The sequence below is a fragment of the Pantoea sp. PSNIH1 genome (genome assembly GCF_007680655.1).
GTDB lineage: Bacteria > Pseudomonadota > Gammaproteobacteria > Enterobacterales > Enterobacteriaceae > Pantoea > Pantoea eucrina.
Window position 1 is genome coordinate 1 of the sequence record NZ_VEIP01000009.1, and the last position, 57,069, is coordinate 57,069.

55 protein-coding genes and 1 pseudogene (1 of these 56 only partly in view) are annotated in these 57,069 nt (G+C 55.9%); 20 read left to right on the forward strand and 36 right to left on the reverse strand.

All coding sequences use genetic code 11. The features are described 5' to 3' along the window. Positions 1–104: 104 nt before the first annotated feature. Positions 105–608 carry a molybdopterin-guanine dinucleotide biosynthesis protein MobB gene (mobB, locus tag FS690_RS16395; protein WP_108570158.1) on the reverse strand — a complete coding sequence of 168 codons (504 nt, stop codon included), beginning with the start codon at positions 606–608 and terminating at the stop codon, positions 105–107. Beyond that, on the reverse strand, positions 608–1,180 hold the full coding sequence (gene mobA / locus FS690_RS16400; protein ID WP_108570157.1) for a molybdenum cofactor guanylyltransferase MobA: 573 nt from the start codon (positions 1,178–1,180) through the stop codon (positions 608–610). Before mobA ends, mobB begins: the two co-directional genes overlap by 1 nt. Before the next feature lie 56 nt (positions 1,181–1,236). Here mobA and FS690_RS16405 point away from each other — a divergent pair, with 56 nt between their 5' ends. The 4 genes from FS690_RS16405 (at position 1,237) to polA (ending at position 6,350) form a co-directional block, all read left to right on the forward strand. Then, the gene (locus FS690_RS16405; RefSeq protein WP_039381361.1) at positions 1,237–1,512 is read left to right on the forward strand and encodes a YihD family protein; all 276 of its coding nucleotides are present in this window, start codon (positions 1,237–1,239) and stop codon (positions 1,510–1,512) included. A 46-nt stretch (positions 1,513–1,558) separates the two neighbouring features. After that, a complete protein-coding gene (locus tag FS690_RS16410; protein WP_145339914.1) occupies positions 1,559–2,545 on the forward strand; it encodes a serine/threonine protein kinase in 987 nt (328 codons plus the stop codon). A gap of 26 nt (positions 2,546–2,571) precedes the next feature. Then, positions 2,572–3,201: a thiol:disulfide interchange protein DsbA gene (gene dsbA / locus FS690_RS16415; protein WP_039381357.1), complete on the forward strand. Its 630-nt coding sequence runs from the start codon at positions 2,572–2,574 to the stop codon at positions 3,199–3,201. Positions 3,202–3,566: 365 nt separating this feature from the next. Beyond that, positions 3,567–6,350, forward strand: a complete 2,784-nt coding sequence (gene polA, locus FS690_RS16420) for a DNA polymerase I (RefSeq protein WP_145339915.1) — start codon at positions 3,567–3,569, stop codon at positions 6,348–6,350. Between the two features lie 290 nt (positions 6,351–6,640). Here polA and yihA read toward each other — a convergent pair whose 3' ends face one another. Beyond that, on the reverse strand, positions 6,641–7,285 hold the full coding sequence (yihA, locus tag FS690_RS16425) for a ribosome biogenesis GTP-binding protein YihA/YsxC (RefSeq protein ID WP_039381353.1): 645 nt from the start codon (positions 7,283–7,285) through the stop codon (positions 6,641–6,643). Between the two features lie 555 nt (positions 7,286–7,840). On the opposite strand from yihA, the gene yihI reads away from it, so the two are divergent. Continuing rightward, on the forward strand, positions 7,841–8,362 hold the full coding sequence (yihI, locus tag FS690_RS16430) for a Der GTPase-activating protein YihI (RefSeq protein ID WP_039381350.1): 522 nt from the start codon (positions 7,841–7,843) through the stop codon (positions 8,360–8,362). 233 nt (positions 8,363–8,595) lie between these two features. Then, entirely contained in the window at positions 8,596–9,969 is a 1,374-nt protein-coding gene (gene hemN, locus FS690_RS16435) for an oxygen-independent coproporphyrinogen III oxidase (protein WP_145339916.1), read from the forward strand. 30 nt (positions 9,970–9,999) lie between these two features. Here the strand turns inward: hemN and FS690_RS16440 are convergent, their stop codons facing one another. The 4 genes from FS690_RS16440 to glnA all read right to left on the reverse strand — a co-directional run bounded on the left by FS690_RS16440 (position 10,000) and on the right by glnA (position 14,281). Then, a complete protein-coding gene (locus FS690_RS16440) occupies positions 10,000–10,125 on the reverse strand; it encodes a YshB family small membrane protein (protein WP_139239666.1) in 126 nt (41 codons plus the stop codon). Between the two features lie 102 nt (positions 10,126–10,227). Continuing rightward, positions 10,228–11,637, reverse strand: a complete 1,410-nt coding sequence (glnG, locus tag FS690_RS16445) for a nitrogen regulation protein NR(I) (protein WP_039381345.1) — start codon at positions 11,635–11,637, stop codon at positions 10,228–10,230. A gap of 7 nt (positions 11,638–11,644) precedes the next feature. After that, positions 11,645–12,694, reverse strand: coding sequence for a nitrogen regulation protein NR(II) (glnL, locus tag FS690_RS16450; RefSeq protein ID WP_145339917.1), 1,050 nt, complete (start codon positions 12,692–12,694; stop codon positions 11,645–11,647). 177 nt (positions 12,695–12,871) lie between these two features. Continuing rightward, positions 12,872–14,281 carry a glutamate--ammonia ligase gene (gene glnA, locus FS690_RS16455; protein ID WP_039381340.1) on the reverse strand — a complete coding sequence of 470 codons (1,410 nt, stop codon included), beginning with the start codon at positions 14,279–14,281 and terminating at the stop codon, positions 12,872–12,874. 439 nt (positions 14,282–14,720) lie between these two features. Here glnA and typA point away from each other — a divergent pair, with 439 nt between their 5' ends. The 5 genes from typA (at position 14,721) to fabY (ending at position 19,590) form a co-directional block, all read left to right on the forward strand. Next, on the forward strand, positions 14,721–16,541 hold the full coding sequence (gene typA, locus FS690_RS16460) for a ribosome-dependent GTPase TypA (RefSeq protein WP_039381337.1): 1,821 nt from the start codon (positions 14,721–14,723) through the stop codon (positions 16,539–16,541). Positions 16,542–16,680: 139 nt separating this feature from the next. Beyond that, the gene (yihX, locus tag FS690_RS16465) at positions 16,681–17,277 is read left to right on the forward strand and encodes a glucose-1-phosphatase (RefSeq protein ID WP_039381334.1); all 597 of its coding nucleotides are present in this window, start codon (positions 16,681–16,683) and stop codon (positions 17,275–17,277) included. 5 nt (positions 17,278–17,282) lie between these two features. After that, positions 17,283–18,149 (forward strand): virulence factor BrkB family protein, encoded by an 867-nt coding sequence (locus FS690_RS16470; RefSeq protein ID WP_039381331.1) that lies wholly within the window; start codon positions 17,283–17,285, stop codon positions 18,147–18,149. Beyond that, the gene (gene dtd / locus FS690_RS16475; RefSeq protein ID WP_145339918.1) at positions 18,146–18,583 is read left to right on the forward strand and encodes a D-aminoacyl-tRNA deacylase; all 438 of its coding nucleotides are present in this window, start codon (positions 18,146–18,148) and stop codon (positions 18,581–18,583) included. The genes FS690_RS16470 and dtd overlap by 4 nt, the downstream gene beginning before the upstream one ends. Before the next feature lie 59 nt (positions 18,584–18,642). Beyond that, a complete protein-coding gene (gene fabY / locus FS690_RS16480; protein ID WP_039381327.1) occupies positions 18,643–19,590 on the forward strand; it encodes a fatty acid biosynthesis protein FabY in 948 nt (315 codons plus the stop codon). A gap of 48 nt (positions 19,591–19,638) precedes the next feature. Here the strand turns inward: fabY and FS690_RS16485 are convergent, their stop codons facing one another. The 7 genes from FS690_RS16485 to gmk form a co-directional block, all read right to left on the reverse strand. Then, a complete protein-coding gene (locus tag FS690_RS16485) occupies positions 19,639–21,318 on the reverse strand; it encodes an AsmA family protein (RefSeq protein WP_039385670.1) in 1,680 nt (559 codons plus the stop codon). Between the two features lie 122 nt (positions 21,319–21,440). Further along, positions 21,441–22,829 (reverse strand): NCS2 family protein, encoded by a 1,389-nt coding sequence (locus FS690_RS16490; RefSeq protein WP_039381325.1) that lies wholly within the window; start codon positions 22,827–22,829, stop codon positions 21,441–21,443. 133 nt (positions 22,830–22,962) lie between these two features. Beyond that, positions 22,963–25,041 (reverse strand): ATP-dependent DNA helicase RecG, encoded by a 2,079-nt coding sequence (recG, locus tag FS690_RS16495; protein ID WP_145339919.1) that lies wholly within the window; start codon positions 25,039–25,041, stop codon positions 22,963–22,965. After that, positions 25,038–25,733 (reverse strand): tRNA (guanosine(18)-2'-O)-methyltransferase TrmH, encoded by a 696-nt coding sequence (gene trmH, locus FS690_RS16500; protein WP_039381320.1) that lies wholly within the window; start codon positions 25,731–25,733, stop codon positions 25,038–25,040. The genes recG and trmH overlap by 4 nt, the downstream gene beginning before the upstream one ends. 3 nt (positions 25,734–25,736) lie before the next feature. Next, positions 25,737–27,845 (reverse strand): bifunctional GTP diphosphokinase/guanosine-3',5'-bis pyrophosphate 3'-pyrophosphohydrolase, encoded by a 2,109-nt coding sequence (gene spoT / locus FS690_RS16505; protein WP_039381317.1) that lies wholly within the window; start codon positions 27,843–27,845, stop codon positions 25,737–25,739. 20 nt (positions 27,846–27,865) lie between these two features. Next, complete coding sequence (gene rpoZ / locus FS690_RS16510; protein WP_013511051.1) at positions 27,866–28,141, reverse strand: DNA-directed RNA polymerase subunit omega; 276 nt, start codon at positions 28,139–28,141, stop codon at positions 27,866–27,868. Positions 28,142–28,198: 57 nt separating this feature from the next. After that, positions 28,199–28,822: a guanylate kinase gene (gene gmk / locus FS690_RS16515; RefSeq protein ID WP_104086040.1), complete on the reverse strand. Its 624-nt coding sequence runs from the start codon at positions 28,820–28,822 to the stop codon at positions 28,199–28,201. 237 nt (positions 28,823–29,059) lie between these two features. On the opposite strand from gmk, the pseudogene ligB reads away from it, so the two are divergent. Next, a pseudogene (gene ligB, locus FS690_RS16520) lies at positions 29,060–30,796 on the forward strand (NAD-dependent DNA ligase LigB); the annotation flags it as partial. Here the strand turns inward: ligB and FS690_RS18585 are convergent. From FS690_RS18585 to FS690_RS16545, 6 genes are all read right to left on the reverse strand, one after another. Next, a complete protein-coding gene (locus FS690_RS18585; protein ID WP_071668661.1) occupies positions 30,743–31,360 on the reverse strand; it encodes a trimeric intracellular cation channel family protein in 618 nt (205 codons plus the stop codon). The pseudogene ligB and the gene FS690_RS18585 sit on opposite strands and share 54 nt — an antisense overlap. Before the next feature lie 304 nt (positions 31,361–31,664). Further along, a complete protein-coding gene (locus FS690_RS16525) occupies positions 31,665–32,312 on the reverse strand; it encodes an oligosaccharide flippase family protein (RefSeq protein ID WP_186368996.1) in 648 nt (215 codons plus the stop codon). A 73-nt stretch (positions 32,313–32,385) separates the two neighbouring features. Continuing rightward, positions 32,386–32,652, reverse strand: a complete 267-nt coding sequence (locus FS690_RS16530; protein WP_071668654.1) for a hypothetical protein — start codon at positions 32,650–32,652, stop codon at positions 32,386–32,388. A gap of 433 nt (positions 32,653–33,085) precedes the next feature. Then, positions 33,086–33,481 carry a polyketide cyclase gene (locus FS690_RS16535; protein ID WP_071668653.1) on the reverse strand — a complete coding sequence of 132 codons (396 nt, stop codon included), beginning with the start codon at positions 33,479–33,481 and terminating at the stop codon, positions 33,086–33,088. 261 nt (positions 33,482–33,742) lie between these two features. Next, positions 33,743–34,666: a kdo(2)-lipid IV(A) palmitoleoyltransferase gene (gene lpxP / locus FS690_RS16540; RefSeq protein WP_094111960.1), complete on the reverse strand. Its 924-nt coding sequence runs from the start codon at positions 34,664–34,666 to the stop codon at positions 33,743–33,745. A gap of 411 nt (positions 34,667–35,077) precedes the next feature. Then, on the reverse strand, positions 35,078–35,941 hold the full coding sequence (locus FS690_RS16545; protein ID WP_039381293.1) for a YicC/YloC family endoribonuclease: 864 nt from the start codon (positions 35,939–35,941) through the stop codon (positions 35,078–35,080). A gap of 133 nt (positions 35,942–36,074) precedes the next feature. Here FS690_RS16545 and FS690_RS16550 point away from each other — a divergent pair, with 133 nt between their 5' ends. The 3 genes from FS690_RS16550 to pyrE all read left to right on the forward strand — a co-directional run bounded on the left by FS690_RS16550 (position 36,075) and on the right by pyrE (position 37,998). Further along, complete coding sequence (locus FS690_RS16550; protein ID WP_158249875.1) at positions 36,075–36,491, forward strand: DUF3574 domain-containing protein; 417 nt, start codon at positions 36,075–36,077, stop codon at positions 36,489–36,491. Positions 36,492–36,589: 98 nt separating this feature from the next. Next, on the forward strand, positions 36,590–37,306 hold the full coding sequence (rph, locus tag FS690_RS16555) for a ribonuclease PH (RefSeq protein WP_094111962.1): 717 nt from the start codon (positions 36,590–36,592) through the stop codon (positions 37,304–37,306). A 50-nt stretch (positions 37,307–37,356) separates the two neighbouring features. Further along, positions 37,357–37,998 carry an orotate phosphoribosyltransferase gene (gene pyrE / locus FS690_RS16560; RefSeq protein ID WP_039381285.1) on the forward strand — a complete coding sequence of 214 codons (642 nt, stop codon included), beginning with the start codon at positions 37,357–37,359 and terminating at the stop codon, positions 37,996–37,998. Positions 37,999–38,072: 74 nt separating this feature from the next. Here pyrE and slmA read toward each other — a convergent pair whose 3' ends face one another. From slmA to coaBC, 3 genes are all read right to left on the reverse strand, one after another. Next, positions 38,073–38,669, reverse strand: coding sequence for a nucleoid occlusion factor SlmA (gene slmA, locus FS690_RS16565; protein WP_094111963.1), 597 nt, complete (start codon positions 38,667–38,669; stop codon positions 38,073–38,075). 112 nt (positions 38,670–38,781) lie between these two features. Next, complete coding sequence (dut, locus tag FS690_RS16570; protein WP_039381277.1) at positions 38,782–39,240, reverse strand: dUTP diphosphatase; 459 nt, start codon at positions 39,238–39,240, stop codon at positions 38,782–38,784. After that, positions 39,218–40,438: a bifunctional phosphopantothenoylcysteine decarboxylase/phosphopantothenate--cysteine ligase CoaBC gene (coaBC, locus tag FS690_RS16575; protein WP_071668651.1), complete on the reverse strand. Its 1,221-nt coding sequence runs from the start codon at positions 40,436–40,438 to the stop codon at positions 39,218–39,220. The genes dut and coaBC overlap by 23 nt, the downstream gene beginning before the upstream one ends. A 189-nt stretch (positions 40,439–40,627) precedes the next feature. On the opposite strand from coaBC, the gene radC reads away from it, so the two are divergent. The 4 genes from radC (at position 40,628) to mutM (ending at position 42,831) form a co-directional block, all read left to right on the forward strand. Next, the gene (radC, locus tag FS690_RS16580; protein ID WP_104086047.1) at positions 40,628–41,284 is read left to right on the forward strand and encodes a DNA repair protein RadC; all 657 of its coding nucleotides are present in this window, start codon (positions 40,628–40,630) and stop codon (positions 41,282–41,284) included. 243 nt (positions 41,285–41,527) lie between these two features. Further along, on the forward strand, positions 41,528–41,764 hold the full coding sequence (gene rpmB, locus FS690_RS16585; protein ID WP_010616494.1) for a 50S ribosomal protein L28: 237 nt from the start codon (positions 41,528–41,530) through the stop codon (positions 41,762–41,764). Between the two features lie 11 nt (positions 41,765–41,775). Continuing rightward, a complete protein-coding gene (rpmG, locus tag FS690_RS16590) occupies positions 41,776–41,943 on the forward strand; it encodes a 50S ribosomal protein L33 (protein WP_001051798.1) in 168 nt (55 codons plus the stop codon). 78 nt (positions 41,944–42,021) lie between these two features. Beyond that, a complete protein-coding gene (gene mutM / locus FS690_RS16595; RefSeq protein ID WP_039381267.1) occupies positions 42,022–42,831 on the forward strand; it encodes a bifunctional DNA-formamidopyrimidine glycosylase/DNA-(apurinic or apyrimidinic site) lyase in 810 nt (269 codons plus the stop codon). On the opposite strand, the gene coaD is transcribed toward mutM, so the two are convergent. From coaD to FS690_RS16635, 8 genes are all read right to left on the reverse strand, one after another. Next, positions 42,832–43,317 (reverse strand): pantetheine-phosphate adenylyltransferase, encoded by a 486-nt coding sequence (gene coaD, locus FS690_RS16600; RefSeq protein ID WP_039381263.1) that lies wholly within the window; start codon positions 43,315–43,317, stop codon positions 42,832–42,834. Further along, a complete protein-coding gene (locus tag FS690_RS16605) occupies positions 43,314–44,090 on the reverse strand; it encodes a glycosyltransferase family 2 protein (protein WP_071668649.1) in 777 nt (258 codons plus the stop codon). The genes coaD and FS690_RS16605 overlap by 4 nt, the downstream gene beginning before the upstream one ends. Positions 44,091–44,093: 3 nt before the next feature. Beyond that, on the reverse strand, positions 44,094–45,368 hold the full coding sequence (gene waaA / locus FS690_RS16610) for a lipid IV(A) 3-deoxy-D-manno-octulosonic acid transferase (protein WP_145339921.1): 1,275 nt from the start codon (positions 45,366–45,368) through the stop codon (positions 44,094–44,096). Between the two features lie 85 nt (positions 45,369–45,453). Continuing rightward, positions 45,454–46,587 carry a glycosyltransferase family 4 protein gene (locus FS690_RS16615; protein WP_108570147.1) on the reverse strand — a complete coding sequence of 378 codons (1,134 nt, stop codon included), beginning with the start codon at positions 46,585–46,587 and terminating at the stop codon, positions 45,454–45,456. Next, the gene (rfaQ, locus tag FS690_RS16620) at positions 46,580–47,656 is read right to left on the reverse strand and encodes a putative lipopolysaccharide heptosyltransferase III (protein WP_039381252.1); all 1,077 of its coding nucleotides are present in this window, start codon (positions 47,654–47,656) and stop codon (positions 46,580–46,582) included. Before rfaQ ends, FS690_RS16615 begins: the two co-directional genes overlap by 8 nt. A gap of 72 nt (positions 47,657–47,728) precedes the next feature. Beyond that, entirely contained in the window at positions 47,729–48,730 is a 1,002-nt protein-coding gene (locus FS690_RS16625) for a glycosyltransferase (protein ID WP_145339922.1), read from the reverse strand. After that, on the reverse strand, positions 48,727–49,836 hold the full coding sequence (locus FS690_RS16630; protein WP_145339923.1) for a glycosyltransferase family 9 protein: 1,110 nt from the start codon (positions 49,834–49,836) through the stop codon (positions 48,727–48,729). Before FS690_RS16630 ends, FS690_RS16625 begins: the two co-directional genes overlap by 4 nt. A gap of 42 nt (positions 49,837–49,878) precedes the next feature. After that, on the reverse strand, positions 49,879–51,003 hold the full coding sequence (locus tag FS690_RS16635) for a glycosyltransferase (protein ID WP_145339939.1): 1,125 nt from the start codon (positions 51,001–51,003) through the stop codon (positions 49,879–49,881). 299 nt (positions 51,004–51,302) lie between these two features. On the opposite strand from FS690_RS16635, the gene FS690_RS16640 reads away from it, so the two are divergent. Further along, positions 51,303–52,271 (forward strand): deacetylase, encoded by a 969-nt coding sequence (locus FS690_RS16640; protein ID WP_145339924.1) that lies wholly within the window; start codon positions 51,303–51,305, stop codon positions 52,269–52,271. A gap of 102 nt (positions 52,272–52,373) precedes the next feature. Here the strand turns inward: FS690_RS16640 and FS690_RS16645 are convergent, their stop codons facing one another. The 5 genes from FS690_RS16645 to rfaD all read right to left on the reverse strand — a co-directional run. Continuing rightward, entirely contained in the window at positions 52,374–53,360 is a 987-nt protein-coding gene (locus FS690_RS16645) for an O-antigen ligase (RefSeq protein ID WP_186368997.1), read from the reverse strand. Between the two features lie 148 nt (positions 53,361–53,508). Then, positions 53,509–54,417: a sugar glycosyltransferase gene (locus FS690_RS16650; protein ID WP_145339926.1), complete on the reverse strand. Its 909-nt coding sequence runs from the start codon at positions 54,415–54,417 to the stop codon at positions 53,509–53,511. Then, positions 54,418–55,380 carry a lipopolysaccharide heptosyltransferase RfaC gene (gene rfaC, locus FS690_RS16655; protein ID WP_145339927.1) on the reverse strand — a complete coding sequence of 321 codons (963 nt, stop codon included), beginning with the start codon at positions 55,378–55,380 and terminating at the stop codon, positions 54,418–54,420. After that, positions 55,368–56,426, reverse strand: coding sequence for an ADP-heptose--LPS heptosyltransferase RfaF (gene rfaF, locus FS690_RS16660; RefSeq protein ID WP_145339928.1), 1,059 nt, complete (start codon positions 56,424–56,426; stop codon positions 55,368–55,370). Before rfaF ends, rfaC begins: the two co-directional genes overlap by 13 nt. Before the next feature lie 17 nt (positions 56,427–56,443). Next, positions 56,444–57,069: the 3' portion of an ADP-glyceromanno-heptose 6-epimerase gene (gene rfaD / locus FS690_RS16665; protein WP_039381236.1), read on the reverse strand. 307 nt of this gene lie beyond the right edge of the window; 626 of the gene's 933 nt are visible here — the last part of the coding sequence; its start codon lies off the right edge, out of view; the stop codon is at positions 56,444–56,446.

Genomic DNA, 57,069 nt, shown 5'->3' on the forward strand with positions numbered 1-57,069 from the left:
CCATGCGAGAGTAGGGAACTGCCAGGCATCCATCAAGTAAAAAAGCCCTGAACACGCGTTCAGGGCTTTTTTACGTCCGCAGAAAGCTCAGAAATGCGTAAAAGCTAACCTTTTTTCAGCCAGCTGACGATAAAGTCTGCGACGTGATCAGGCTGGTTGATATCCAGCAGCGGCAGATCCAGCGCCAGTGCTTCATCGCTGGCTACGGCAATAACATATTCATCCAGCAACTCTTCTGCCTCACCTTTTACACCACGCCGCCACAGTGCAATTTTTGTCACTTTCTCATCCCTGAATCCTTCAACCAGTATCAGATCCAGCGCTGCGCTGTTCATCTGTGCTGCCAGATGTTGCAGAGAGGCGGGTTCATCAGGCGTTTCACACATCAGCGCCCAGCGCCGCTCGCTGGCAACCATCACCTGATCGGCGCCCGCTTTACGTAAAACGTAGCTGTCCTTGCCTGGCGTATCGATCTCCAGCTGATGATGAGAATGTTTGATCAAACCGGTCCGCACACCGCGCTGTTTTAACAGCGGTATCAGTGATTTAAGCAGTGTGGTCTTGCCGGTACCGCTCCACGCGGCAATGGCGAGTAAAGGTACGTCCATTATTCTCCCTGCTCCTGTGCCAGATCGTCTGCGGTATTAATATTGCGAAATACCCTCTCATCCTCCTCAAACAGCACTGCGTGACCGCCGCTGGCGCGCAAAAACTGCATCAGACGCCGTTCGCCGCGTGCGAGATACACGGCGAGTTCATCAGCCAGCGCCCGGTTAAGCAGAGCCAGCACCGGATGATCGCGCATGGCTGACCTGACCCAGACCGCCGGCGCTTCTGCGCGCTGTTGCCACAGCCGCAGAACGAAATCCTGAGGTATATAGGGTGTATCACAGGCGCAGAAAACGACCCACTCACTCTGGCTATGGCGTAACCCGCTCAGCATACCTGCCAGCGGTCCGGGCCAGTCAGGTAATGTGTCGGTTATCACCTTACAGCCGCTTAACTGATATTGATCAAGGTGCCGGTTAGCGCTGATCAGCACACTATCTACCTGTGGCTGCAGTCGCTGCAGAACATGCTGATAAAGAGGCTGATTGTGCAGCTGCACCAGCCCCTTATCACGGCCTCCCATACGACTACCCTGGCCGCCTGCCAGAATAACGCCGGTAAATACGGGCATGGTTGTCTCCTTTAATGAACCCGTGCAGTGTAAAGCAGTGTGATGAGGGATCCGCTATGAAAAACCATCGTCTTAACGAACTGATTGCGCTTCTGCAGCCTGCCTGGCAGCAGGAGCCAGAATGTCACCTGCTGGCCTTTTTACACAAGCTGGCGCAGGAGGCGGGCTTTCATGGCCCGTTAAGTGAATTACGCGACGACATATTGATTTACCATCTCAAAATGCGTGATGCCGACAGCACGACAGAAATACCCGGTATCAGAAAAGATTACGAAGCAGACTTTAAAACGGCACTGTTACGCGCACGCGGTGTGATCAAGGCTGACGAGTAGTGCTATCCTTGCGCATCTACTGCAAAGGTAACATACAGGGCCGAAAATGAACGACGCTGCCTTTAATTTTCATACGCTGGATCCGGATGCCATCCTCGATGCTTTATGGGATACCGGGCTGCGGGTGGAGTCAGGCTTAACGGCACTGAACAGCTACGAAAACCGCGTTTACCAGTTCAGCGATGATGAAAACCGGCGCTACGTCGCTAAGTTCTATCGTCCGCAGCGCTGGAGCCGGGAACAGATCCTTGAAGAGCATGCGCTGTCGCTGGATCTGCTGAATGACGACGTGCCGGTAGCGGCACCGCTTACGCTACAGGGCAGCACGCTTAACCAGCATGCCGGATTTATGTTTGCCGTGTTTCCCAGCGTTGGCGGTCGTCAGTATGAAACGGATAACGAAGAACAGATGGAGTGGACAGGACGTTTCCTCGGCCGCATGCATCAGACCCGCTGCCGTAAACCTTTTGTCCGGCGTCCGACGCTGGGTCTTGAGGAGTATATCCTGCAGCCACAGCAGACGCTGGCGCACAGCGAGCTGGTGCCAGCAAGGCTTAAAGAGAGCTTACTGAAGGCGCTGGATAGCCTTTTTATCACGCTGCAGCAGAGCTGGCATACAAAGTGGCAGCCGCTGCGCCTGCACGGTGACTGTCATCCGGGCAATATTTTGTGGCGCGACGGCCCGATGTTTGTTGATCTGGATGACGCGCGCACCGGTCCGGCCGTGCAGGATCTCTGGATGCTGATAAACGGCGACCGGCAGGAGCAGCGCATTCAGTGGGATATCCTGATAGAGGCGTATAACGAGTTCGGTGATTTCGATTTACATGAATTGACACTGATTGAGTCTTTACGCGCCATGCGCATGGTTTATTATCTGGCCTGGGTCGTACGCCGCTGGCAGGATCCCGCTTTTCCGCGTGCGTTTCCCTGGATGACTGACGAGGATTTCTGGCGCCGGCAGATTGCCCTCCTGATTGAGCAGGAGCGACTGTTGCACGAACCCCCATTACGGCTTGGTCCGCAATTTTAATAACGTACTCAGGAGATAGGTTAACAATGAAAAAAATCTGGCTTGCGCTGGCGGGAATGCTGCTGGCATTTAGCGTATCAGCGGCGCAGTTCACCGACGGTAAACAGTATGTCACGCTGCAGAAACCGGTGGCAGGTGAACCGCAGGTCATGGAGTTCTTCTCCTTTTTCTGCCCGCACTGCTATCAGTTTGAACGTGTTTATCACGTCAGCGACGCAGTAAAGAAGAACCTGCCGGCTGAGACCAAAGTAACAAAATATCACGTCGATTTTCTCGGCGGTGATTTAGGCCCGGTGGTCACGCATGCCTGGGCAGTGGCCATGGCGCTGGGCGTGGAAAGCAAAGTTACCGCACCGATTTTTGATGGCATTCAGAAAACGCAAACCATCACCGATCCGGCCAGCCTGAAAGAAACCTTTATTAAAGCAGCAGGGATCTCAGCTGGCGATTATGACGCTGCCTGGAACAGCTTTGCGGTGAAAGCGCTGGTTGCGCAGCAGCAGAAAGCGGCTTCTGATGTCAATCTGCAGGGCGTTCCGGCTATTTTCGTCAACGGCAAATATATGGTCAATAACGGCGGTCTCGACACCAGCTCTATGGAGAATTTTGTCGCCGATTATGCCAACGTGGTTAAGTTCCTGGCTGAAAAGCAGTAACGCGCCACCCTTAAACGCTGGCAACGCCAGCGTTTTTTATTTCTTCACTCTCATTTATTCTTTTTCCTGTCTGCACTCTGTAGTGATATCCACATGGACGATCGCGTTTTCAAAATCGCGTTCTGCGTCACGGCAACTTATTAACCTCTTGTAAATAAATAGTTATTATCTGCTTATTATTTTTCTCATGCTAAAAAAATAGCGCCTTATGAAATTTGCGCACAAAGTTATCCACAGAAAGATCGTTGCGATCCACGTTTGATAACCGTGAAAAAAAGCCCCTCTCTCCCGTGTTCATTCAACATTTTTCTCAGGTTGTGGCATCCTTATAAGCCTGAATCTCGCAACGAAGAAACCTTAACACTATGGCGAAAATCGCAGAAAATCCCCTGATTCTGGTAGACGGATCCTCTTATCTCTACCGTGCATATCATGCCTTTCCGCCACTGACCAACAGCGCGGGCGAACCTACCGGCGCGATGTATGGTGTGCTCAACATGCTGAAAAGTCTGTTGATGCAGTATCAGCCCAGCCATGTGGCTGTGGTCTTCGATGCGAAAGGAAAAACCTTCCGCGACGAACTGTTTGAACACTACAAATCTCATCGTCCGCCGATGCCTGACGATCTGCGTGCGCAGATAGCACCGCTGCATGAGATGGTAAAAGCGATGGGGCTGCCGCTGCTGGCTGTATCGGGCGTGGAGGCAGACGATGTTATCGGTACGCTGGCACTGGAAGCGGGCAAACAGGGGCGCAGCGTACTGATCAGTACCGGTGATAAAGATATGGCGCAGCTGGTCACGCCAGAGATCACACTGATCAATACCATGAGCAATACCGTACTGGGACCGGAAGAGGTTGAAGAGAAATATGGTGTGCCGCCGGCACTGATCATCGATTTTCTGGCGATGATGGGCGACAGCTCCGATAACATTCCCGGCGTACCCGGCGTGGGAGAGAAGACCGCACAGGCGCTGCTGCAGGGGCTGGGTGGTATACACGCCATTTATGACAATCTCGATAAAGTGTCCGGTCTGTCATTCCGCGGCGCGAAAACCATGGCGGCTAAACTCGAACAGAACCGCGATGTGGCCTTTCTCTCTTACCAGCTGGCGACCATTAAAACCGATGTGCCACTGGAGGTCAGTTACGATCAACTGACGGTAAACCAGCCTGACGTTGAGACGCTGCAGACGCTGTTTGCCCGCTTTGAATTCCGGCGCTGGCAGGCCGATCTGCAGGAAGGTAAGTGGCTGCAGGGTAAAAAGAGTAATGTGCAGGCGCAGAGCGCTCTGGCTGATGAGCCTGAGGCTGCGGAAGCTACCAGCGTGCTCTCCGCGGACGGGTATGTCACTATCCTTGATGAGGCAACCTTTAGCACCTGGCTCGATAAGCTGAAGCAGGCTGAAGTGTTTGCATTCGATCTCGAAACGGATTCACTCGATACGCTTAGCGCCACCATTGTCGGTATCGCGTTTGCTGTCGCCCCAGGGGAGGCTGCCTACCTGCCGGTTGCGCATGACTATCTGGACGCACCCGATCAGCTCGATCGCACTGACGTGCTGACGAAATTAAAGCCGTTGCTGGAGGATGAACGCGCGGCGAAAGTGGGGCAGAACCTGAAATACGATCGCGGCGTGCTGAAAAATTACGGTATTGAGCTGCGCGGCATCCGGTTTGACACCATGCTGGAGTCCTACTGCCTGAACAGCGTTGGCGGCAAGCATGATATGGATAGCCTCTCTGCGCGCTGGCTGAATCACAAGACGGTCACGTTCACAGAGATCGCCGGCAAAGGTAAAAATCAGCTCACGTTTAACCAAATCGCGCTGGAACAGGCGGCACACTATGCGGCAGAAGATGCCGATGTGACGCTGCAGCTGCATCAGCAGATGTGGCCAAAACTGGAGCAGGAAGCGGGCCCGAAACAGGTCTTTACCGATATCGAAATGCCTCTGGTTACGGTGATTTCGCGCATTGAGCGTAACGGCGTGCTTATCGATCAGAACATCCTCGCCAGACATTCGCAGGAGCTGACAACCCGCCTCTCTGAGCTGGAACTGAAGGCGCATGAACTGGCGGGAGAGCCGTTTAATCTCTCCTCCACCAAACAGCTGCAAACCATCCTGTTTGAAAAGCAGGGCATTAAGCCTACGAAAAAGACACCGGGCGGCGCGCCGTCAACCAGTGAAGAAGTACTGGCCGAGCTGGCGCTTGATTATCCGCTGCCAAAAGTCATCCTGGAACATCGCGGGCTGTCGAAGCTGAAATCTACTTACACTGATAAACTGCCGCAGATGATTAATCCGGTCTCAGGACGCGTTCACACCTCTTATCATCAGGCGGTCACGGCGACCGGCCGGCTATCCTCGACCGATCCGAACCTGCAGAACATTCCGGTTCGCAACGAAGAAGGGCGCCGGATCCGTCAGGCCTTTATCGCCGGTGCAGATAAACGCATTGTTGCTGCGGACTATTCTCAGATTGAGCTGCGCATCATGGCGCATCTGTCGCAGGATAAAGGTCTGCTGGAGGCCTTTGCGCAGGGAGAAGATATTCACCGCGCTACGGCAGCGGAAGTGTTTGGTTCCCCGCTGGAAAAGGTCTCAGCTGAGCAGCGCCGCAGTGCCAAAGCGATTAACTTCGGCCTGATTTACGGCATGAGTGCGTTTGGCCTCTCGCGTCAGCTGAACATCGGTGCCGGTGAAGCGAAGAAATATATGGATCTCTACTTCGAACGCTATCCGGGCGTACTGCGCTATATGGAAAAGACCCGCGATCAGGCGGCGTCTAAAGGTTACGTAGAGACGCTGGACGGGCGTCGTCTGTGGCTGCCGGATATCAAATCCAGCAACGCTATCCGCCGCAAAGCCGCTGAGCGGGCGGCCATTAATGCGCCGATGCAGGGCACTGCAGCGGATATCATCAAGCGGGCGATGATTGCCGTGGATGGCTGGCTGCAGCAGCAGAACAGTGATGATGTGAAGATGATCATGCAGGTACACGATGAACTGGTATTTGAGATCCACAAAGACGCGGTAGAGAGCGCCAGCGAGAAAATCCGTCAGCTGATGGAGAGCAGTATGTCGCTGGATGTACCGTTGCTGGTGGAAGTGGGTGTCGGTGATAACTGGGATCAGGCGCACTGATCTAACTCGCTGCCTGTTAAACATTTTTTTGGAAATTAAACTACAGCCGCTGTGCGAAAGTGTGACGGAGCTGGTAAAAATTATGTCAAAAGCTGAAATTGGATCACAAAAAATCCTTTGTCGGTCAGAAAAAATCAGGTAAAGTTCGTCGCGTAGGGTACAGAGGTAAGATGTTCTATCTTTCAGACCTTTTACTTCACGTAATCGGATTTGGCTGAATATTTAGCCGCCCCAGTCAGTTATGACTGGGGCGTTTTTTATTGGGCTTTTTTCACCCGGCAACGCTGCCGTTACTCAGCCGGCTGGTTATCTGCGTCACCTTCACGGGCCGGCTCAAGTTCGCTGAACCAGGTATCCAGTTTCTGACGCACCTTGTCCACGCCCAGCTTTTTCAGCGAAGAGAACATCTCAACCTGCACGTCGCCCATAAAGCCCAGCGCGGCTTCGCGCACCATGTTGAGCTGCGCTTTACGTGCGCCAGAGGCGAGCTTGTCCGCTTTGGTCAGCAGCACCAGTACCGGAATATTGCTGCTTACGGCCCACTCAATCATCTGCTGATCGAGATCTTTAAGCGGATGGCGAATATCCATCAGCACCACCAGCCCTTTCAGCGCCTGCCGCTTCTGCAGATACTCTGCCAGCGCACGCTGCCATTTACGTTTCATCTCCTCAGGCACTTCGGCATAGCCGTAGCCGGGCAGATCCACCAGACGTTTGCCTTCAACCACTTCAAACAGGTTGATAAGCTGAGTGCGCCCCGGCGTTTTACTGGTGCGCGCCAGACTTTTCTGGTTGGTCAGGGTATTAAGCGCACTGGATTTGCCTGCATTTGAGCGCCCGGCAAAGGCTACTTCAATACCCGTGTCGGCCGGCAGATGACGGATATCTGGCGCACTGAGCATGAAGTGAGTGATGTGATAATTCAAAGCAGACAAAATAGACTCCAGCTGATAGATACGGACTAATGGCGCTGATTATACCTGTTATGGCGCAAAAGTACCCGACAGCCGTAGCCCTGACAAATCGTGTAAGAGATCGCCGATTTTTGCTGCCAGTTTTAGCTTAAAAATAAAAAGTTCAATATTTTTTTATTATTATAATACAATGAATTGCGCATTATTTTGCTCTTTTCCCTTTAAAAAAGAGCGAGATCTTACTTGTTGATTTGGCACTTTCGTCTACATTTGGTGTCAGTGCAAGGCAGCACCCATCAGGATGATGCGCTCAGGAGTGTCCGGAAGACCAGGAGCATGGCAGGAGTACGATTCAGGCAGGAATCGGGAATGGACAGGGATTACTCGCAGGAGCGATATGGCGACGGAGCGACCGGGACGTTGAGAGCCGTAAAGGATTTATTCAGAGTTTCCTTCGTACGAAGGTGCGAAATAAGGCGATAGCAAAAGCTATCGCCTTTTTTCTTTGTCTGCTTTCTGCTAGATTTCGCCGCAATTCTATACTGAACTCACCAGGCATCACTGAGACCGGACATCATGAAGCAACCTGCACCCGCCCAGCGTGGCAAACCCGCTGCTAAAGCCAAACGTAAATCGCGTGAAGAACTGAATCAGGAAGCGCGCGATCGTAAACGCGATAAAAAGCATAGCGGCCATAAATCGGGCAGCCGCACCAGCCCGACGGCGCAGAGCAGCGGCAGCGCACAGACTAAAAAAAGCAGCGATGCCCGCATTGGCAGCAAAAAACCGGTGGCGCTGGTGGCTGACGGCAAAACGCAGCCCGTGACAAAAGCGGCACCTCAGCCCAAAGCGAAAGCGCAGAAAGTACGCCTGACGCCTGAAGAGGAGCTGGCGAAGCTGGAGAACGATGAACGTCTCGACACGCTGCTCGATCGCCTGGAAAAAGGCGAGACGCTGAGCGGTGAAGACCAGGCGTGGCTGGATGAGACGCTGGACCGCATCGATGAGCTGATGGAAACGCTGGGGATCGCGCTGGATGATGACGCCGAAGATGAACAGGCTGAAGAAGATATGATGCGCCTGCTGAAAGGGCAGTAATCCCGTTACCGGACGGCATGCGCCGTATCGCATGCCGCGCTGAACAGGTATTCGACAATGTTTTGGCCTGGATCAATTTTAGCGCTGCTGCTCACATGTTATATCCTCTGGTTATTGTTTAAACTACGCCGCCTGTCGCGCCTGAAGTCGCGTTTACGGCGGCGTTCTCTTCACCGCTTCACTGACCCTTCTGCGCGACCTTTCCGGACCACACGCCACCGAAAGAGGTAAGCATGACCGCGCAGCAGATAGAATGGGATCAGCAGCTGGTGGAGAAATACAGCGGCTCAGGCCCGCGTTATACCTCCTATCCTACCGCGCCGGAATTCAGCGAAACTTTTCGCGCCGCAGATTTTGAGCAGGCTGCTACCCGTTATCCTCACCGGCCGCTCTCTCTTTACGTGCATATCCCGTTCTGCCACAAACTGTGTTACTTCTGCGGCTGCAATAAAATAGTGACGCGCCAGCGGCAAAAAGCTGATCGCTATCTGAATGCGCTGGCGCAGGAGATTGCCTGTCGTGCTCCGCTGTTTGCCGGTCGCCGGGTGACACAGCTGCACTGGGGCGGTGGCACGCCGACCTTTCTTGACGGAGCGCAGATAAGCCGGCTGATGGCGCTGCTGCGGCATCACTTCGCGATAACGGATGATGCTGAAATGTCGATCGAAATCGATCCGCGTGAGATCGCGCCAGCCACGATCGATCATCTGCGGACGGAAGGATTCAACCGTCTGAGCATCGGGATCCAGGATTTTGATCGGGCGGTGCAGGCGCGCATTAACCGGATACAGGATGAAGCGGCCATTGGTGCGCTGGTAAAGCGCGCGCGCGAACAGGGTTTTCGTTCGGTCAGTTTCGATCTGATCTACGGTCTGCCGCTGCAGAGTGCGGAACGGTTTGCGCTGACGCTGCAGCGGGTGATCGCGCTCGCTCCCGACCGTCTGAGCCTGTTCAGCTATGCGCATATGCCGGCGCTGTTTGCGGCACAGCGCAAAATCAAAGCAGCAGACCTGCCCGACGGCGCGCAAAAGCTGCTGATCCTGCAGCAGAGCATTGCCACACTGACCGCCGCAGGTTACCGGTTTATCGGGATGGACCACTTCGCCCGGCCGGATGATGACCTGGCGATCGCACAGCGCAGCGGTCTGCTGCACCGCAATTTTCAGGGCTACACCACGCACGGTGAGAGCGATCTGCTGGGGCTGGGCGTATCTGCCATCAGCATGCTGGGCGACAGCTATGCGCAGAACCGGAAAGCGCTGAATGAGTGGTATGCAGGGGTGGAACAGCAGGGTAGCGCGCTGTGGCGCGGATTAACGCTGACGGAGGACGATCGTCTGCGGCGTGAGGTGATTAAACAGCTTATCTGCAACTTCACGCTCGATTTTGCCGCCGTGGAGGCGCAGTGGCCGATCGTGTTTGAGGACTATTTTGCCTACGATCTGGCACAGCTGGCTCCGCTGGTGGCGGAGGGGCTGGTTTGCTATGAGAGGCGGCGTATAACGGCGACCGGTCGCGGTCGTCTGCTGATCCGCTCTGTCTGCATGTGTTTCGATCGCTACCTGCGGCAGAAAAGCCGCCAGCAGCACTATTCCCGGATCATCTGAATAACAAAGGGAGCATACGCTCCCTTGCTATTAACTGAACAGGCTCGCCGTAATGGCGCATACCACAGCAGCCAGCGCAGTCTGCGGCGAATGGGCCACCGCGCTGCCAATGGCTGCCAGATTATGCGCTATTGTCAGCATGACAGATTGCAGCATGATACTTCTCTCCCGATTACCGCGAATATCATACTCACCGGTAACGGTCTGTACAGCCTGTGCGTGCAAAAAATCAGCAGAAGCGCCGCTGATGTCGCAGCGTTACTCCATGCCCAGCTCTTTAAGTTTGCGCGTCAGCGTATTGCGCCCCCAGCCAAGCAGGCGTGCCGCTTCCTGTTTATGCCCCTGGGTGTGACGCAGCGCCGTGGTCAGCAGCGTACGCTCCATCTCCGGCTGCGCTTCAGATAACAGGTTCTGATGACCGGAACGCAGCGCGCGATCGGCCCACTGCGCCAGCAGCGTGGCCCAGCTGTCCGGCAGCGACTGCACCGGACTGTCAGGCGTGGCGGATTCAAACAGCTCCGGCGGCAGATCCTGAATCAGCACTTCCTGACCGGCGGCCATGACCGTCAGCCAGCGGCAGGTGTTCTCCAGCTGGCGCACGTTGCCCGACCAGTGCAGGCGGGTCAGCGCCGTTTCCGTTTCCGGATGCAGGATTTTAGCCTCAACGCCCAGTTCGCGTGCGGCAACCTGCAGGAAGTAGCGTGCCAGACGCGGAATATCTTCGCGGCGCTCACGCAGCGGCGGAAGATGTACCCGAATGACATTGAGGCGGTGGAACAGATCCTCACGGAATTTGCCTTCCTGCACGCGCAGCTCAAGGTTCTGATGCGTGGCGGCAATAATGCGCACGTCCACTTTTACCGGCGCGTAGCCGCCCACGCGATAGAACTGACCGTCTGCCAGCACGCGCAGCAGACGCGTCTGCACATCCAGCGGCATATCGCCAATCTCATCAAGAAACAGTGTGCCGCCATCAGCCTGTTCAAAGCGCCCCTGACGGATCTGATTGGCGCCGGTAAACGCGCCTTTTTCATGCCCGAACAGTTCAGATTCAATCAGGTCTTTCGGGATCGCCGCCATATTCAGCGCGATAAAAGGCGCCTTGGCGCGCGGGCTGTGGCGGTGCAGCGCATGCGCGACCAGCTCTTTACCGGTTCCCGACTCACCGTTAATCAGCACGCTGATGGAGGAGCGTGACAGACGGCCAATAATACGGAACACATCCTGCATCGCCGGCGCTTCGCCGATGATGTCGGTTGTCGGGCCGCTGACGGGCTGATTGCGCGGCTGCTGCTGCTCCTGATAGTGGCTGATGGCGCGCTCGACCAGCGCTACCGCCTCATCGATATCAAACGGCTTGGGCAGATAATCAAATGCGCCCTGCTGATAGGCACTGACGGCGGCATCAAGATCGGAGTGCGCCGTCATAATGATGACCGGCAGCATCGGATGACGCTGCTTGATCTGCTTCAGTAGCGCCAGGCCATCCATGCCCGGCATGCGAATATCTGACAATAGTACGTCCGGGGTTTTGCTGGCGAGTGCATCCAGCACCTCACTGGCGCTGTCAAACGTCGCGCAGCTTAAACCGGCTCCAGTGAGCGCGCGTTCAAGCACCCAGCGGATGGAGCTATCGTCATCGACGATCCAGACTATCCCTCGTTGCATAGAAACCTCACTGGCGAATGGGCAGGTAGACCGAAAACTCGGTGTGACCTGGCCAACTGTTAAATTCAATTTTTCCGGAGTGCTGATCGATCAGGCTGCGGGCGATAGAGAGTCCGAGACCGGTACCCCCTTCGCGTCCGCTGACCATGGGATAGAACAGCGTATCCTGCAGCTGTGCCGGTATGCCCGGCCCGTTATCTTCCACATCAATACGTGCCACCAGCCGGTAGCGCGTGCCGTGCAGCGTCAGCTGAAAAGCGGTACGCGTACGCAGCACGATGGTACCGCCCTCTGCGCCGAGCGCCTGCAGCGCATTGCGTACGACGTTAAGCAGCACCTGTTCAATCTGGTCAGGATCGTGCGGCAGCTCCGGCAGGCTGGGATCGTAGTCGCGTACCAGCGTTATGTTGTCCGGCAGCTCCATCGAGACCAGCTTGACCACGCGCTCCGCCACCTGATGAATGCTCTGCGTAACGTGCAGCCCCGGCTGCTGCGGGCCCAGCAGACGATCGACCAGGTTGCGCAGCCGGTCTGCCTGCTCGATGATAACGTTGGTGTATTCGTTCAGCGACGGGTCAGGTAGCGCGCGCGACAGCAGCTGTGCCGCGCCGCGCAGGCCGCCAAGCGGGTTTTTAATCTCATGCGCCAGGCCGCGCACTAAATCGCGTGCGGCAACCTGCTGAGCATGCTGGATCTGCTCCTGGCTGAGCCGGCGCTGATTGTCCATCGGCGCCATCTCCAGCAGGATCAGGCCGTCCGGCAGACGCTGCGCGGTCAGCGACATGATGTGCGCGCGTCCATCGACCACCAGCGTGACTTCGCTGTCGGTAAAGCCCTGGCCTGCGGCCAGGCTCTCGCGCAGCACGTCAAGATTGAGCGAAAAGTAGCCGGTCAGCTCCGGCAGCGGCGTACCGAACAGCTTACGCGAACTCTGCGCCAGCAGCTGCTGCGCAGCCGGATTGGCATAGTGGATCACCAGCCCGTCATCGACCAGCAGAATACTGTTTATCAGGGAGTTGAGAATCTGCCCTGCGTCGGGCAGTGAGCCAGCAACCATACCACGATCCTCTGCACCAAATGGGTGCACTATAGCGTTTTGGGATGGAAAACTCCCCGATAACGGCAATTTTGCGGTGAAAAAAACCCATCCGGAGATGGGCTAAAGTTTCCACGGCAACAAAAAAACGTTGTCCTCTTTTGCCCGGCCTGGCGGACAAAAGAGGTGAATGGCCATTTAAACGCTGTAGTAGAGTTCAAATTCAACCGGGTGTGGCGTCATGCGAACGCGATCAACATCTGGCTTGCGCAGTTCGATATAAGCATCGATAGCGTCATCAGTGAATACGCCGCCGCGGGTCAGGAACTCGCGATCTTCATTCAGCGCGTTCAGTGCTTCTTCCAGAGAACCGGCTACTTTCGGGATCTCCGCTTCTTCTTCCGGCGGCAGATCGTAGAGGTTTTTGTCCATCGCATCGCCAGGATGGATTTTATTGATGATACCGTCGAGGCCAGCCATCAGCAGCGCAGTAAACGCCAGGTATGGGTTAGCCGCTGGATCCGGGAAGCGCGCTTCAATACGGCGGGCTTTCGGGCTGGCAACCACCGGAATACGGATGGAGGCTGAGCGGTTACGCGCGGAGTAAGCGAGCATAACCGGCGCTTCATAACCCGGCACCAGACGCTTGTAGGAGTTGGTGGTTGGGTTAGCCAGGGCGTTAATCGCTTTAGCGTGCTTGATCACACCGCCGATGTAGAACAGCGCGGTTTCAGAGAGGCCGCCGTACTTATCGCCAGAGAACAGGTTTACGCCACCTTTAGAGAGTGACATATGGCAGTGCATACCGGATCCGTTGTCACCAAACATCGGTTTTGGCATAAAGGTTGCGGTCTTGCCGTAGGCGTGCGCAACGTTGTGCACGACATACTTATAAATCTGAATTTCATCCGCTTTTTTGGTCATGGTGTTGAAGCGGGTTGCCACTTCGTTCTGACCAGCGGTTGCCACTTCGTGGTGATGTGCTTCTACAACCAGACCCATCTGCTCCATGGTCAGACACATGGCAGAACGGATATCCTGAGAGGAGTCAACCGGTGGTACCGGGAAGTAGCCGCCTTTCAGACCCGGACGGTGGCCTTTGTTGCCGCCTTCGTACGCTTTGCCAGTGTTCCAGCACGCTTCAATATCATCGATAGCGACGTGTGAACCTGAAGTCGATGAACCGAAACGGATATCGTCAAACAGGAAAAACTCTGGCTCAGGTCCGAACAGCACGGTGTCAGCAATACCGGAAGCGCGCAGGTACTCTTCAGCGCGCTTGGCGATGGAGCGCGGATCGCGATCGTAACCCTGCAGCGTGCCTGGCTCGAGGATGTCACACCGGATGATGAGGGTCGGGTCTTCGAAGAACGGGTCCATCACCGCAGTGGTGGCATCCGGCATCAGCACCATGTCTGATTCGTTAATGCCTTTCCAGCCACCGATGGATGAACCATCGAACATTTTGCCTTCTTCAAAGAAGTCTGCGTTAACCTGATGAGCAGGAATGGTGACGTGCTGTTCTTTACCTTTAGTATCGGTAAAACGCAGATCGACGAACTTAACTTCATGCTCGTTCATCATCGAGAGAACGTGTTCAGCGGACATACTCAACTCTCCTGGAAATGGTCATCTGTTGTCGTGGTGAGAGAACTCAAAATGCCTGGAATGTGTCACGACTACTGACCACCCCTGACTAAGATCCCGGCAAGCTATTCAGCCATCAGGCCACTGTCGTTTGCACTTAAAAAAGATAAAGCGAATTCTGTGCCAACTTTTTTTAAGCGCAATAAATAGCGCTGTGCGGCGCGCTGCGGTGCATCAGCAGCTGCACCAGAACAGACGCATTGCTTTATTATGGTGCAAAACGGTGCGCTGATGGCACTAAAATGGTGCATAAAGCCAGCAGAGTGCAGATATTTGCACCGCTAATGGTGCTAAAAACCAGCAGCGTGAGAATATTGTCGGGAAAACTGTGATCATGTTCAGTATTCCGCTTAATCCGTGTACAATACCGCGTTATTTCTATAATGCCTGAGGCAAAGCTGTGATCGAAAATTTGCGTAACATCGCCATCATCGCGCACGTTGACCATGGAAAAACCACCCTGGTCGACAAACTGCTGCAACAGTCTGGTACTTTTGACGCTCGTACCGAAGCGACTGAACGTGTGATGGATTCCAATGATTTGGAAAAAGAGCGTGGAATTACCATCCTCGCAAAAAACACCGCCATCAAATGGAACGACTACCGTATCAACATCGTTGATACCCCGGGACACGCCGACTTCGGTGGTGAAGTAGAGCGCGTCATGTCCATGGTGGATTCGGTGCTGCTGGTTGTTGATGCGATGGATGGCCCTATGCCGCAAACCCGCTTCGTAACCAAGAAAGCCTTTGCTCACGGTCTGAAACCTATTGTTGTTATCAACAAAATTGACCGTCCAGGCGCGCGTCCTGACTGGGTTGTAGACCAGGTATTCGACCTGTTCGTTAACCTCGACGCGACTGACGAGCAGCTGGACTTCCCTATCATTTATGCGTCAGCGCTGAATGGTATTGCAGGTCTGGAACACACTGATATGGCTGAGGACATGACTCCGCTGTATCAGGCAATCGTCGATCACGTTTCTCCGCCGCAGGTTGAAGCTGATGCGCCGCTGCAGATGCAGATCTCTCAGCTGGACTACAACAACTACCTGGGCGTTATCGGTATTGGCCGCATCAAGCGCGGTAAAATCAAGCCGAACCAGCAGGTTACTGTGATTGATAGCGAAGGCAAAACCCGCAACGCGAAAGTGGGTAAAGTGCTGACGCATCTGGGTCTGGAGCGTATTGACAGCGATCTGGCAGAAGCGGGCGACATCATTGCCGTTACCGGTCTGGGTGAACTGAACATCTCCGATACCATCTGCGACACGCAGAATGTAGAGGCGCTGCCGGCGCTGAGCGTAGATGAGCCTACCGTAACCATGTTCTTTAACGTCAATACCTCACCGTTCTGCGGTAAAGAAGGTAAATACGTTACTTCACGTCAGATCCTGGATCGCCTGAACAAAGAGCTGGTACACAACGTTGCACTGCGCGTTGAAGAGACCGAAGATGCTGATGCATTCCGCGTATCAGGTCGTGGTGAGCTGCACCTTTCCGTTCTGATCGAAAACATGCGTCGTGAAGGCTTTGAGCTGGCGGTATCCCGTCCGAAAGTTATCTTCCGTGAGCATGAAGGCCGCAAGCAGGAGCCGTTTGAGAACGTTACCCTCGATATCGAAGAGACCCACCAGGGCTCAGTGATGCAGGCGATGGGTGAGCGTAAAGGCGACATGAAAAACATGGATCCGGATGGCAAAGGCCGCGTACGTCTCGACTACGTGATCCCAAGCCGTGGTCTGATCGGCTTCCGTAACGAATTCATGACCATGACCTCCGGTACCGGTCTGCTCTACTCGACTTTCAGCCACTACGACGACGTGCGTCCGGGCGAAGTTGGTCAGCGTCAGAACGGCGTTCTGATCTCTAACGGTCAGGGTAAAGCCGTTGCGTTTGCTCTGTTTGGTCTGCAGGATCGCGGTAAGCTGTTCCTGGGTCACGGTGCAGAGGTTTATGAAGGCCAGATCATCGGTATTCACAGCCGCTCTAACGACCTGACCGTAAACTGTCTGACCGGTAAGAAACTGACCAACATGCGTGCGTCAGGTACCGATGAGGCGACGACGCTGGTTCCGCCACAGAAAATGACGCTGGAGCAGGCGATCGAGTTCATCGATGATGACGAACTGGTTGAAGTTACGCCACAGTCAGTCCGTATCCGTAAACGTCACCTGACCGAGAACGATCGCAAACGCGCGTCTCGCGGCGGTAAAGAGTAAACGATACGTTCTGTTATCAGGCCCCGCACTGCGGGGCTTTTTTGTTTCTGTTGCCCGCCTTTTTCCCCGAATGCTCCCTGTTCAGCTACGCTTTTTGCCGCTAGAGTGAATGATCCCGGAAGCACAGAGGAGAGGCGTCATGCTGTACATCTTTGATTTGGGTAACGTGATTGTTGATATCGACTTCAATCGCGTACTGGGCGTCTGGAGTGATTTAGGCCGTGTGCCGCTGGCCACGCTGCAGAGTCGCTTCAGCATGGATGAAGCGTTTGAACAACATGAACGGGGCGAGATCAGCGACCCGGAATTTGCCGAGCGCCTTTGCGAGCAGCTCGATATTGCCCTGAGCTATGAGCAGTTTACCGCCGGCTGGCAGGCCGTGTTTGTCGGCGTTCGCCCGGAGACGCTGGCGATCATGAACCAGCTTCGCGCCCGCGGCGAACGCGTGGTGATCCTTTCCAACACCAACCAGCTGCATTTTGAATTCTGGCCGACGCACTATCCGGAAGTTCAGCAGGCTGCCGATCGCGTCTATATGTCGCAGGAGCTCGGCATGCGTAAACCGGAAGCGCGGATTTTCAGCCATGTGCTGGCGCAGGAGGGTTACACGGCGGACCAGGCCATCTTCTTTGATGACAATCAGGCGAATATCGATGCGGCGCGCGCGCTGGGAATCGAAAGCGTGCTGGTGGAAGATCACAAAACCCTGCCCGCCTGGTTCGCAGCGCGTGGGTAAATGTGATGGCTAACACTCTGCGCCACCGGGCGCATGCGTTCTTTTTGTGGCTGAAACTGCTGTGGCGGCGCATCGACGAAGATAACATGACCACGCAGGCGGGGAATCTTGCCTACGTTTCCCTGCTGGCGCTGGTGCCGCTGGTGGCGGTGATCTTCGCGCTGTTCGCCGCGTTCCCGGTTTTTTCCGACATCAGCGTACAGCTCAAGAATTTTATCTTTACCAACTTTATGCCGGCAGCTGGCGACGTGATCCAGCGCTACCTTGACCAGTTTGTCGCTAACGTAAATAAAATGACGGCGGTAGGCGCGGTAGGGCTGATTGTCACGGCGCTGCTGCTGATGCACTCCGTTGACAGCGCGCTGAACGCCATCTGGCGCAGCAATTCGCCGCGTCCGATGATCTATTCGTTTGCCGTTTACTGGATGATCCTGACGCTCGGCCCGCTGCTGGCTGGCGCCAGCCTGGCGATTAGCTCCTATCTGCTGTCGCTGCGCTGGGTCAATGTCACCGGCGTTACCAGCCTGATCGACCAGGCGCTGCGTATCTTCCCGCTGGTGCTCTCCATTCTGGCGTTCTGGCTGCTTTACAGCGTGGTGCCAACGCGGCGCGTGCCGGGGCGCGATGCGCTCACCGGGGCGGTGGTGGCAGGCCTGCTGTTTGAGCTGGGTAAAAAAGGCTTTGCGCTCTATGTTACGATGTTTCCCTCGTATCAGTTAATTTATGGCGTACTGGCCGTTATCCCGATTCTGTTTCTGTGGGTCTACTGGACGTGGTGTATTGTTTTGCTGGGAGCGGAAGTCACCGTCACCCTGAATGACTATCGCCAGCTAAAGCTGCAGGAACATGAACCATCCCGTGAGGAAACATGATTGCATTAATTCAGCGCGTCAGTGCCGCCAGCGTGGCGGTCGACAACCAGATCATTGGTGAGATTGGCGCCGGACTGCTGGTGCTGCTGGGCGTGGAAAAAGAGGATGATGATCAAAAAGCCCGGCGGCTCTGCGATAAAGTGCTCGGCTACCGTGTTTTCGGTGACGAGAATGACAAAATGAATCTGAATGTGCACCAGGCTGGCGGCAGCGTGCTGGTGGTTTCGCAGTTTACGCTGGCGGCAGATACCCGTAAGGGCATGCGTCCCTCCTTTTCCGGCGGTGCCGTACCGGCAGAAGCGGAGCGGCTCTATAACGTCTTCAGCGACTGCTGCCGGGCCAGCGGTATCACAACCGCCAGCGGTCGCTTTGCGGCCGATATGCAGGTTTCACTGGTTAACGACGGTCCGGTCACTTTCTGGTTGCAGGTGTGAGATCGGCAGCCTGGCGGCAGGCAATCGGCCACGCTGGCTCCGAACGGGAGAATCATTTTATGTATCATCTTCGAGTGCCTCAGACGGCCGAAGAGCTGGACATGTATTACCAGTTCCGCTGGGAAATGCTGCGCAAGCCGCTGCGCCAGCCGCAGGGCTCAGAGCGGGATGCCTGGGACGCGCTGGCGCACCATCAGATGGTGGTGGATGAGCAGGGCAAGCCGGTTGCCGCAGGCCGCCTCTATATCAACGCAGAGAATGAAGCAGCTATTCGCTTTCTTGCCGTGCACCCGTCGGTACAGGGCAAGGGGCTCGGGACGCTGGTGGCGATGACGCTGGAATCCGTGGCGCGACAGGAAGGCGCCAAGCGCGTAACCTGCAGCGCGCGCGAAGATGCCGTGGAGTTTTTTGCCAAGCTGGGTTTTATCAATCAGGGTGAAATCACCGCACCGCAGACCACGCCGGTGCGCCATTTTCTGATGATCAAACCGGTGGTGACGCTGGATGATATTCTGCATCGCGCCGACTGGTGCGGCCAGCTCCAGCAGGCGTGGTATGAGCATATTCCCCTGAGTGAGAAGATGGGCGTGCGCATCCTGCAATATACCGGGCAGAAATTTGTCACCACCATGCCGGAGACCGGCAATCAGAATCCGCACCATACGCTGTTTGCCGGCAGTCTTTTCTCGCTGGCCACGCTGACCGGCTGGGGGCTGATCTGGCTGCTGCTGCGCGAACGTCATCTGGGCGGAACCATCATTCTGGCGGATGCGCATATCCGCTACAGCAAACCGATCAGCGGACGGCCCGGCGCCACTGCCGATCTCGGCTCGCTGAGCGGCGATCTCGACCGCCTCGCGCGCGGGCGCAAGGCGCGCGTGCAGCTGGAGGTTGAGCTGTACGGAAATGAAGAGCCGGGCGCAGTATTTGAGGGCGTCTATATTGTGCTGCCTGCGGACCAGCATGGTCCACTCGAAGCGGGTGGCTCCGGCGCGCTGATAAACTGAGGATGGTGCAGCCGATCGCGCGGCAACAACGCGATCGGCCTGCCGTTCTTAATCTGTCTGCCCGTTACGCATGCTCTGCTGCAGCGAGCCGGCGTCGGTGGTAACGGAAAGGTCTGCCGAAATGCCCGGACGCAGCGGCGTACCGGCGCGCAGTGACCCCTTAAGCTGCAGCTGCAGATTACTGTCACCGCTCTGCGTCAGCGCTGGCCAGCCCCAGTTTTCCAGTACGTTGACCGGCACCGCCTGGCCCTTCAGGCTCAGCGTCAGCGGACGTTCGGCGCTCTGGCCTACCGTTGCCGTCGCCTCCAGCAGTCCATTGCCGTTAAAAGCGCTCATTTCTGTTATCTGGATTTGCTGCTCATCTGCCGTCAGCGCTATTGAGGGATGACGCAGATCGGTACGGTTAAAGGTCGCTTCTGCCGCGTTAAGACTCGCTTTGCCCGACCAGATCCCCCACTGATGCGCGCGCGCCAGCAGCAGATTATCCGCAGAGCCGTCCAGCGCCGTCATCTGGAAAGGAAACGCCGGGTTGATATCGATGATCAGGTTACGATTGGCGGTGGCGTGCTTCACCAGCACGCTGTCAAGCCAGGCGGGCAGGGCGGCCTGCCAGCGCTCGCGCCAGTTCTGCGGCAGCGTATACTCCAGTCCGGCCACGGCCAGATCGTCCAGCGTCAGCTGCCGGTTGCTGCGCGTCCAGCTGCCGCTGGCGCGCAGAATACCGTTAACCCAGCGGGAGCTGAACTGCGTAAGTCTGACGCCTTCAGGCGAGAACTCTGCATTAACGATAGGATCATCCAGCGCCAGGCTGCCATTGATAAAGTTGCCGGCATTCATCGCCAGATAGCCTTCGTTACTCTGCCAGTCGCCGTTGCGCAGGGTAATGTCCCGCAGCGTAAGATCGAGGTCGGTGACCGCCCAGTCCGGTCCCTGCAGCCGGGCGTCGGTGACATCCAGACGGTTAATTGTGACCGCAGGGGCCGTCAGCAGCGGGCGCAGGAAATCATTCAGCGATTGGCTGGTCTGCAGACGGATATCATTCAGGCGCAGCTGATCAATGCTCCAGTTGCCCTGGTCGTCACGCTCTGCCCGACCGGTCACCGATCCCCGGGCGATATCCGCACCTATCGTGGTGAGCTGCAGGCGGCGCTGCGCCACGTTGCCCTGTAGCAGCACGTTATCACCGGCCAGCCCGTTCAGCGTCAGCTGCGCGGCGCTTATCTGAAACTGTGCGTCACTGCCCAGCATATCGGCGGATACAGGTTTCCATGGAACAATACCGCCATTGACGCCGCGGGCAGAGAGCGGCAGCGCCGTGCGCGGGCTTTCCAGGCGCACATTGCGCAGCTGCAGGCGGTTGGCCTGAACGGGCAGCGTGGTGGATGGCGTCTGATTAGCGAGATTGATCTCCCCTTCATGAATTTCAATGCTGTCAAAATGAAGCCAGTCGCTGAACTGCACCATCGCCAGGCCCAGATCGATGCGTTTAGCCACGACAACCGCAGGCTGGCCATCGTGACCAAAACTGAAATTATCCAGCACGATATGCGAAGGGGAAGAGAAGTTGTGCTCAATTTTACTGACGGAGAGATGCCACGCAGTTTTATCACTTACCCAGCGGCTAAACCAGCCGGCGCCCCACTGTGTCTGCACCAGTACATAACCGATCACCAGCAGCAGCAGAATCAGCAGTAATAGAGTAAGGAAAAACTTGCCCAGGAATTTCATTGCATTCATCCATCGCGATCGTTGTCCGGTCAGTGGTTGTTATGCCTGAATTACCGTTACAGCTCAACCGTCTGGCGAAAAATGCGGATAAATAGCAGGCAGGCGGGCGCCTGCCTGCTGCGCTATTTTTCCTGCGGGAAAATAAGATTAAGCACGATCGCCGTAATACCGCCGGCAGCAATACCGGAAGAGAGCAGCGTTTTCAGCCACTCTGGCGCAAACTGCAGGATCAGCGGCTGCTGAGAGACACCGAGTCCGACCGCCAGCGATAGCGCAATAATCATGATAGCGCGGCGGTTAAGCGGCTCGCGGGATACAATGCGCACGCCGGAAGCGGCAATGGTGCCGAACATCACGATAGTGGCCCCGCCCAGCACCGGTTCCGGAATATGCTGAACAAAGCCGCTGACCGCCGGAAACAGCCCGAGAACCACCAGCATCAGCGCCACCACAAAGCCTACATAGCGGCTGGCCACGCCGGTCAGCTGGATCACGCCGTTGTTCTGACCAAAACAGGAGTTGGGGAAGGTGTTAAACAGGGCAGAGACGCAGGAGTTCAGGCCGTTTGCCAGTACGCCCCCTTTCAGGCGCTTCATATAGAGCGGGCCGCTGACCGGCTGTTCTGAAACGTCAGAGGTGGCGGTGATATCACCGATGGTTTCCAGCGAAGTAACCATAAAGACCAGCATCAGCGGGATCAGCAGATTCCAGTCAAAACCCAGCCCGTAATAGAGCGGTGAAGGCACAGCCAGCAGCGGCTGCTCTACCGGTGCCGCGCTCTCCGGCAGCATATCCAGTCCCCACGCCAGTGCATAACCCACCGCCATCGCGATCACCAGCGATGCCACACGCAGATAGGGGTTGCGCTGACGGTTAAGCAGAATAATCACCAGCAGCACGGCACCTGCCAGCAGCAGATTTCCAGGCGCGCCAAAGCTGTGATCGTTCATAGCAGCAAAGCCGCCGCCAATTGAGGTCAGCCCGACCTGAATCAGTGAGAGACCGATAATCATCACTACGATGCCCGACACCAGCGGCGTAATAATCCGGCGTGCAAGATGCAGCACGCGCGACAGCAGCATTTCGGTACAGGAGGCGACCATCAGCGTGCCAAACAGCGCTGCCATCATGGTGGGCACATCCGCGCCACCATTCTTCAGCGCCATACCGCCCATAATCAGCGGCGTAACAAAGTTAAAGCTGGTGCCCTGAATCGACAGCAGCCCGGAGCCCACCGGTCCCCAGGTTTTGATCTGCAGCAGCGACGCTACGCCGGAGGCAAACAGCGACATACTGATGATGTGCTGCGTATCCTGTGCCGGCAGCCCCAGCGCCTGGCAGATCAGCAGTGCCGGGGTGATCACGGCAACGAACATCGCCAGCAGGTGCTGACAGGCGGCAAACAGCGTCTGCGGCAGCGGCGGGCGATCCTCAAGACGATAAATCAGTTCGCTTTTTGTCGTGGCAGACGCACTGGCGGGCGAAAGGGGTTCGGCACGATTAACAGACATGACAGGCTCTCAGTAACAGCAAAGTGGCGATTTTAAACGGTTGCCCGCTGAAAGCAATCGTTTGCATCGCTGCGGCTGATTACCGGCTGGACAATTTTTCAGCGGGCGCGCAGGGCGCGCCTGAAACCGGCCTCTATGCGTGGCTGTAGCGTTCAGTTTCCGGCAGCCAGCGCTCAATCAGCGCCTGTGCCTGTTCGGGGTAATATTGATGGATATGGCGCGCCACGCGCTGCACTTCGGGGATCATGGCCTGATCGCGCAGCAGGTCAGCGACCCTGAATTCAGCGTTGCCGGTCTGCCGCGTGCCCAGCAGCTCGCCGGGGCCGCGAATTTCAAGATCGTGCTGCGCAATCACAAAGCCGTCGTTGCTGTCGCGCAGTACCTGCAGGCGACGCTGAGCGGTTTTGCTCAGCGGGGCTTTATAAAGCAGCACGCAGTGTGAGGCGACAGCGCCGCGTCCGACGCGTCCACGCAGCTGATGCAGCTGTGCCAGACCGAGCCGCTCCGGGTTTTCGATGATCATCAGGCTGGCGTTAGGGACATCCACGCCAACCTCAATAACGGTAGTGGCGATAAGCAGCTGGATCTCGTTCGCTTTGAACGCGGCCATTACCGCCTGCTTCTCTGCGGGCTTCATCCGACCGTGCACCAGGCCGGTGCGCAGATCGGGTAATGCCACGCTCAGCTCCTGCCAGGTCGCTTCAGCGGCCTGCGCTTCCAGCACGTCCGATTCATCAATCAGGGTGCAGACCCAGTAGGCCTGACGTCCCTCCAGGCAGGCGCTTTTTACGCGTTCAATAATCTCGCTGCGGCGCGTGTCCGGAATGGCAACCGTTGTGACCGGCGTGCGGCCCGGCGGCAGCTCATCGATTGTCGAGGTGTCGAGATCGGCGTAGGCGGTCATCGCCAGCGTGCGCGGAATGGGTGTCGCGGTCATAATGAGCTGATGCGGATGAAAACCCTGCTCTTCGCCTTTTTCCCACAGCGCCAGCCGCTGATGCACACCAAAGCGGTGCTGCTCATCAATAATCACCAGCGCCATGCCGCTGAACTTCACCTGCTCCTGAAACAGCGCGTGCGTGCCCACCACCATCGCCACCTGACCACTGGCGATCGCCGCCTGCTGCGCTTCGCGCGCTTTGCCTTTCTGCTTGCCGGCGAGCCAGCCAACCTCGATGCCGAGCGGCGCAAACCACTGACGGAAATTTGCAGCGTGCTGCTCGGCCAGCAGTTCAGTCGGCGCCATCAGCGCCACCTGTTTGCCGTGGGCAATGACGTTCAGCGCTGCCAGAGCCGCCACCAGCGTTTTACCGGAGCCGACATCGCCCTGTACCAGGCGCAGCATCGGATAGTCATTAGCCAGATCGCGCTCAATCTCTTTTACCACGCGCTGCTGCGCGCCGGTCGGAGAGAAAGGCAGCGCGGCCAGCAGCCTGTCCACCAGCGTATGGCAGGGGGTCAGCGGCAGCGCATGATGACGCTGTGCGCCCGCGCGCACGGCCAGCATGCTGAGATTATGCGCCAGCAGCTCTTCAAGAATTAATCGCTTCTGTGCCGGATGGCGGCCGGTTTCCAGTTCGCTGAGCCGGAGATCGGGCGGCGGCCGGTGCAGCGTGCGCAGCGCATCAGGCAAGCTGATCAGCCCGCCGCTCAGCTCTGACGGCAGCAGCTCAGCGATCGCACAGCTCTCCAGGAGAGTCAGCGCCTGGTCGGTAAGATTGCGCAGCGTGGCCTGACGTATCCCCTCCGTGGTGGGATAGACCGGCGTCAGGGTTTCCTGCAGCTCAACGCCGCCCTGCTCACCCTGAACGCGGTATTCAGGATGGATAATTTCGGCGCCGCGCTGTCCGCGCTTGATCTCACCATAAGCGGCGACCCGGCGACCCGGCGCCAGGCTGTTTTTCATGCCGGCGGTGAAGTTAAAAAAGCGCAGAGTGGCAATCCCGCTGCCGTCACCAATCTGGCATACCAGCATGCGGCGGCGACCAAAGGTGACTTCGCTGTTCAGCACTTCGCCTTCGATGGTGGCCCAGATACCAGGCAGCAGATCGTTAATTTTGTAGAGCTGGGTGCGATCTTCATAGCGCAGGGGCAGGTGCAGCAGCAGATCCTGGATAGTAAACAGGCCGAGTCTGGCCAGCTTAGCGGCCTGGCTGGCGCCGACGCCGGTCAGGGTACTGAGCGGTATGGCATCCAGCAGCCGGCCTTTCATTTCCGACCCGTGGCTTGCATGGCGGACCACCAGCTGGCATCAGCATCGATGCCACCCTGCATGTTGATCTGCGGATAGGGCAGGCCTTTCTGCTTCGCCACGCGGGCGAGAACCGGATAGCCGCCTTCAAACAGCAGACGCTGCTGCTCTTCTTCATCCAGCAGGCTGTGCTTACGCTGATACATGCCGGCATTCTGTCGCTGGCGCTGTGCTTCATACAGAATCAGCGCCGAGGCCACAGAGACATTCAGCGACTGCACCATACCCACCATCGGAATAATAATATCCTGGTCAGCCAGCGCCAGCGCGTCGGCGGTGATGCCGGTTTTTTCCTGACCCATCAGAATGCAGGTCGGGCGGGTGTAATCGATAGCGCGAAAGTCGACCGCCTTGTCTGAAAGATGGGTGGCGAGCACCTGCATGCCGCGATCTTTCAGATGGCGTACCGCTTCCGTAATGTGCGTATGGGTTTTAACTTTTACCCAGCTGTTGCTGCCTGCGGAGGCCGAAACCATCGTGCGCATCCGCACGCTGGGCCAGACGGCGTGAACCTCATGAATGCCCACTGCGTCTGCCGTGCGGATCACCGCAGAGACATTGTGCGGCTTGTGCACCTGCTCCATGCAGACGGTGAGATCGTGCTGACGCAGCGCCAGCATTTCCTGAATTCGGGCAAAACGTTGAGCATTCATGCATTAATTACGGTTACGGTGGACTTTAATCACATCCGGCATCACGCGAATTTTGCGCATGATGTTTGCCAGATGGACGCGATCGTTAGCAGTCAGACGGATAAAGGCGCTGTAGACGCGGCCATCGCGCTCTTCGGTATTCAGGCTCTGAATATTCGATCCCGCCGTGTTAATGGCGGCGGTCAGGTTCGCCAGCGCACCCTGGTGGTTAAACATATCCACCTTAATCTCCGCCACGAATTCCTGATCGGTTACCTTATCCCACTCTACAGCCATAAACTTCTCGGGCTCTTTCTGGTAGCCACGGATATTACGGCACGATTCATGGTGTACGACCAGACCCTTGCCAGGGCTGACGTGTGCGACAATCGGGTCGCCGGGAATAGGACGGCAGCACTTGGCGAAAGTGATCAGTACGCCATCCGCGCCTTTAATCGGCAGTTTTTTGCTGCGCTTGCTGCTCTGCGCCGCATCCGCAGCGGACTGCAGCAGGTTTTTCGCTACGACCACGCTCATGGCGTTGCCCAGACCAATTTCAGCCAGCAGATCGTCCATGCTGGCGAGCTTCATACGCTCCAGCTCCAGCTGCACGTTTTCTGCCGGTATCTCAGCCAGCTTTTTACTGCCGCCCAGCGCATGGCTCAGCAGACGACGCCCGAGGTTAACGGAATCTTCACGCTTGAGGTTTTTCAGCAGCTGACGGATCTTGGCGCGCGCTTTTGAGCTGACCACAAAGTTGAGCCAGGCAGCGTTCGGGCGTGCGCCAGGCGCGGTGATAATCTCGATTGTCTGTCCGCTGGTCAGCGGCTGTGACAGCGGATAGGGCTGGCGATCGACGCGCGCGCCGACACAGGCGTGGCCAATGTCGGTATGTACCGCGTAGGCGAAATCGACCGGCGTCGCACCAGCAGGCAGCTCAACGATGCGGCCTTCCGGCGTAAATACGTAGATCTCATCCGGAAACAGATCGGATTTAACACTTTCGATAAATTCAAACGAGCTGCCAGCGCTTTGCTGCAGCTCCAGCAGGCTCTGCAGCCATCGCTGAGCGCGGATCTGTGCGGTCGTGCCGCTTTCGCCCGCTTCTTTATAGGCCCAGTGGGCTGCCACCCCCATCTCTGCCATTTGATCCATATCTTCGGTACGGATCTGCACTTCAACCGGCACGCCGTGCGGGCCAATCATGGAAGTGTGCAGGGATTGATAGCCGTTGGCTTTGGGAATAGCGATATAATCTTTGACGCGGCCGGGACGCGGCTTATACAGGCTGTGCATCTGACCCAGCACGCGATAGCAGGTGTCGAGATCTTTCACCACCACGCGGAATGCGTAGATATCCATGATCGAGTGAAAACGCTGCTCTTTGAGGTGCATTTTGCGGTAGATCGAGTAAAGATGCTTTTCGCGTCCGCTGACGCGGCAGGGAATGCCCGCCTCCAGCAGACGCCCGTCAATTTCTGACAGGATCTTCTGAATCATCTCTTTACGATTACCGCGCGCCGCTTTGACCACCTCTTTGATCACCCGAAAACGATTAGGGTAGAGCGCTTCAAATCCCAGCTCTTCCAGCTCTGTTTTCAGATGATGAATACCAAGACGGTGCGCCAGCGGGCTGTAAATCTCCAGCGTCTCCAGCGCAATGCGGCGTTTTTTATCCGGACGCAGGGCGCCCAGCGTGCGCATATTGTGCGTGCGGTCAGCCAGCTTGATCAGAATGACGCGGATATCCTGCACCATCGCCATGATCATTTTGCGGAAGTTTTCAGCCTGCGCTTCTTTCTTGTCGCGGAACTTCAGCTTGTCGAGCTTGGATACGCCTTCCACCAGTTCAGCCACGCTCTTGCCAAACAGCTGTTCCATGTCCTGATAGGTGGCAGGTGTATCTTCGATCACATCATGAAGCAGCGCGGCCATCAGCGTTTCATGGTCGAGTTTCATCTCGGCCAGAATGCAGGCCACGGCAACAGGATGGGTGATGTAGGGCTCACCGCTGGAGCGAGTCTGTCCCTCGTGAGCATCACGTGCGACAAGGTAGGCTTGCTTGAGGCGCTTGATTTGCTCCTCAGGCAAGTATTTTTCAATCAGCTGATTGAGGCTTTCAAACAGATACAAGGTTGACCTGCAGAGTGCGGTTAACGACGACCTTCAGCGATAGCGGTAACGGCTTGCAACTCAGCGGCTTCCTGCTCTTGCTGTTCCTGACGATCACGCACATCCAGAATCTGGTTGGTGATCAGGCCTTCTTCGATTTCGCGCAGGGCGATAACGGTGGCTTTATCGTTCTCTTCCGGAACCAGCGGGTCTTTGCCGCCTACCTGCATCTGACGTGCACGACGTGCAGCGACCAACACCAGGTCAAAACGGTTACCAATTTTCTCTACTGCGTCCTGAACGGTTACGCGTGCCATAGGTGTGCTACTCCACAGATGATGAAGAAATGACTGGGCATAATACTGAAACTGAATTCAGACTGCCAATAGTTTGCTGATTAAAGCATCATGACGCGCTTTCTGGCGTCCCATACGCAGACGTTCTGCGCGAATAATGGTTTTCAGATCGGACAGCGCCAGATCGAAATCATCATTAACAATCAGGTAATCGTATTCAGCATAGTGGCTCATTTCCGCCACGGCCTGCGCCATGCGGCGGGCGATAACCTCTTCGCTATCCTGACCACGGCCGCGCAGGCGGCGATCCAGCTCTTCGGTTGACGGCGGCAGGACAAAAATACTGCGTGCTGCAGGCATTCTGCTGCGGATCTGCTGCGCGCCCTGCCAGTCGATATCCAGAAAGACATCCACGCCGGTGGCCAGAACCTGCTCAATCGCGGCACGGGATGTACCGTAATAGTTGCCAAACACTTCGGCATGCTCGAGGAACGCATCCTCAGCAATCATGCTTTTGAATTCAGCTTTGGAAACAAAAAAGTAGTGCTCACCATGCGCTTCGCCAGGCCGCATGTCGCGGGTGGTATGCGATACCGACACCTGCGTGTCGTAGAGCGGTTGTGTCTTTAACAGCGCCTGAATCAGGCTGGATTTACCCGCGCCGCTGGGGGCGGAAACAATATAAAGCGTGCCTTGAGCCATGGTTATCTTGAATTGAGTAAAGAGCGGAGTCGATTTCCTGCACAGTATACACGGGTTAGGGCCGCCACGCAGCGTTTGCCGCGCAGGTAAGGCAATTCTTTTCTGCGAACAGGCGCAAACCACGCGGTAACAGAGAGTAAAACGTCAGATTTGTGCGCGAGCGCGATTCCATACTCTGCGCAGGCTACTGGCTATGACCACCGCCGCACGCTTCAATCAGCAAAAAGGAGAGCGGCAATGAAACGATGGCTGTGGTTAGGTCTCTGCCTGCTGAATGCAGAAAGTCGGGGAAAAGCGCTGTGCCCCGTCTGGTCGCCGGTGCGGGCGCAGCAGGAGATAACGCGCCTGCAGGAGCAGCTGCGTCACTGGGACAACGTTTACTACCAGCAGGGGGCGTCGCCGGTCAGCGATGATGACTATGACAGTCTGCTTTCCCGGCTGCAGCAGTGGCAGCGCTGCTTTGTACCCGGCGAACCGGTACATGAAACCGCGCTGCCAGCCAGCCGTGGCGCGCCACATCCGGTTGCGCATACCGGGGTGCGCAAGCTGCGCGACAGGCTGGCGGTTGCTTACTGGATGCAGCATAAATCCACGCTCTGGGTTCAGCCTAAAGTCGATGGCGTGGCCGTCACGCTGCTCTATCGTCACGGCAGGCTGACGTCGCTTATCAGCCGTGGCGATGGCGTGCGCGGTGAGGAGTGGCGCGACAAAGCCGCACATATTCCGGCTATTCCGCAGCGGATTGAGACTTCGCTGGCGGAGGTTGTCCTGCAGGGAGAGCTGTTTCTGCAGATGACCGGTCACCAGCAGGCGCGCGATGGCGGAGCCAATGCGCGGGCGCAGGTGGCCGGCGCGATGATGCGGCGCGAGATCGGTCCGCTGCTGAAACGCACCGGGCTGTTTATCTGGGCGTGGCCGGACGGCCCCCCGGACATGACGGAAAAACTTACGCAGCTGTCGCGCTGGGGCTTTGATCTTGCCCGGCAGTGGAGCCAGCCGGTCAGTGATGAAGAACAGGTTGCCGCGTGGCGCGAGCGCTGGTTTCGCGCCGCGCTGCCGTTTGCCACCGATGGCGTGGTGATCCACGCTGCGCCTTCTGCTGCCGGGCGGGACTGGCAGCCAGGACAGGGAAGCTGGTCCGCCGCATGGAAATATCAGCCTGCCGAAGTCAGCAGCGAAGTGCGTGCCGTTACGTTTTCCATTGGCCGCACCGGGAAAGTTGCGGTGGTGCTGAACCTGCAGCCGGTGCAGGCAGAGGATAAAACCATCCGGCGTATCAGCATCGGCTCTGTTGCACGCTGGCGCGCGCTGGATGTGATAGCCGGCGATCAGGTCACGCTGACGCTGGCCGGGCTGGGGATCCCACGTCTGGAGCGGGTGATCTGGCGGGTGGCGGAACGCCACTATCCGGAACCGCCCGCCAGTGATGATTTTCACGCTACCAGCTGTCTGCATATTACGCCTGCCTGTCGTGCGCAGTTTCTTTCCCGCCTGAGCGGGCTGAGCCAGAAAACCGTACTCGATATTGCCGGTATGCAGCGCAGCAGCTGGCAGCGCCTGGTACAGCACGGTGCGCTGACGCACCTGTTTTCATGGCTGACGCTGACGCCAGAGCAGATTGCCGCAGCGGAAGGCATATCGCCGGCGCGGGCGCAGCGTATCTGGCTCAGTTTCAGGCTGACGCGTCAGCAGCCGCTGCGACGCTGGATCGCGGCGCTGGGCCTGCCGCTGCCGCGTCAGGCGCTTGCGTCCCTGCCGGATACGCAGTGGGAAGCGCTGCTGGCACGCACCGGGGCGGACTGGCAGCAGCTGCCGGGGGTTGGCGACGTGCTGGCGCAGCGGCTGGTCACCATGCTGCAGACGCCTCAGCTGCGTGAGCTAATCGCGTTTCTGCAGCAGCAGGGCATTCCGGCCGCTCCCTCAGTGTTCAGGATGGGGATAGTTGAAGACCGGCAGGCCGAGACGGAAACGCAGGGCGAGCAGGCGGGCAGCAAAACCGAACAGCAGGGTGATAATGACCACCGCTTCATGCGCCAGAGAGGTTTTCAGCAGCAGGATATAGATCCAGCCAGATGCGAAGGCGATACCGGCATACAGCTCTTTCTGGAACACCAGCGGAATGCGGTTGCAGAACATATCGCGCAGCACGCCGCCAAATACGCCGGTGATGACCGCAGCAATTGCGGCGATGATCGCTGCGTGGCCGGAATCCAGCGCGACCTGCGCACCAATAATCGAGAACACCACCAGGCCCAGCGCATCAAGTACCAGAAACACTTTGCGCAGGTGATTCATCAGCGGTGCAACAAAAGTGGTGACCACCGCTGCCGCCGCAACAATCATGATGTACTCCGGATGCTTTACCCAGCCGAGCGGGTAGTGACCCAGCAGAATATCGCGCACCGAGCCGCCTCCGATTGCGGTGACAGAAGCGATGATAATAACGCCAAACAGATCCATTTTGCGCCGGCCTGCAGCCAGCGCGCCGGTCATCGCTTCAGCGGTAATGCCGATAAGGTAGAGAACAGTTAATAGCATGGGGGGCTCCAGCAGTCTGGCCGGCAAGGCTAAAGCCTCCGCGGCGCAGAGACTATTGAGATTTTTTCAACTGAACGGCGTCAGATTAGAATAGATAATGTGATGATTAAGAAAAGGCAGGCAGGGAAGGGGATAAACAAAATGCGTCAATATTTGTGATAAAAAAATATGATGCGGGGAAGCCTGTTTTCAGACGAGGATCGATTAAATCGCCTGCAGCGCAGAAAAGAAAAAAGCGTGCTGTTAACCAGCACGCGAACGCATCGGACAGATGCCCAGAGCCCACCATACAGACTTGTTGTTATTATCCGTTTCTTGCTCGCACGCTGGCGAATTCTTTCAGGCTAAAACGGTACGCAGGCTGGAACCAGGCGCGACCGTAGTAGCAACAGAGCAGCATTCTGACGGAGACCAGCGCAAGGTATCCCCAGACCGCGCATAGCGCCGACGGCATCAGCCACACCGTAAAGAGTGTTGCCGCCAGGCCCGCTGCTACCGAGGTGATCTCAATAAAAGCGATACGCGTAAACTGCTTTTCCCGCTGCAGGATAGCCCGGTAGTGCTGCCCCTGCGGGATAATAATAAATATTACCGACATCATCTCCAGCATAACCGCAAGATGCGGCTGCTGCGCTATTATAGCGCTATAAATGTCACTGCCAATAAACAATGCTGCAAAAATAAATAAGCCGGTAAAAATACTTCCCCAGTAAAGAACGGACATTTCGCTATTATTAAAGCTTATTTTGCGAATTATTTTATTATTAAAGCCGCGATCGGCAAGTGTATCGATAACCAGCAGAGCCAGTATGGCGATAACCAGCAGGTTTAATTCATTCGCCTGCAAAGTCTGCGCCAGCAGCGTCAATTGTAAAACGCCAATGCCAATAATTTTTGCTGAAGAGAGAAGCGACCATTTGGCGCTGGACAGCTCTCTTTCACGTATCGCCACAGTATGCTCATTATGGTACATGTACCATCACAGTTAAGGAGTTGTACAGAGCAGAAGCGGCACGCCCTGCACCTTAGTGCAGCACATCCTGACGCAATCCTGAGATACCTTTCAGGTTTTGCCATTTATAAATACACTGCAGCAAATGGTGTTCTGAAAATAGCGCAATACCGCAGGCGTTTATTATTTCTTTTGTCTGCACGGTATCTCCTCCGGTACGGAGGAAATCCGTGAGATCGTTATAAAATCCTTTTGTATTATTATAATCCCCGGCCAGCATCCGTCTGGCAATCTCAACGAATTCTTTTTCTGACAACAAAGGATAAGTTGAGCGATCCATGTTTTTCCCTGTTTTTATTATTAAGTCTTGCTGTGTGTGAATACGTTATACAGTTTTTTATTTAATTTAACACCATGAGAAAATTCCTATAAACAAACTTTAGAAATTAATGGTTTCAGACTATGCATTAAAATAGTTAAGCAGCGATGTTTCTGACTAATTAATATTTTCAGGAAACTGTCTTATTTCTCTCAGCGCCTGACCTCCAAATGATATGAATATCTTTTTATATCAATACCTTTACAGGATTACGTCATGCGGTCAGCCAGGAATTTTCCTGTTAACAACGCTTTAGCCTGGCTGGGGATACGGTGCTGAAATCGGAGAAAAAACCACGAAACAGTTAAGGAGTACTGCGCAAAAAAAATGCAGTTTTTTTTGTAATTGCGCCCAGCAATGGCTGGGAAATCAGGATTTATGTAAGCGTTTGATTCTAGTGAGTTAAAAGATAAAGTAATCTTTCCATGTCGGCGCGCAGGGCCGCCACTTCCTGCACGAAGTGCGCATCGGAAGTAAAAGGCTGACAGTAGAGCACGGCCACAAGTTCAGCTCCCTGGCCATTAGCAATCACGCGCATCGGCATGTAGCGCTCTTTACCGCTGCCGTTATCTGTCCAGTAGTCCATAACGCCAAACGGATTATGCGGGGTAAAACGCAGTTTCAGCGAATTCTCTCCGCGCTTTGCCCGCCAGTATTGTCCCTCCTGCACCAGTGTTGCGCCGTTCAGGTCGCTTACCCATTTTGCAAAACAGGTGGGTTGCCAGATGGTTTCATACAGATCCAGCCAGTTACGCGGCACGGTAAGCGTGAGAGTCTGTGAGGGCAGCATAATGCCTCCTGAGGCAGTGTCATTCATAATGAACTCACCCTATCGGAAGCTGACCGGGCTGCCTATGACGCAACAGAAAAAGTGTGGTGCAGCAGAGGTTTTTTGCGCTATGGCCGGTGAAGCCGCGCCGCCGGCAGGAGGATGGCTGTTACGTGAGGGGGCAGGGCAGCCGGCAGCGGATGCTGCCAGCGGGTGGATCCTGATTACCGGAGCGGCAGTCCGCACGAAAGAGGAAATGCATGCGGACCGTTATTGCGCAGATCAGACGTAAAGAGAGGCTTCACCTGGCGGACGCGTTTTGAAACGACGATGCAGCCACAGGTACTGCTCCGGCGCACGCAGGATCTCTTTTTCAATCACTCTGTTCATATAGGCAGCGGCAGCGGCTTCATCTTCATGCGGATAGCCTTCCAGTTCCGGCTGAATGATGAGCTGGTATCCGGTTTTATCCGGATTGCGGATCAGGACAATCGTCAGCATTGCGGGCCGCGCAAGACGCGACAGAACAAAAGTACCGTTCGTGGTAGCGGCTTTCTCTACTGCAAACAGCGGTGCAAATACGCTGCCTTTCGGACCGTAATCCTGATCGGGGGCAAACCAGACGGCTTCGCCCTGCTTCAGCGCCTGCACCATGCCGCGTAGATCGCGACGGTCAATCATCGCTTTATTGGAACGCATACGGCCTCTGGTCTGCGCCCACTCCATCGCCTGATTGTTATGCGGACGATACATGGCCATCATTGGCTGACAGAGACCGGTAATGCGGCCGCCCAGCTCCAGCGACATAAAGTGCACGCCGATAACCATCACGCCGCGCTGCTGATTCTGCGCATTCTGCAGGTTAGCAATGCCGCTGACGTCAAACAGACGACGAACCCGCGCATCTGACCAGAACCATGCGATACCGGTTTCCGCCAGCGCCATGCCGAGCGACTCAAAGTTGCCGGCAATCATGACCTCTTTCTCTTCTTCATTAATATGCGGGAAGCAGAGTTCAATATTGCGACGGGTGATGCGTTCGCGCCGCTTGAGGAAATGGCGCGAGAGTTTACCCGCCGTTGCCCCGAGACGGATCAGAACGGGATAGGGAAGCTGCACCAGCAGCCAGAGCACGGCCAGACCGAACCAGGTAAACCAGTAACGGGGATGCAGCAGTGTGGAGCGAAACTGTCCGGTTTTCTTCATAGCACCTTCATAGGTAGAGTAAATGTAACGCGCTAAGAAGTCGGTCCATGGTTCCTGGTGCGGTACAACTGTAGTAATTACGACCGGCACTTTAGCAAATAGTGCCTTAGGAATTCTGCTAACTTTAGTATCTTTAGGATTGATGGAATTTATGGAACCCGGGACATTACCGGCTGCAGGAAGGATGAGTTTTCTATTAATTGAGTAAAATCAATCAGATAAAATAGCAGTATTAATGCTGAAGATACCGCAGATATGTCAGGACAGGTCAGCAGCAGACACAGCTGTACATCATTGCACGCACAATGCTTACATTGCAAAAGATAAAAAATAGTCTAGCGAAAGGGTTGCTGCCTGAACCTGCTGCTGCGGGCTCAGGCAGAGATGCTGCTGAGGCTGGCAGATGAAACGTTATTCGATGTTCTGAATCTGCTCGCGCATCTGCTCAATCAGCACCTTCAGCTCAATGGCTGAAGCGGTGATATCTGCATTGATCGATTTAGAGGCTAAGGTGTTCGACTCGCGGTTAAACTCCTGCATCATAAAGTCGAGGCGACGGCCGACCGCTTCCTTCTTCTTCAGGATGTTGTAGGTCTCTTTAACATGCGCGTCGAGGCGATCCAGCTCCTCCGCCACGTCAACGCGCTGGGCCATCATGACCAGTTCCTGCTCCAGACGATTATTCTCCAGCTGAACTTCTGCCTCTTCCAGCCGGGTCACCAGGCGTTCGCGCTGCCATTTCAGCACGTCCGGCATCTGCGCACGTACTTTGCTGACTTCCTGCGATACGCCCGCAAGACGCTGCTCAATCAGACTCTTCAGCGCGTTACCTTCACTTTCACGCGCTTCGATAAAGTCATCCAGCGCGCCATCCAGCGCCGTCAGCAACTCAGCATTAATGGCGTCCAGATCCTGCTCCGGTGCTGACATTACACCCGGCCAGCGCAGAATATCCAGCGGATTAATGGCACCCTCATCGCTCTGCATTTTTACCCAGTTGGCAGCCTGCACCAGCTGTTTTGCCAGCGCTTCGTTCAGTTGCAGCTCGCCCTGTGCGCCCGGATCGGCATCAAAACGCAGATGGCACTCAATTTTGCCGCGCGTCAGGCGGGTGCGGATGCGCTCGCGGATCACCGGCTCCAGGCCGCGGAACTGTTCCGGCAGGCGAATATAGGTTTCCAGATAGCGCTGGTTCACCGAGCGCAGTTCCCAGGTCGCGCTGCCCCAGCTGCCTTTGGCTTCGCGACGGGCGTAAGCGGTCATACTGCGGATCATAAGCTTGTACTCTTTCAGGGAATGTTCTGCGCATTATAGCGGCGTGCGGTGCGGCGGGATAGGGATAGCAAAACGCTGCTATGTTTAGAGCAGGCCTACTGATCCTGAGCGAGCATATTACCCGGCGATGATGATGTCCGATCTGTTTCGTACTCCGTATAAGTCTTTTTGCAGCCTGGTGGCACTGCTGCTGCTGGCCGGATGTCAGACTGCACCCGCGCGCCTGCAGCCGATCCCGCAGCACAACGCACCGGTGGCGCTGTGTGGTGCCGGAGAGATGATGATGCAGACCACGCTGTGGCTGAGTGCAGTGCCGGAGCGGGAATGGCAGCCGTTTCTGCGTGAGGAGCTGATGCCGCACTTTGGCGATACGCTGACAAGCTATGACGCCGCAGGAAAGGGAGAAGCGCGCCGGGTTGTAGTGCTGCTCTATCCGCCGGATGTCGCCTTTTCTGCCGTGATTGAGCGCGCGCGCGACCGGTATCGTACGCGCTTTAACGCCAAAACCACTACCCGCATCGATACGCTGGTCTGCGCCGCGGTCCGCTGAGCAGAAAGAGAATCGTCGATCTGCTCCACGCGCGCGGGACAGCTGCGGCTGAAGTCCGTATAATGCGCAGCCAAACTCAAGCAAGCCGGAGAGAACCTATGCGTCCTGCAGGCCGTAGCACTTCTGAAGTGCGCCCCGTTACCCTTACCCGTCACTACACCAGACACGCCGAAGGCTCGGTTCTGGTTGAATTTGGTGAAACCAAAGTGCTCTGCACCGCGACCGTCGAGGAAGGCGTGCCGCGTTTTCTTAAGGGTAAAGGTCAGGGCTGGGTAACCGCAGAATATGGCATGCTGCCGCGTTCAACCCACAGCCGCATGGCGCGCGAAGCGGCCAAAGGCAAGCAGGGTGGCCGTACGCTGGAGATCCAGCGTCTGATTGCCCGCTCGCTGCGTGCTGCGGTTGACCTCGCCGCGCTGGGTGAATACACCATCACGCTGGATTGCGATGTAATTCAGGCGGACGGCGGCACGCGTACCGCGTCAATTACCGGCGCCTGCGTGGCGCTGGCGGATGCGCTGAATGCGCTGGTTGCCGCAGGTAAACTGAAGAGCAGCCCGCTGAAAGGCATGGTAGCCGCTATCTCCGTCGGTATCGTTGGCAGCGAGGCGCTGTGCGATCTGGAGTATGTTGAAGATTCCGCAGCGGAAACGGATATGAACGTGGTGATGATGGAAGATGGCCGCATGATTGAGGTGCAGGGCACCGCAGAAGGCGAGCCGTTCAGCCACGAGGAGCTATTAACACTGCTGGCGCTGGCGCGAGGCGGGATTGAACAGTTGATTCAGGCGCAGAAGGCTGCGCTATCCAGTTGATGTACTAAGGCGACTCCCGGGTCGCCTTTTCTTTATTTGAGGAGTGAGAGATGAAAGCCTGGCAGCGTCAGTTTATTGAATTTGCCCTGAATAAAGGGGTGCTGAAATTTGGTGAGTTTACCCTGAAGTCGGGGCGAAAAAGCCCCTACTTTTTTAATGCCGGCCTGTTTAACAGCGGACGCGATCTGGCCCTGCTGGGGCGTTTCTATGCGCAGGCGCTGGTTGACGGCGGTGTCAGTTTCGACCTGCTGTTTGGCCCGGCGTATAAAGGTATTCCCATCGCCACGACCACCGCCGTGGCGCTGGCCGACCATCACGATCGCGACGTGCCCTACTGCTTTAACCGTAAAGAAGCAAAAGATCACGGTGAAGGCGGTTTGCTGGTGGGCAGCCCGCTGGAAGGCAAAGTGATGCTGGTTGATGATGTGATCACCGCCGGTACGGCGATTCGCGAATCGATGGACATTATCAGCGCGCATCATGCCACGCTGGCTGGCGTCCTGATTTCACTCGATCGCCAGGAGCGCGGGCGCGGGGAGATATCAGCGATTCAGGAAGTCGAGCGCGACTATCACTGTACGGTTACCGCCATTATTACCCTGAGCGATCTGATTGATTATCTGGCTGAGAAGCCGGAGATGGCAGACCATCTGGCGAAGGTACGCGCTTACCGTAACGAATACGGTATCTGAAACCGCGCTGCGGCCGCCATCAGTGACGGCCGCAGCATGCGCGCTGATGCACGCCTGGCCCGGCAGGCAAGAGGTTAAATCAGCTGCGCGGCTATCAGCGGCCAGCGGCTGTCAAACTCCGCGGTCGGACTGTAGCGAAACTCAGAACGGACAAAGCGCGACAGCAGGCCTTCACAAAACGCCAGCAGCTGGCTGGCCAGCAGGGCCTCATCTGTCCGGAACCCCTCTCCGTCGCGGATTTTCTTTTCGCGCATTACCTGACGCATCTGCGTTTCAATGCGCTCAAACAGCTGGTTGATACGTCCCTGCAGGCGATCCTGTTCAAACATCAGCGCGTGGCCGGTCAGAATACGCGTCAGCCCCGGATTACGCTCACCAAATCCCAGGATCAGCTGCACAATCAGACGCAATCGTGTCGTGGTCTCTTTTTCGTCATTCAGGATCAGATTGATGCGGGTAATCAGACTCTCTTCGATAAACTCAATCAGACTGTCAAACATCCGTGTTTTACTGGGGAAGTGGCGGTAGAGGGCCGCCTCGGAAACGCCTACGTTAGCGGCCAGCCGGGCGGTGGTAATTCGCTGGGTGCCATCCCCTGACTCCAGCATCTGCGCCAGCGTCTGCAAAATCTCTTCGCGACGATTCCTTTTCGCGACTTTTTTCTCTGCCATGACCTTCAACACCCCTGAAATTCATTAAATACAGGCAATACCTGCCTGTCTGCCACAGGTAATTACCTGCAGCGACATGCGTTAACAAGATGGCTAAATGAAGAGTGGTAACTTACTGACGGCCAGAGTGGCCAAACCCGCCTGCACCGCGATCGCTGGTGTCAAAATCTTCGACCAGGTTAAATTCCGCCTGTACCACCGGCACAAACACCAGCTGCGCCAGACGATCGCCCGGCTGCAGGGTAAAGTGCTCCTGACCGCGGTTCCAGACTGAAACCATAAGCTGTCCCTGGTAGTCAGAATCGATCAGGCCGACCAGATTACCGAGCACGATACCGTGCTTGTGGCCCAGGCCGGAGCGCGGCAGGATCACCGCGGCCAGCGTCGGGTCAGCGATGTGGATGGCGAGGCCGGTTGGTACCAGGGTAGTCATGCCTGGCGCGATCTCCAGCGCCTCATCAAGGCAGGCGCGTAAGTCGAGACCTGCAGAACCAGAGGTGGCGTAAGCGGGCAGCGGAAAGTCGCTGCCAACGCGCGCATCAAGAATTTTAACGTCTATTTTTTTCATCATAACGGCTGACTATCTCGTCTATTAACTGTTGGCCAAGGAGCGACTTATCGCTGAGCGGTAAACGTTTTTCTCCCTCCTGCCAGAAAAGGTGAAGCGCATTGGTGTCGCTGTTAAAACCCTGACCCGCCTGCGCGACATCGTTAGCGCAAATCAGATCCAGATTTTTCCGTACGCGTTTTTGCCGCGCGTATTCTTCCACATTCCGGGTTTCGGCGGCAAATCCCACCACGTAGGGACGATTCTCCTGCAGTGCCGCCACGCCGGCGACAATGTCCGGATTCTTCACCAGCTGCAGCGTGACGTTATCGTCGTCACCCTGTTTTTTCATTTTTTCAGCTGCAACGGTTGCCGCGCGATAGTCCGCCACGGCGGCACTGGCAATAAAGATATGCTGCTGGCCGATTTGCGCCATGACCGCCGCCTGCATCTCCAGCGCGGTCGTCACGTCGATACGCTGCACGCCGGCGGGGGCGGCCAGCGTGACCGGACCGGAGACCAGCGTGACGCGCGCACCGCGCCGGGCCGCGGCGGCGGCTATCGCGTAGCCCATTTTGCCTGAGCTGTGGTTGCTGATATAGCGCACCGGATCCAGCGCTTCGCGGGTCGGACCCGCGGTAATCATGATACTGAGATGCTGCAGATCGCGGACTGGCTCGGCCCACTCAAGCGCATGCGCCACAATCGCCAGCGGATCGAGCATACGGCCTGGTCCTGTGTCACCGCACGCCTGGCTGCCGCTATCCGGTCCCCAGATCATGACGCCGCGCTGCTGCAGGCGCTGCAGGTTCTCCTGCGTAATGGCGGCACGGTACATCTGCTGATTCATCGCCGGTACCAGCGCCAGCGGCGCGTCGCTGGCGAGACAGGCGGTAGTCACCAGATCGTTAGCCATCCCGGCAGTTATACGGGCGATTAAATCAGCCGAGGCGGGAGCCAGTACAATCAGGTCAGCCCATTTCGCCAGCTCAATATGGCCCATCGCGGCTTCGGCAGCGGGATCGAGCAGGTCATCAAACACCGGGTAGCCGGAGACCGCCTGCAGACTGAGCGGGGTAATAAAGGCGCGGGCTGCGGAGGTCATCATTACGCGCACCTCGGCGCCGCGATCGCGCAGACGTCGCACCAGCTCCGGCGCTTTATAGGCAGCGATACCGCCGCTGACGCCCAGCAGAATTTTTTTCCCGGCTAATCCAGTCATGTTGTTTGCCTCAACTTAACGCATGATGCCGCGCCCGGCGCAGCAGACAGGCCAACTTTATCATAAAACCGCCCGGCCGCCTGTTCACCGACCGTGCCCTTTGCGAGGCATCTCTGAAAAGAGAAATGCAGCACTGGCATCGCTGACCGCCAGCGCGCATCCTGACGCTCCGCCACAGGGAGTAGCGCAATGAAGAAACTGGCACCACGGGAAAAACTGATACAGGCGGGCGCAGAGTCGCTGGATGATGCCGAGCTGCTGGCGATTTTTCTGCGCACCGGTACGCGCGGCATCAGCGTTATGACGCTGGCGCGGCAGATGCTCAATGAGTTTGGCTCACTGTATCGCATCATGACCGCCAGCGAGCGAGAACTGAGCCTGATTAAAGGCGTTGGCCGGGCAAAGCTGACCCAGCTGCACGCGATAGCCGAGCTGGGACGGCGTTTTTTTGCCAGCCAGCTGGCGCGTGAAAATGTGATGGAGAATCCGCAGGTCACACGTCACTATCTGCAAAGCGTACTGGCCCATGAGAAGCGGGAGATTTTCATGGTGCTGTTTCTTGATAACCAGCATCGCGTATTGCAGGCGCAGAAGATGTTTTCCGGCTCAATCAGCAGCGTGGAGGTTCATCCGCGCGAAATTGTGCGGGAAGCGCTGAAAATTAACGCTGCAGCGGTGATTCTGGCGCACAATCACCCTTCGGGACACGCCGATCCGAGCCGTGCCGATCGGGAAATTACCACCAAAATTGCCCAGGCCTGCGCGCTGCTGAGTATTCGCCTGCTGGACCATCTGGTGATCGGTCACGGCGAGTTTACCTCATTCGCTGAGCGCGGCTGGCTATAGTTTTACGCCTCAATCGGGCAGAAATGCGGCGTTTTTGCGCGATCCGGAGGGATCTTTATCTGTTCGGGACTTGAGCACTTGAGCTGAGCGGCGTATACTACGCCACCTTTGAGAATCTCGGGTTTGGCGTTTGGGCCAGCTTAGCGGGTTCACATGGAACTCGCCTGGCGGGCTAAGGCCTGACGAGGCGGCCAAAACCTATGTTTTTAAAGCTCGAGCTGATTTGATTTTTGGAGAATAGAAATGTCACGAGTCTGCCAGGTAACTGGAAAGCGTCCGGTGACCGGTAACAACCGTTCCCACGCAATGAACGCGACGAAACGCCGTTTCCTGCCGAACCTGCACTCTCACCGTTTCTGGGTTGAGAGCGAGAAGCGCTTCGTTACTCTGCGTGTATCTGCTAAAGGTATGCGTGTTATTGATAAAAAGGGCATCGATACGGTTCTGGCCGAAATCCGCGCCCGTGGTGAGAAGTACTAAGGAACTGAATCATGGCTAAAGGTATTCGTGAGAAGATCAAGCTGGTTTCCTCTGCTGGTACAGGTCACTTCTATACCACCACGAAGAACAAGCGTACTAAACCTGAGAAACTGGAACTGAAAAAGTTCGATCCGGTTGTACGCCAGCACGTGATCTACAAAGAAGCCAAAATTAAGTAATTTTGGTGTTCTTGCGAAAAACCCGGCTCCGGCCGGGTTTTTTGTTTGTGCGCTATGTCAACACGTTGAGGAGATGCGATGCCTGAATTACCTGAGGTAGAAACCAGCCGACGCGGTATTGAGCCTCACCTGGTGGGGGAAACCATTCTGCACGCTATTGTGCGCAATGGGCGCCTGCGCTGGCCGGTTTCCAGTGAAATACACGCGCTGAGCGATCAGCCGGTACTGAGCGTGCAGCGGCGGGCAAAGTATCTGCTGCTGGAGCTGCCCCATGGCTGGATCATCATTCATCTCGGCATGTCCGGCAGCCTGCGCATTCTGCCCGGTGAACAGCCGGCAGAAAAGCATGACCATGTCGATCTGGTCATGAGTAACGGCAAAGTGCTGCGCTATACCGATCCGCGACGTTTTGGCGCGTGGCTCTGGAGCGCCGATCCGGCGGGCAGCAGCGTGCTGGCCCATCTTGGACCGGAGCCGCTGAGCGACGCCTTCAGCAGTGACTATCTGTTTACCCGCTCGCGCGGCAAGCGTACCGCCATCAAGCAGTGGCTGATGGACAATAAAATTGTGGTCGGGGTGGGCAATATTTACGCCAGTGAGTCGCTGTTCACCGCCGGTATACTGCCGGATCGGGCGGCGGGAAGCCTGAGCGAGGCGGAAGCGACGCTGCTGGTGGACACGATAAAAGCGGTGCTGCTGCGCTCCATTGAGCAGGGAGGCACCACGCTGCGCGATTTTTTACAGACCGACGGAAAGCCTGGCTATTTTGCTCAGCAGCTGCAGGTTTACGGCCGCGCTGGCGAACCCTGCCGCGCCTGCGGCACGCCGATCCTCAGCGGCCGGCATGGACAGCGCAGCACCTTCTGGTGTCCGCACTGCCAGCACTGATCACGGCTGCTGCAGTCTGGCCAGCAGCGCCTGATGAATGACGGCAGGCAGGAATGCCTGTACGTCACCGCCGTGACGCGCCACCTCTTTAACCAGCGATGACGACACAAATGAGAAGCCCTGCGACGGCAGCAGAAACACCGTTTCCAGCGCGGGCAGCAGATGGCGGTTCATCTGTGCCAGCTGTGATTCGTACTCAAAATCAGCCACCGCCCGCACGCCGCGGACCAGTACGTTCGCCTGCTGCGTCCGGGCAAAATCAGCCATCAGCTCATTAAAGCCCACGACCTCAACGTTAGTCAGGTGCGCTGTGGCCTGACGCGCTAAATCGACGCGTTCGTCCAGCGTAAACAGCGGTTTCTTACCGGGGCTGGCAGCAATCGCCACGACCAGGCGATCAAACATGCGGGCCGCGCGCGTGACAATATCAAGGTGTCCGAGCGTCATCGGGTCAAACGTGCCGGGATATATCGCTTTCGTACTCATACGCGGCCTTGTGCAGAAGTATGGTGCAGCGCCCAGAGCGCGGCATATTTATTGAACGTGTACTGTGCGTTAACCACTGCCAGGATCCAGCCCTGCTTCCCGTCAAGAAAGCCGGCGCGCAGCAGCAGCGTTTTAGCAAACGCCCCCAGCGTATGGGAGAAAATAGCGAACAGGCCGCAGCGCTTGCCGCGCTGAAAGCGCTCCTGCGCCCAGGCTTCGGCATAGTTCATCTGCTTACGCTGAAACGTTATCAGATCGCGGCAGGTGAGGTGCGCCAGATCGCCAGGCAGCGCCACCACGGGCGCGCCCTGCGTCTCCAGCGACTCATGCACCAGATTGTCGTTATAGCTGAGATGGCGCGGATAGAGACGCATCACGCGATCCGGATACCAGCCGCTGTGACGCATAAAACGGCCGAGGAAAAAATTGCTGCGGCTAAGGCTATAAACCGTGGCAGAAGGCGGCTGGCACAGCACCTGCTCAATTGAGCGGCGCAGCGCCGGAGTCACGCGCTCGTCAGCATCCAGCATCAGGATCATCTCTCCGGTAGCGAATGCCTGCGCGCGCTGGCGCTGCTTGCCATAGCCTGCCCACGGCAGCGCTTCATACACCTGCGCGCCCTGCGCCCGGGCAATCTCTGCAGTGGCGTCACTGCTGCCCGAATCGAGCAGGATAATTTCATCGGCCCAGGCAACAGATGCCAGCGCGTCAGGCAGAAGTTCAGCTTCATTCCGGGCGATCATCACGACCGAAAGACGTTGGCGTTGTGACATAAATTAGTGTGCTCGCGGTGGCAGATGAGGCTCCAGCAGCTGCAGCAGGCGCTGCAGCGCGCCCTGATTCTGATGCAAAACCTCAACGGCGTGACGGCCATAATAGCGACGATAGTCATCATCCTGCAGCAGATTGGCGACCTCTTTCTCCAGCGCAGCGGCGTCGCTGACCGTGATCAGCCCCTCTGCCTGCTGCAATTTGGCGCAGATATCTTTGAAGTTCCAGGTGTGCGGCCCCATCAACACCGGGATGGCATGAGCAGCAGGTTCGAGCGGGTTATGACCGCCGCGTTCAACCAGACTGCCGCCGACAAAAGCGAGGTCGGCAATGCCATACAGCAGCATCAGCTCGCCCATGGTGTCGCCAATCACGACCTGTGTGGCGGCGGAAGGAACCGCACCGCTGCTGCGCAGCATAAACGTAAAGCCGCGCTTTTGCGTCAGATGGCACGCATCCTTAAAGCGTTCCGGATGACGCGGCACCAGGATCAGCAGCAGATCGGGAAACTGCAGCAGCAGCTGGCGGTGGGCATCCAGCACGATGGCCTCTTCACCTTCGTGAGTGCTGGTGGCAATCCACACCGGACGGCGCGATGCCCACTGACGCCGCAGCGTAACGGCTCTGGCCGCCAGCTCTGGCGTAACGGAGATATCAAATTTCAGGCTGCCGGTGACCGCCAGGTGCGACCGTTTCAGGCCCAGGCTGAGAAAGCGGTCGCCATCTTCGCTGTTCTGCGCCGCGATAAGCGTGATGCTCTGCAGCAGATCGCGCATAAAGCCACCCAGCTTTTTATAGCCGCGGGCGGAACGCTCAGAGAGACGGGCGTTGGCGATGACCAGCGGAATCTCGCGCTGGTGCAGGATGCGAATGATATTTGGCCACAGCTCGGTTTCCATGATGATCACCAGACGCGGATCAACCGTATCCAGAAACCGGTTAATGGCACCGGGCAGATCGTACGGCAGGTAAACATGGTGCACATCTTTACCAAATGCCGACTGCGCGCGCTCTGAGCCGGTGGGCGTCATGGTGGTCACGGTGATGGGCAGTGACGGATAGCGATGGCGCAGCGCCCGCACCAGCGGTACTGCAGCCAGCGTTTCACCTACCGATACTGAATGCAGCACGATACCGTGCGGCTCAACCTTGCCGGTGCAGTAGCCATATCGCTCAGCCCAGCGTTTACGGTAGGCCGGCGCTTTGCGACCGCGCAGCCACAGGCGCAGCCAGATAAATGGCTGAATCAGATAGAGCAGGGCGGTATACAGGGTCGTCATAGTTATCGTTACGACATATTCGCGTCAAAAAACCGGAGAAAGGCGGCATACTATCAGAAATTCACCGCCTGCTCACATCACTTCGTCAGCGCTGGCTCAGCACGCGCTGGTAGAGCGAGGTCAGCGCATCTGCCAGCCGCTCAGGCCCGTAAGGTTCCACCCGGCGGCGGGCGGCGGCGCCCATACGGTTGTCATCTGACAGGGCAGGCACCGCCAGCACGGCCTCTTTTAACGCGCGAATATCCAGCGCGTCGCAGACAAAGCCCTCTTCACCCTGGCGGATAAACTCGGCTCCGCCGCAGCCAGTGCTGGTGATCACCGCCAGTCCGCAGGCCATGGCTTCCAGAACCACATTCGGAAACGGATCGTACAGCGTTGGCAGCAGCAGCGCATCGGCGGCGTGATAGAACGGCTGCACATCCTGCTGAACGCCGGCAAAGCGCAGGCGGTCAAGACAGTTAAGCTGGTTTGCCAGCTGCTGATAGCGCGACAGCTGTTTATCCTGACCGACCACAATCAGATAGCGATCGGTTTGCGCCACCGCTTCAATTGCTGCTTTCAGCCCCTTGCGCTCAAACCCGGAGCCGACGTAGATCATCACGTGCGCGTCCTGCGGCAGCCGCAGCTGATGGCGCGCCGCATGGCGCAGGCTGGATGTCGCGGGCTGAAAGCGTTTGCTGTCAATGGCATTGTGGATCACGTGAATATTGCCGGCATCCAGCGTGAAATGGCGCAGGATATCCCGCTTCACCATCTCAGAGTTGCAGATCACCGCTTTGAGTGACGGGTCGTTAAACATCTCCGCTTCAGCCTGCAGCACATAGCGATGGTACGGGCTGAGCGCTGCGCTCAGACGCTGCCACGGGGAAACAATGCGCGCCCGCTGCTCTAACCAGACCCGATGCACGCCGTCGCCGGCACGAAAAATATCGCACCCGGCGATGCGCTCGTGACTCTGAACAAGGTCAAACTGCTCCCGCTCCCAGCAGGCGCGCGCTGCACGTGCAAAACCGCGTTCGCGGGAGATACGGCCAAACTTTGCCGGGTTGCAGATATGCAGATGCCAGGCGGGATTGGGCGCGCCCTGCCAGCTGCGGGTAATGATATTGAGATCCAGCTGCTCGCTATCCAGCGCTTCCAGCGCGCGTGAAATAAAGCGTTCGGCCCCGCCGTCCGGGCGATATTTCTGCCGGACGATAGCCAGACGTATTTTATTCATGCAAATAGCTCCTTGCGGCGGTCAGCACATCGGCGACCGGAATCGCGGAAAGATAGCGCTGCTCCGTGCGGGTGTCGATCGAGTCGGGCGACGGCAGCGGTGCATAATCACCTGCCCAGATCACCCGGTTATTATTGCCCCACGGGCGCCAGTGCTGCAGCTTTGTCGGTCCGAACAGCGCCAGGCAGGGCGTATCCAGCGCCGCGGCCATATGCATCGGCGCAGAGTCGACACCAATAAAGAGCTGCGCCGCGTCGATTAGCGCGGCCAGCTGCGGCAGCGACAGCTGGCCGGCAAGGGATACCACGCGTGAGGCGGAGCAGAGCGACTGAATATGCGCTATCATCGCCAGCTCTTTTTTATCCGGCGCTGCCGTCAGCACCAGGGTATGCCCTTCATCAGAGAGCGCCGTGATCAGCTGCGCCATCTTTTCATCGTCCCAGCATTTAAATACCCAGCGCGACGTAGGCTGCAGCACAATAAACGGCCCGGCGATCTGCTGCTGCGCCAGCAAAACATCTACTTTCTGCCGATCGGCTTCGCTGAAATGCATCGACGCGACTGCATTTGTTACGTCGATTCCGAGCGGAGCCAGCGCGCTCATATTCTGTTCAACCGTATGCAGCTGATGATGCCGGGTGGTAGGGACGCGCTGATTGTGGCACCAGCGCCAGAGGGCGTTGTCGCGTTTGCGATAGGCAAAGCCGATGCGCACCGCAGCACCTGACAGGCCGGTAATAATGGCGCTGCGCCACTGGTCGGCGAGGTTGATCACCAGATCGTAGCGGCAGGCGCGAACGGCGGAGAGCAGCGCCAGTTCATGGCGCAGTTTCTGCAGGCTGCCCTCTTTTTTCCAGCTGCGATCGATAATATGCAGCTGGCGAATTGCCGGATGCGCTTCCAGCATCGGCCGGGTTTCTTTATAGAGCAGCACATCGATATGTGCATCAGGATAACGCGCGCGCAGCGCATTGATGACAGGCGTTGTCAGCAGCATGTCACCATGATGGCGCAGTTTGATCACTAAAATAGATTGTGGTGTGAACCGGGCTGGAATCGGGCTTGCCATACTTATTGATCTCAGGATTCAGTGAGCCGATTGTAGGGCAAACCCGAAAGGGGTTAAAGCGAGCAGTGGTGCTTATTTCTGGCGCCAGCGATAAATGCGGCTCAGCCACAGCAGCAGCTGATACCACTGTTTCAGGCCGCGCGCATTGCGCAGCATACGTTTATGCGTCCCTGTACTGAACAGATCCGCCAGCATCGCCTGCCGTGCTTCCGCTTCAGGCTCGCGCCGGATAGCGTGACAGACGCTGAGCGCTTCATGCGTGATCTGGTAGTGAAATGCCGGATAAATGCGGATATGACGGCGATAACGCTGGTTCAGCTCTTCCAGCATCCGGGCAATTTTCAGATAGTGACGCTGATACTCTACGTTGCGCTGGCCGGTGCGTTTACGGTTGCTGATGGAAGCGTCATGCATGTAGTAGCGATAGAGCACGCGATCGGTATAGCGCACGCGCGTGGCGTTAAACATAAATTCCGTGGTCCAGGGAATATCCTGATGATGCAGTCCCGGCTCAAACAGCAGATTGCAGCGCGTAATCAGCTCACGGCGATAAATGCCCAGCCAGACTACATGCATGTAACGCCGCGTTCTGAGCGCGGTGTTCAGCCACTCAGGTCCGCTCAGCACAGCGGTGCTGGTGAGACGATCGTGAGGAATAAGCGGTCTGGTACGCTGGCTCGCTTTGAAATACCACTCGGCGTTGCACTGTGCTGCATCGAGTCCATCACGCTCTGCCATCTCCGTCAGCGTCTGATACATCGCCGCATCCATGGTGTCATCGGCGTCGGGAAAGCTGACGTACTTACCACGTGCGATCGCCAGGCCGGCATTTCGCGCCCGTGACACGCCGCCGTTGGCCTGATGGATCACACGGATATGCGGATAGCGTGCAGCGTAAGCGTCTGCCTGCTCGCCGGAGCCGTCAGTTGAGCCATCATCGACGATGATGATCTCAAGGTCGGTCAGCGTCTGCGCTAACAGCGCCTGGAGGCAGGCAGCAAACTCAGTGCCGGCATTAAACATCGGGATGATAAGGCTGAGTAATGGTGTGGAATGTTCTGGCTGGACTGTCATGAGGTCATTTCATTGTTTCGGCGCGCCAGACGCTGCTGCTGTCGGGTGCGAATAAAATCGTGGATATCACTCAGCTTACGCTGATCCAGGTTGAAAAGCTGTTCAACCGGATGCGCGAATTTATATTGCGCATCAAATACAAAAGAAGAGGGCGCGATATGGTCAGGACCAATCAGCAGTACATCGCCCAGCGGCCTCTGCTCTTCTACGCAGCAGGGACCATAAATCAGAATCACCGGTACCTGCTGTGCATCAGCGATGTACACATTGCCGGAATCGGAGGCGATATAAAAATCCATTTCGCCGATAACGGCCGGCAGCGCTTCCAGCGACACTTTCCCCACCAGACTGATCAGGTTGTCGCGATGCCCGGCTGTTTTGAATAGCTCCTGAACGCGCGATTGTTCATTTGGCGCACCAAAAGCAAAAAAGGTGCAGTGAAGATCGCTCAGGTGGTCAAACAAACGCTGCCAGATAGCTGGCGGAATGGTTTTAGCCTGATTACCGGCGGTCACACTGATACCGATACGCGTTCCCGCGCACGCTGTGATCTCTGCGGGCAGGGAAGCAGGCTGCCATAGCGGCAGCGTCGCGTGTTTGGGGTAGCTCTCTTTGGTGAAAGAGCGATCGGCCAGCTTCAGATAGTTTTCCAGCGTCAGCGTATTTTTTTCATGCTGCACTTCGCCGCTTGCGGTGTAATAGAAGAGGTTCTGATATCCCTTGCGGCGATAGCTGGACAGAAACTGCTTATTATCCGCATTGCAGCAGGCGGCAATAAACAGATTCAGGTTGGTCGGGTGCAGCAGATAAACGTTGTCGTAGCGATTGAGCAGATGCCAGACTAACCTGAGCTTTTTCAGCAGGCCAGAACGATACTCTTCGATATACCAGATGTGTTCAAGGGTAGCGTCATTGCTGGCGAGCGGCGCAACGCTTCTGCTCAGCAGCGCATCGCTTTTCCCGAGGTGCGTGAGCAGCGGAGTGATATTAATAAAATCGCCAATTTTGGCGGTCTGAATGACCAGGTTTTTTCCGCTACGCGTCCGGAACAGCTTCATTACCCATTTAATCGGGCAAAAAATGATAAATATAATAATGTAGGTCAAGCAATTATCCCCATATTCTGGCCGCATCCCACCGGGGATTTATTAATTCGAAACATGGCGTGCCGTTGAAAATGATGTTTCTGTTACAGGATCCAGCTGCAGATATTGCTGACAAATAGTAGCCAGACTATAAATGCTCAAATCGAGGTGCTGCAAATCGGGGGGGCTGGCATACACATCGCGCATTTTTTCTGCCAGCGACGCGGCGTTCAGATCGGCCAGACAGCGGGAGAGCGGGCCAGTCAGAATCTCAGCCGGGCCACCGGGGCAGCGTGTACTGACCACCGCCGTGCCGCAGTGTAAAGCCTCAACCAGCACATTGCCAAACCCTTCGCTATCTGAACTCATAACCAGCATCTGAGCATGGCGGATCCACGGATAGGGGTTTTGCTGAAAGCCTTCGAAGCAGACGCGCTCTGAAATTCCCAGGTCCCGTGCCTGCTGGCGTAACGCCTCCAGGAGTTTCGCGCTGCCCTGACCCAGCAACACCAGGGGAGCCATTATGCCGCTGCGTGCATAGGCCTCAAGCAAGCGGTCCTGACGTTTCGCCTCATGAATGCGTCCTACGTGGACAAGGTAATTCTGGCCGGCCAGCGGGCAGGGCCCGGCCGCCAGCTCGTCAAGCCGATCGAAGTCGAAAGGATTGAAAATAACGCGGGTCAGGCGTGGCCTGACGCCGACATTCTTTATCAGATCATCGATAACATATTGCGACACGCTGACCAGCTGACGCCCCTGATAGACATAACGTATTTTTAGCTGCTTTAACCAGCGGGAAAAACCTGTTTTACGTCCCAGATAGGAGGCAGAAAAGACGCCGTGCAGGCAGTACCAGGTTTTAGCTGAATCAAGCGATCGGGCTCGCCTGACAATGCGATCGGTTTTGTGCAAGTGGGAAAAGATTAAACTGAACTTGCCGTTCAGCGCTTCACTCTGGCGTACCGCCTCATCCAGCAAGCGCGCACGGCGTACGGTTTCTGTCATTTTTCGCCACGGGCGGACGCTGTGATCGCACACCACCTGATAATCCACGCCTGCAGGGATAGGGTAATCGCATATTTTTCGCAGAGAGAAAATCGAGACACGATGTCCCAGGGAAATAAAACCCTCAGCCAGCGTTAAGACGACTTTTTCGGCGCCGCCGCCGGGCAAACCATCGATCACCATTAAAATGCGTTTCGACAAATTATCTACCTCTGCCTGCCTGTCAGCCTGGTGGTGAAACTGATCTATTATCTTTCCGATATGAGTACGTTTATCGGCAAATGAACGAATGCTGTAAAAAGTCTGCCATAACTGCGCGCGGTAAGCAGCTAAAGATAAATCCGCCCTGCTTTTTATTCACGCTATTCTGGTTTAATCAGAGCGCTGCTCCCTGACCCGGCCAGCGGCGCTGGAAAAGTTTGCGCCTGCCACAGGCGGTGCGTACCATAGTGACGATAACAGTGAAATATACCGGACAAGTTATGGAAAAGCCTGCCTTTTTGATTACCCTGGATACGGAAGGCGATAACCTGTGGCGCAACCGCAGCGGAAAGGTGACAACGCATAATGTCAGCTTCCTGCCCCGCTTTCAGATGCTGTGCGAAAAGTATGGCTTCAAACCCACCTGGCTGACGAATTACGAGATGGCGAGCGATCCTGCCTATGTAGAGTTCGGACAGGATCTACTGGCCCGCGGACAGGGGGAGATCGGTATGCATCTTCACGCCTGGTATAGCCCGCCGGAATATAAACTGACGCAGGATGACTGGCGTTATCAACCCTATCTGATTGAGTATCCTGAGTCCGTTTTACGCGATAAGGTCGCCTTTATGACGGCGTTGCTGGAGGATGCATTTCAGCAAAAAATGACCAGTCATCGCGCCGGTCGCTGGGCCTTTAACGAAGTTTATGCGCAGGCTTTAATCGATAACGGTTATCTGGTTGACTGCTCCGTGACGCCCCGGGTCAGCTGGCGTAATTCATCCGGCGCCCCGCAGGGGAGCGGAGGAACCGACTATAGTCATTTCCCCGATCGCGCTTACTATATAGACACCAGCGATATCTCAAAGCCGGGTAACAGTTCGCTGCTGGAGTTGCCCATGAGCATTCAGTATCGCTATGGCGCGATGACCAACCAGTTTAAAAAGGCGTGGAATCAGCTGCGTGGCAAGCCGCGTGGTCCCTCAGTTAACTGGCTGCGCCCGACCGGCGGCAACCTGAATGAAATGAAAAAGGTTGCTGCGCAGACGCTCGATCAGGGCAGTGATTACATCGAGTTTATGCTGCACTCCTCTGAATTCATGCCAGACGGCAGCCCCACGTTTAAAACGGAGGCGGACATCGACAGGCTGTACGACGATCTGGAGCAGCTGTTTATCTGGCTTCAGCCGCGTGTACAGGGAATGACGCTGACAGAGTATGCCTTGCATAAAAAAGCTCATGCACGCTGATGCGTTTCAGATTTGCGCTTTCTGAACCGGCTCTTCAGGTATAGATTACTAATGCTATTGAGAAGGTGTGGCTGGCAGAAATAGCTTTCTGCCAGCCATATTTTATTTTTCTTGCTTAGTAAGCACTACTGCTAGCGGTATCCAGAAAAGAATCCACATTTCTGCTGGTCCGCTGATAACAAACATTCCCTGAGTCGAGATAAACACCAGTGAAAATATATAGAGTGCAGCCTCAAGCTCTTTGCCATGACGAAATTTCTTATATGCCTGCAATAGAGCGCTGGCAATAACGACAAACAGGAGCGCTAATCCTGCTAAGCCACCCTTAAGGAAAGCAGCAACATAAACACTATGTGTAGTGGTTACAGGCTGCCTGATGCTATTTATAAAGCGTAGTTCTTTATCAAACCCCCACCCAAAAAATGGATGGGTCAGACCTTCTTTAATACCATGCTCCCAAATACCAAAGCGGATGAAGCTTTGTTTATAAGATGCAATTATTCTCAGCCAAAACTGATGGCCATAATCACTAACAAAAAAGAAAATGCCAATTATAACTATGGCTAACATTATGTATGTAATGCTTTTGATATGATATTTTTTATAATTAGTAAGGGTGATAGCAAGAGCTATTAATAGCGATAAAAGCGGTCCGCGACTTTGTGTCAAAAGCAGTCCGATAAAAAGTAAGGCACAAAGAAAATAAATCCAGTGCCTTCCTGACTCACGGGCTACAATGAGACCGCTCAAAATTCCAATAGCAAAGTATCCGCCTAAATCAATAACGTTAGGAGGTGCTGCAAAAAAAGCATGCCCAAGTCGGCCTGATAATAAATGACTTTTATTAACCATGAACATAGTTAACGCCAAAAGAATAAGGCTTGCGGAAAAAATTACGGAAAAAAAAGCCACTGATCCATATCTGTTAATTATATGATTGCAGATGTACAGGACAAAAAGCAGATAACAAGAGTGTTTTAATGCAGAGAAAAAATTTGAAGGATTATCAGACCACACATTAGACAGACTATAGTAGAAAAGGAAAAAACCTACAAGAATATAGGGGCGCCAGTTGATAGGTTCTGCCATTATTTTCCTTTTTTTAAAGGAAAAAATACATAAAACCATCGAAATGAAGGATATATAGAATAAATTGTTTATTTTTCCGATGTCAGTAAAAATGACAAGCAAGAAAATAAAAGACATAAAAGAGAAAGAAGCGATTCTCTCTGATAAGTTATTTTTTAGGGAAAAGTTCATTTAGTCTTGCCTTTTTAAAAATTGAATCGCTCAATCCGCTTTCCATTGATAGGTTATATACTGTTATGCCCTTTTTCTGCAGACCCTTACTGGCCTTACAAAAAGCAGGTTTTATTAATTTTTCAAAGTTCAGCTGCAGGAAGCTTGGCTGCTTATCATTTTCGTTTTCGTAGAATCTGGGCAGAGAAAAATTATTCATATCTACACCCGCTAAAAATATCCGTGTAGCTCCCAGCCACACCGCTACCTGCAATGCCCAATAGGCTACTGTCCCGGCATCGAATATTCCTTTTCTGATATCCCATGAAAAACCAGTTTGCGGGCTTGCAGGATAGATATCGAACTCTGGATATTTTCCATAAACGGTAGTGTAATCTTCTGGGTTAACCTTTTCCTGATAAATTTTATAGCTAACATCTTCAATGATCGTTAAACCGCAGCGTATATCTCCACTGCTTTTTTTGAGGAGTAAATCATTCAGGCAGTGCAGTGTTATTAACAATGTTAACTGAGTGTCGTTAATTATCTTCTCGATAATATCGAACCTGTTCTTTATGAAATCCCTGTCCACAATAATATAAAAACTAAAGCTTATCGCTTTTCGCAATTCATAAGCCCCATTTACCCCAATAAACGTCGTGTTGCTTAATAATGTAAAATCTGTATCTCTGACCGATGGACCGGTGGCAACGATTGTTACATCCGTTGTTGCAGCTTTTAGTGCAGAGTCCAGTGGTTTTATATTAATTTCTCTTTTTTTCCAAAAGAGCTGACTAATGTGCCCTTCCGGAGCACGTTTGATGGAGAAATGTGGCCACAAATTTTCGTTATGCCTCAGGCCTCTGCTGTGCGTATAGCGATATAATTGTTTAAAAAAAGATCGCATCTACAAAATTTCCTTCAGCTTATCAATAACCTGACTTGCTGCGATATCCTGCATAGAACCATTCTTACCGATCAGCGCATGCTGGTTTCTGCCGTAACCGCCAATCAGACCCGGATCGGTGGGACCGAACAGCGTAATATTGGGTCTGTCCAGCGCGGCGGTCAGATGGCTGAGCCCGGTGTCGACGGAGACCACTGCGCGCGCGCCTGCCAGCTGCTGCGCCACCTGCTCCAGCGTCAGTTTCGGCAGGACTTCCACATGGGAAAAGCCCTCTGCCAGCCGCTGTGCACGCTGCTGTTCATGTATCGCACCCCACGGCAGCCTGATTTGCAGGCCGGTGGGCTGCAGCAGCCTGATCAGCTCACGCCAGTGCGCTTCCGGCCAGTGTTTATTGTCGCGGGTTGTGGCGTGCAGAAACACCAGCCACGAGGGGGCTGCTTCGGTCCGGGGAGTCAGAAAATGTGCCGCGATGGCGTAATCGCCTTGGGTGGCAGGCTTTTCATAGCCCAGACTTTTCGCAAACAGCTCACGCGTGCGCTCAACGGCATGCTGCTGCTTGCTGACCTCATGGCGCCTGTCGTACCACCAGCTCGCAAAAGGCTCACGCGCGCTGCGGCTGTCCAGACCATGCTTCGTGCCGGTTGCCAGACGCGTCACCAGGGCTGCGCTTTTAATCAGGCCCTGTGCGTCAATAACCACATCATACTGTCGCGACTGCAAATTGCGCTTAAACGCGACGCGCTCTTCGCGCTGCTGACTGCCAAACCAGTGTTTGCGCCAGCGACGGATCGCAACCGGCAGGACTTTATCTACGGCAGGATGCCAGCCGGGGATCTGAGCAAAATTCTCTTCTACTACCCAGTCAAAGCGGATACCTGGCAGCGCCTGCATCGCGTCAGTAAGCGCGGGTAGCGTATGGAGAACATCTCCCATCGAAGAGGTTTTAACGATTAAAACGTGCATGTCTGCTCCTGCGCCGGCTGTAGCAGCGCGCTCAGGGTCTGATGCACGCGCGCAGGGGTAATGTCGATCAGGCTCTGATGATAACCCTCAGCGGCATCGCCTTTACGCACTTTGTGATAGCCGCTGATTAGCCGGATAACGCGGGCCTGACGGGAAAGCGGCGGCGTGAAATCCGGGCTGCTCGGGCCATACAGCGCGACCAGCGGCCGGTTGAGCGCTGCCGCAATGTGCATCAGACCGGAATCGTTGCTGACCACGGCGCGACAGTGGGCGAGCAGGATCACGGCCTGCTCCAGCTGCGTCTCACCCGCCAGATTTTTGCCGTGCGCACGCAACGGCTCAGGCAGCGCCTGCAGAATCGACTCGCCGGTGTCGCGATCTTTGGCTGAGCCAAACAGCACGACCTGGTAGCCTTCTGCGATCAGCTGTTCCGCCAGGGCAGCATAGTGATAATGCGGCCAGCGTTTCGCCGGTCCAAACTCTGCTCCCGGACAAAAGCCGATAACCGGACGATCGGCGGAGAGGCCAAACTGCGCGGCCGTCATGCGCTTTTCGTCGTCCTCTACGCGCAGCTGCGGCCATAGCAGCGGCTGTGGCAGCTGCTGAGCGGAGGTTACCGGCGTGTCATACGCCAGGGCAACATAGCGCTCTACCATTAGCGGAAACGCCGCTTTGTCCAGTACCCGCACATCATTGAGCACGCCGTAACGCATTTCACCGCGCCAGCCGGTGCGGCGCGGTATGCCGGCGAAAAAGGGGACCAGCGCCGATTTAAACGAGTTCGGCAATACGTAAGCGCGATCGTAACCGCTGGCCTGCAGGGTTTTGCCGAGACGACGGCGTTCGCCCAGCGCCAGCGCGCCGTGCCCCAGCGGCATCGCCAGCGCCTGATTCACTTCCGGCATGCGTGACAGCAGCGGGCGGCACCACGCGGGTGCCATCACATCAATGACCGCATCAGGATGCGCCACCTTGAGAGTGCGATAGAGACTTTGCGACATCATCATATCGCCGACCCAGGAAGGGCCAATAACCAGAATTTTCATCGCTGATGCGGGTGTCCTTATGCGTTGCGATTCAGCCAGGCCATGTACTCGCCCACGCCCTGTGCGACAGTCTTAAATGGCTTGTCATAGCCCGCTTCACGCAGTTTTGTCAGATCGGCCTGGGTAAATGCCTGATAGCGTCCTTTGAGTTTATCCGGGAAAGGAATGTACTCAATCTGGCCCTGCTGATGGAATTTAAGCACGGCATCAGCCACTTCCTGGAACGATTCCGCGCGTCCGGTGCCGCAGTTATAGATACCGGATACGCCGTTCTCCCAGCACCACAGGTTTACAGCCACAACATCATCTACATGGATAAAATCACGGCGGAAGCTGTCGCTGCCTTCAAACAGCTTAGGGTTCTCGCCGTTGCTGATTTGCGTATTCAGATGAAACGCCACGCTGGCCATACTGCCTTTGTGCCCTTCGCGCGGACCATACACATTGAAATAGCGGAAACCGCACACCGGCGAATCCGCTTCAGGCAGAATCTGACGCACGTAGTGATCGAACAGCATTTTTGAATAGCCGTAGACGTTCAGCGGCTCTTCATACTGACGTTCTTCGATAAAGTTCTCATTGCGGCCACCATAGGTCGCGGCAGAGGAGGCGTAGAGAAACGGGATCTCGCGCTCAAGGCAGA

Bases quoted from the DNA above. Each gene is read 5' to 3' on its own strand.
- FS690_RS16490 (WP_039381325.1), bottom strand. From the start codon at position 22,829: ATGTCTGTTAATCGTGCCGAACCCCTTTCGCCCGCCAGTGCGTCTGCC.
- rpmG (WP_001051798.1), top strand. From the start codon at position 41,776: ATGGCTAAAGGTATTCGTGAGAAGATCAAGCTGGTTTCCTCTGCTGGT.
- FS690_RS16650 (WP_145339926.1), bottom strand. From the start codon at position 54,417: ATGCGATCTTTTTTTAAACAATTATATCGCTATACGCACAGCAGAGGC.
- pyrE (WP_039381285.1), top strand. From the start codon at position 37,357: ATGAAAGCCTGGCAGCGTCAGTTTATTGAATTTGCCCTGAATAAAGGG.
- FS690_RS16645 (WP_186368997.1), bottom strand. From the start codon at position 53,360: ATGGCAGAACCTATCAACTGGCGCCCCTATATTCTTGTAGGTTTTTTC.
- yihX (WP_039381334.1), top strand. From the start codon at position 16,681: ATGCTGTACATCTTTGATTTGGGTAACGTGATTGTTGATATCGACTTC.
- FS690_RS16410 (WP_145339914.1), top strand. From the start codon at position 1,559: ATGAACGACGCTGCCTTTAATTTTCATACGCTGGATCCGGATGCCATC.
- glnA (WP_039381340.1), bottom strand. From the start codon at position 14,281: ATGTCCGCTGAACACGTTCTCTCGATGATGAACGAGCATGAAGTTAAG.
- FS690_RS16485 (WP_039385670.1), bottom strand. From the start codon at position 21,318: ATGAAATTCCTGGGCAAGTTTTTCCTTACTCTATTACTGCTGATTCTG.
- waaA (WP_145339921.1), bottom strand. From the start codon at position 45,368: ATGACGACCCTGTATACCGCCCTGCTCTATCTGATTCAGCCATTTATC.
- trmH (WP_039381320.1), bottom strand. From the start codon at position 25,733: ATGAATGCTCAACGTTTTGCCCGAATTCAGGAAATGCTGGCGCTGCGT.
- dsbA (WP_039381357.1), top strand. From the start codon at position 2,572: ATGAAAAAAATCTGGCTTGCGCTGGCGGGAATGCTGCTGGCATTTAGC.
- FS690_RS16545 (WP_039381293.1), bottom strand. From the start codon at position 35,941: ATGATCCGCAGTATGACCGCTTACGCCCGTCGCGAAGCCAAAGGCAGC.
- mobA (WP_108570157.1), bottom strand. From the start codon at position 1,180: ATGCCCGTATTTACCGGCGTTATTCTGGCAGGCGGCCAGGGTAGTCGT.
- FS690_RS16530 (WP_071668654.1), bottom strand. From the start codon at position 32,652: ATGGATCGCTCAACTTATCCTTTGTTGTCAGAAAAAGAATTCGTTGAG.
- rpmB (WP_010616494.1), top strand. From the start codon at position 41,528: ATGTCACGAGTCTGCCAGGTAACTGGAAAGCGTCCGGTGACCGGTAAC.
- rfaQ (WP_039381252.1), bottom strand. From the start codon at position 47,656: ATGGCAAGCCCGATTCCAGCCCGGTTCACACCACAATCTATTTTAGTG.
- FS690_RS16625 (WP_145339922.1), bottom strand. From the start codon at position 48,730: ATGACAGTCCAGCCAGAACATTCCACACCATTACTCAGCCTTATCATC.
- FS690_RS16605 (WP_071668649.1), bottom strand. From the start codon at position 44,090: ATGTCACAACGCCAACGTCTTTCGGTCGTGATGATCGCCCGGAATGAA.
- polA (WP_145339915.1), top strand. From the start codon at position 3,567: ATGGCGAAAATCGCAGAAAATCCCCTGATTCTGGTAGACGGATCCTCT.
- FS690_RS16440 (WP_139239666.1), bottom strand. From the start codon at position 10,125: ATGCTGCAATCTGTCATGCTGACAATAGCGCATAATCTGGCAGCCATT.
- rph (WP_094111962.1), top strand. From the start codon at position 36,590: ATGCGTCCTGCAGGCCGTAGCACTTCTGAAGTGCGCCCCGTTACCCTT.
- recG (WP_145339919.1), bottom strand. From the start codon at position 25,041: ATGAAAGGCCGGCTGCTGGATGCCATACCGCTCAGTACCCTGACCGGC.
- dut (WP_039381277.1), bottom strand. From the start codon at position 39,240: ATGATGAAAAAAATAGACGTTAAAATTCTTGATGCGCGCGTTGGCAGC.
- rfaC (WP_145339927.1), bottom strand. From the start codon at position 55,380: ATGCACGTTTTAATCGTTAAAACCTCTTCGATGGGAGATGTTCTCCAT.
- yihI (WP_039381350.1), top strand. From the start codon at position 7,841: ATGAAGCAACCTGCACCCGCCCAGCGTGGCAAACCCGCTGCTAAAGCC.
- coaD (WP_039381263.1), bottom strand. From the start codon at position 43,317: ATGAGTACGAAAGCGATATATCCCGGCACGTTTGACCCGATGACGCTC.
- mutM (WP_039381267.1), top strand. From the start codon at position 42,022: ATGCCTGAATTACCTGAGGTAGAAACCAGCCGACGCGGTATTGAGCCT.
- FS690_RS16405 (WP_039381361.1), top strand. From the start codon at position 1,237: ATGAAAAACCATCGTCTTAACGAACTGATTGCGCTTCTGCAGCCTGCC.
- FS690_RS16615 (WP_108570147.1), bottom strand. From the start codon at position 46,587: ATGAATAAAATACGTCTGGCTATCGTCCGGCAGAAATATCGCCCGGAC.
- FS690_RS16550 (WP_158249875.1), top strand. From the start codon at position 36,075: ATGTCCGATCTGTTTCGTACTCCGTATAAGTCTTTTTGCAGCCTGGTG.
- FS690_RS16470 (WP_039381331.1), top strand. From the start codon at position 17,283: ATGGCTAACACTCTGCGCCACCGGGCGCATGCGTTCTTTTTGTGGCTG.
- FS690_RS16535 (WP_071668653.1), bottom strand. From the start codon at position 33,481: ATGCTGCCCTCACAGACTCTCACGCTTACCGTGCCGCGTAACTGGCTG.
- glnL (WP_145339917.1), bottom strand. From the start codon at position 12,694: ATGGTTGCTGGCTCACTGCCCGACGCAGGGCAGATTCTCAACTCCCTG.
- dtd (WP_145339918.1), top strand. From the start codon at position 18,146: ATGATTGCATTAATTCAGCGCGTCAGTGCCGCCAGCGTGGCGGTCGAC.
- mobB (WP_108570158.1), bottom strand. From the start codon at position 608: ATGGACGTACCTTTACTCGCCATTGCCGCGTGGAGCGGTACCGGCAAG.
- FS690_RS18585 (WP_071668661.1), bottom strand. From the start codon at position 31,360: ATGCTATTAACTGTTCTCTACCTTATCGGCATTACCGCTGAAGCGATG.
- FS690_RS16635 (WP_145339939.1), bottom strand. From the start codon at position 51,003: ATGGTGATCGATGGTTTGCCCGGCGGCGGCGCCGAAAAAGTCGTCTTA.
- radC (WP_104086047.1), top strand. From the start codon at position 40,628: ATGAAGAAACTGGCACCACGGGAAAAACTGATACAGGCGGGCGCAGAG.
- FS690_RS16640 (WP_145339924.1), top strand. From the start codon at position 51,303: ATGGAAAAGCCTGCCTTTTTGATTACCCTGGATACGGAAGGCGATAAC.
- coaBC (WP_071668651.1), bottom strand. From the start codon at position 40,438: ATGACTGGATTAGCCGGGAAAAAAATTCTGCTGGGCGTCAGCGGCGGT.
- glnG (WP_039381345.1), bottom strand. From the start codon at position 11,637: ATGCAACGAGGGATAGTCTGGATCGTCGATGACGATAGCTCCATCCGC.
- lpxP (WP_094111960.1), bottom strand. From the start codon at position 34,666: ATGAAGAAAACCGGACAGTTTCGCTCCACACTGCTGCATCCCCGTTAC.
- rpoZ (WP_013511051.1), bottom strand. From the start codon at position 28,141: ATGGCACGCGTAACCGTTCAGGACGCAGTAGAGAAAATTGGTAACCGT.
- rfaF (WP_145339928.1), bottom strand. From the start codon at position 56,426: ATGAAAATTCTGGTTATTGGCCCTTCCTGGGTCGGCGATATGATGATG.
- fabY (WP_039381327.1), top strand. From the start codon at position 18,643: ATGTATCATCTTCGAGTGCCTCAGACGGCCGAAGAGCTGGACATGTAT.
- slmA (WP_094111963.1), bottom strand. From the start codon at position 38,669: ATGGCAGAGAAAAAAGTCGCGAAAAGGAATCGTCGCGAAGAGATTTTG.
- gmk (WP_104086040.1), bottom strand. From the start codon at position 28,822: ATGGCTCAAGGCACGCTTTATATTGTTTCCGCCCCCAGCGGCGCGGGT.
- hemN (WP_145339916.1), top strand. From the start codon at position 8,596: ATGACCGCGCAGCAGATAGAATGGGATCAGCAGCTGGTGGAGAAATAC.